Annotated in this window: 51 protein-coding genes and 2 tRNA genes (1 of these 53 only partly in view); 45 read left to right on the forward strand and 8 right to left on the reverse strand. The window is 46.3% G+C overall.

Annotation, left to right across the window (positions count from 1 at the left end; translation table 11 throughout):
- Positions 1-281: 281 nt before the first annotated feature.
- Positions 282-1,403 carry a glycosyltransferase family 4 protein gene (locus DMN77_RS17805; RefSeq protein WP_068780430.1) on the forward strand — a complete coding sequence of 374 codons (1,122 nt, stop codon included), beginning with the start codon at positions 282-284 and terminating at the stop codon, positions 1,401-1,403.
- A gap of 119 nt (positions 1,404-1,522) precedes the next feature.
- Here DMN77_RS17805 and DMN77_RS17810 read toward each other — a convergent pair whose 3' ends face one another.
- A complete protein-coding gene (locus DMN77_RS17810) occupies positions 1,523-2,572 on the reverse strand; it encodes a YkvI family membrane protein (protein ID WP_068780431.1) in 1,050 nt (349 codons plus the stop codon).
- 297 nt (positions 2,573-2,869) lie between these two features.
- Between DMN77_RS17810 and DMN77_RS17815 the strand changes: the two genes are divergently transcribed.
- The 3 genes from DMN77_RS17815 to DMN77_RS17825 all read left to right on the forward strand — a co-directional run bounded on the left by DMN77_RS17815 (position 2,870) and on the right by DMN77_RS17825 (position 4,229).
- On the forward strand, positions 2,870-3,442 hold the full coding sequence (locus tag DMN77_RS17815; RefSeq protein ID WP_179015864.1) for a xanthine phosphoribosyltransferase: 573 nt from the start codon (positions 2,870-2,872) through the stop codon (positions 3,440-3,442).
- An 89-nt stretch (positions 3,443-3,531) separates the two neighbouring features.
- The gene (locus DMN77_RS17820) at positions 3,532-3,858 is read left to right on the forward strand and encodes a hypothetical protein (RefSeq protein WP_068780433.1); all 327 of its coding nucleotides are present in this window, start codon (positions 3,532-3,534) and stop codon (positions 3,856-3,858) included.
- A 155-nt stretch (positions 3,859-4,013) separates the two neighbouring features.
- A complete protein-coding gene (locus tag DMN77_RS17825; RefSeq protein WP_068780434.1) occupies positions 4,014-4,229 on the forward strand; it encodes a hypothetical protein in 216 nt (71 codons plus the stop codon).
- Positions 4,230-4,317: 88 nt separating this feature from the next.
- Here the strand turns inward: DMN77_RS17825 and DMN77_RS17830 are convergent, their stop codons facing one another.
- Entirely contained in the window at positions 4,318-4,731 is a 414-nt protein-coding gene (locus tag DMN77_RS17830; protein ID WP_068780435.1) for a YhjD family protein, read from the reverse strand.
- A gap of 252 nt (positions 4,732-4,983) precedes the next feature.
- Here DMN77_RS17830 and DMN77_RS17835 point away from each other — a divergent pair.
- From DMN77_RS17835 to DMN77_RS17880, 10 genes are all read left to right on the forward strand, one after another.
- A tRNA-Leu gene (locus DMN77_RS17835) sits at positions 4,984-5,067 on the forward strand.
- A 502-nt stretch (positions 5,068-5,569) separates the two neighbouring features.
- Positions 5,570-6,487: an aminoglycoside phosphotransferase family protein gene (locus DMN77_RS17840; RefSeq protein WP_068780436.1), complete on the forward strand. Its 918-nt coding sequence runs from the start codon at positions 5,570-5,572 to the stop codon at positions 6,485-6,487.
- 627 nt (positions 6,488-7,114) lie between these two features.
- Entirely contained in the window at positions 7,115-7,711 is a 597-nt protein-coding gene (locus tag DMN77_RS17845; RefSeq protein WP_179015865.1) for a hypothetical protein, read from the forward strand.
- A gap of 539 nt (positions 7,712-8,250) precedes the next feature.
- Positions 8,251-9,375, forward strand: a complete 1,125-nt coding sequence (locus DMN77_RS17850) for an ABC transporter substrate-binding protein (RefSeq protein WP_179015866.1) — start codon at positions 8,251-8,253, stop codon at positions 9,373-9,375.
- A 77-nt stretch (positions 9,376-9,452) separates the two neighbouring features.
- Positions 9,453-10,373: an ABC transporter permease gene (locus tag DMN77_RS17855; protein ID WP_068780454.1), complete on the forward strand. Its 921-nt coding sequence runs from the start codon at positions 9,453-9,455 to the stop codon at positions 10,371-10,373.
- Positions 10,373-11,182: an ABC transporter permease gene (locus DMN77_RS17860; RefSeq protein ID WP_179015867.1), complete on the forward strand. Its 810-nt coding sequence runs from the start codon at positions 10,373-10,375 to the stop codon at positions 11,180-11,182. Before DMN77_RS17855 ends, DMN77_RS17860 begins: the two co-directional genes overlap by 1 nt.
- Positions 11,179-12,222, forward strand: a complete 1,044-nt coding sequence (locus DMN77_RS17865; protein ID WP_179015868.1) for an ABC transporter ATP-binding protein — start codon at positions 11,179-11,181, stop codon at positions 12,220-12,222. The genes DMN77_RS17860 and DMN77_RS17865 overlap by 4 nt, the downstream gene beginning before the upstream one ends.
- A 5-nt stretch (positions 12,223-12,227) precedes the next feature.
- Positions 12,228-13,025 (forward strand): DeoR/GlpR family DNA-binding transcription regulator, encoded by a 798-nt coding sequence (locus DMN77_RS17870; protein ID WP_068780457.1) that lies wholly within the window; start codon positions 12,228-12,230, stop codon positions 13,023-13,025.
- Positions 13,026-13,027: 2 nt separating this feature from the next.
- Positions 13,028-13,849, forward strand: a complete 822-nt coding sequence (locus tag DMN77_RS17875; RefSeq protein WP_068780458.1) for an alkaline phosphatase family protein — start codon at positions 13,028-13,030, stop codon at positions 13,847-13,849.
- Positions 13,850-13,868: 19 nt separating this feature from the next.
- Positions 13,869-14,873 (forward strand): PHP domain-containing protein, encoded by a 1,005-nt coding sequence (locus tag DMN77_RS17880; protein ID WP_179015869.1) that lies wholly within the window; start codon positions 13,869-13,871, stop codon positions 14,871-14,873.
- Positions 14,874-14,979: 106 nt separating this feature from the next.
- On the opposite strand, the gene DMN77_RS17885 is transcribed toward DMN77_RS17880, so the two are convergent.
- Positions 14,980-15,378 carry a RidA family protein gene (locus DMN77_RS17885; protein ID WP_068780460.1) on the reverse strand — a complete coding sequence of 133 codons (399 nt, stop codon included), beginning with the start codon at positions 15,376-15,378 and terminating at the stop codon, positions 14,980-14,982.
- A gap of 432 nt (positions 15,379-15,810) precedes the next feature.
- Between DMN77_RS17885 and DMN77_RS17890 the strand changes: the two genes are divergently transcribed.
- From DMN77_RS17890 to desA, 17 genes are all read left to right on the forward strand, one after another.
- Complete coding sequence (locus DMN77_RS17890) at positions 15,811-16,497, forward strand: response regulator transcription factor (protein WP_179015870.1); 687 nt, start codon at positions 15,811-15,813, stop codon at positions 16,495-16,497.
- Entirely contained in the window at positions 16,498-18,039 is a 1,542-nt protein-coding gene (locus DMN77_RS17895; protein WP_179015871.1) for a sensor histidine kinase, read from the forward strand.
- A gap of 198 nt (positions 18,040-18,237) precedes the next feature.
- Positions 18,238-19,422, forward strand: coding sequence for a TolB family protein (locus tag DMN77_RS17900; RefSeq protein WP_179015872.1), 1,185 nt, complete (start codon positions 18,238-18,240; stop codon positions 19,420-19,422).
- A gap of 41 nt (positions 19,423-19,463) precedes the next feature.
- Complete coding sequence (locus DMN77_RS17905) at positions 19,464-20,162, forward strand: stalk domain-containing protein (RefSeq protein WP_179015873.1); 699 nt, start codon at positions 19,464-19,466, stop codon at positions 20,160-20,162.
- Positions 20,163-20,905: 743 nt separating this feature from the next.
- On the forward strand, positions 20,906-22,078 hold the full coding sequence (locus tag DMN77_RS17910; protein WP_068780465.1) for an NAD(P)-dependent malic enzyme: 1,173 nt from the start codon (positions 20,906-20,908) through the stop codon (positions 22,076-22,078).
- Between the two features lie 97 nt (positions 22,079-22,175).
- A tRNA-Leu gene (locus tag DMN77_RS17915) sits at positions 22,176-22,259 on the forward strand.
- An 861-nt stretch (positions 22,260-23,120) separates the two neighbouring features.
- Entirely contained in the window at positions 23,121-23,804 is a 684-nt protein-coding gene (locus DMN77_RS17920) for a response regulator transcription factor (RefSeq protein ID WP_068780466.1), read from the forward strand.
- Positions 23,797-25,149 (forward strand): HAMP domain-containing sensor histidine kinase, encoded by a 1,353-nt coding sequence (locus DMN77_RS17925; RefSeq protein ID WP_179015874.1) that lies wholly within the window; start codon positions 23,797-23,799, stop codon positions 25,147-25,149. Before DMN77_RS17920 ends, DMN77_RS17925 begins: the two co-directional genes overlap by 8 nt.
- 214 nt (positions 25,150-25,363) lie before the next feature.
- Entirely contained in the window at positions 25,364-26,851 is a 1,488-nt protein-coding gene (locus tag DMN77_RS17930) for a carboxylesterase/lipase family protein (protein WP_179015875.1), read from the forward strand.
- A gap of 80 nt (positions 26,852-26,931) precedes the next feature.
- The gene (locus tag DMN77_RS17935; RefSeq protein ID WP_179015876.1) at positions 26,932-28,767 is read left to right on the forward strand and encodes an ABC transporter ATP-binding protein; all 1,836 of its coding nucleotides are present in this window, start codon (positions 26,932-26,934) and stop codon (positions 28,765-28,767) included.
- Entirely contained in the window at positions 28,736-30,499 is a 1,764-nt protein-coding gene (locus tag DMN77_RS17940; RefSeq protein WP_179015902.1) for an ABC transporter ATP-binding protein, read from the forward strand. The genes DMN77_RS17935 and DMN77_RS17940 overlap by 32 nt, the downstream gene beginning before the upstream one ends.
- Positions 30,471-30,851, forward strand: coding sequence for a nuclear transport factor 2 family protein (locus DMN77_RS17945; RefSeq protein ID WP_068780470.1), 381 nt, complete (start codon positions 30,471-30,473; stop codon positions 30,849-30,851). Before DMN77_RS17940 ends, DMN77_RS17945 begins: the two co-directional genes overlap by 29 nt.
- A gap of 132 nt (positions 30,852-30,983) precedes the next feature.
- Positions 30,984-31,238: a hypothetical protein gene (locus DMN77_RS17950; protein ID WP_179015878.1), complete on the forward strand. Its 255-nt coding sequence runs from the start codon at positions 30,984-30,986 to the stop codon at positions 31,236-31,238.
- A 154-nt stretch (positions 31,239-31,392) separates the two neighbouring features.
- A complete protein-coding gene (locus tag DMN77_RS17955; RefSeq protein ID WP_179015879.1) occupies positions 31,393-32,925 on the forward strand; it encodes a serine hydrolase domain-containing protein in 1,533 nt (510 codons plus the stop codon).
- 640 nt (positions 32,926-33,565) lie between these two features.
- Complete coding sequence (locus tag DMN77_RS17960) at positions 33,566-33,769, forward strand: cold-shock protein (RefSeq protein WP_068780473.1); 204 nt, start codon at positions 33,566-33,568, stop codon at positions 33,767-33,769.
- 112 nt (positions 33,770-33,881) lie between these two features.
- Positions 33,882-34,154 (forward strand): HU family DNA-binding protein, encoded by a 273-nt coding sequence (locus DMN77_RS17965; RefSeq protein ID WP_068780474.1) that lies wholly within the window; start codon positions 33,882-33,884, stop codon positions 34,152-34,154.
- A 353-nt stretch (positions 34,155-34,507) separates the two neighbouring features.
- Positions 34,508-35,500 carry a Delta(5) desaturase DesA gene (gene desA / locus DMN77_RS17970; RefSeq protein ID WP_179015880.1) on the forward strand — a complete coding sequence of 331 codons (993 nt, stop codon included), beginning with the start codon at positions 34,508-34,510 and terminating at the stop codon, positions 35,498-35,500.
- Positions 35,501-35,587: 87 nt separating this feature from the next.
- Here desA and DMN77_RS17975 read toward each other — a convergent pair whose 3' ends face one another.
- From DMN77_RS17975 to DMN77_RS17985, 3 genes are all read right to left on the reverse strand, one after another.
- Positions 35,588-35,812 carry a hypothetical protein gene (locus tag DMN77_RS17975; protein ID WP_179015881.1) on the reverse strand — a complete coding sequence of 75 codons (225 nt, stop codon included), beginning with the start codon at positions 35,810-35,812 and terminating at the stop codon, positions 35,588-35,590.
- A 1,737-nt stretch (positions 35,813-37,549) separates the two neighbouring features.
- Positions 37,550-39,154 (reverse strand): helix-turn-helix domain-containing protein, encoded by a 1,605-nt coding sequence (locus DMN77_RS17980; RefSeq protein ID WP_179015882.1) that lies wholly within the window; start codon positions 39,152-39,154, stop codon positions 37,550-37,552.
- The gene (locus tag DMN77_RS17985; protein ID WP_068780477.1) at positions 39,147-40,976 is read right to left on the reverse strand and encodes a sensor histidine kinase; all 1,830 of its coding nucleotides are present in this window, start codon (positions 40,974-40,976) and stop codon (positions 39,147-39,149) included. The genes DMN77_RS17980 and DMN77_RS17985 overlap by 8 nt, the downstream gene beginning before the upstream one ends.
- Positions 40,977-41,155: 179 nt before the next feature.
- On the opposite strand from DMN77_RS17985, the gene DMN77_RS17990 reads away from it, so the two are divergent.
- The 11 genes from DMN77_RS17990 to DMN77_RS18040 all read left to right on the forward strand — a co-directional run bounded on the left by DMN77_RS17990 (position 41,156) and on the right by DMN77_RS18040 (position 53,984).
- Positions 41,156-42,046: a carbohydrate ABC transporter permease gene (locus DMN77_RS17990; protein ID WP_068780478.1), complete on the forward strand. Its 891-nt coding sequence runs from the start codon at positions 41,156-41,158 to the stop codon at positions 42,044-42,046.
- A gap of 13 nt (positions 42,047-42,059) precedes the next feature.
- Positions 42,060-42,890: a carbohydrate ABC transporter permease gene (locus DMN77_RS17995; protein WP_068780479.1), complete on the forward strand. Its 831-nt coding sequence runs from the start codon at positions 42,060-42,062 to the stop codon at positions 42,888-42,890.
- Positions 42,891-42,965: 75 nt separating this feature from the next.
- The gene (locus DMN77_RS18000; RefSeq protein WP_179015883.1) at positions 42,966-44,303 is read left to right on the forward strand and encodes an ABC transporter substrate-binding protein; all 1,338 of its coding nucleotides are present in this window, start codon (positions 42,966-42,968) and stop codon (positions 44,301-44,303) included.
- A gap of 30 nt (positions 44,304-44,333) precedes the next feature.
- A complete protein-coding gene (locus DMN77_RS18005) occupies positions 44,334-46,592 on the forward strand; it encodes a glycoside hydrolase family 31 protein (protein ID WP_179015884.1) in 2,259 nt (752 codons plus the stop codon).
- Between the two features lie 178 nt (positions 46,593-46,770).
- Entirely contained in the window at positions 46,771-47,442 is a 672-nt protein-coding gene (locus DMN77_RS18010) for a response regulator transcription factor (protein WP_179015885.1), read from the forward strand.
- The gene (locus tag DMN77_RS18015) at positions 47,439-48,953 is read left to right on the forward strand and encodes a sensor histidine kinase (RefSeq protein WP_179015886.1); all 1,515 of its coding nucleotides are present in this window, start codon (positions 47,439-47,441) and stop codon (positions 48,951-48,953) included. The genes DMN77_RS18010 and DMN77_RS18015 overlap by 4 nt, the downstream gene beginning before the upstream one ends.
- Positions 48,954-49,075: 122 nt before the next feature.
- The gene (locus DMN77_RS18020; protein WP_179015903.1) at positions 49,076-49,927 is read left to right on the forward strand and encodes a carbohydrate ABC transporter permease; all 852 of its coding nucleotides are present in this window, start codon (positions 49,076-49,078) and stop codon (positions 49,925-49,927) included.
- A gap of 24 nt (positions 49,928-49,951) precedes the next feature.
- Complete coding sequence (locus tag DMN77_RS18025) at positions 49,952-50,818, forward strand: carbohydrate ABC transporter permease (protein WP_068780485.1); 867 nt, start codon at positions 49,952-49,954, stop codon at positions 50,816-50,818.
- Positions 50,819-50,859: 41 nt separating this feature from the next.
- Positions 50,860-52,002 carry an efflux RND transporter periplasmic adaptor subunit gene (locus DMN77_RS18030; RefSeq protein ID WP_179015887.1) on the forward strand — a complete coding sequence of 381 codons (1,143 nt, stop codon included), beginning with the start codon at positions 50,860-50,862 and terminating at the stop codon, positions 52,000-52,002.
- A gap of 15 nt (positions 52,003-52,017) precedes the next feature.
- Complete coding sequence (locus DMN77_RS18035) at positions 52,018-53,388, forward strand: ABC transporter substrate-binding protein (RefSeq protein WP_179015888.1); 1,371 nt, start codon at positions 52,018-52,020, stop codon at positions 53,386-53,388.
- Between the two features lie 197 nt (positions 53,389-53,585).
- A complete protein-coding gene (locus DMN77_RS18040) occupies positions 53,586-53,984 on the forward strand; it encodes a hypothetical protein (protein WP_229521007.1) in 399 nt (132 codons plus the stop codon).
- A gap of 99 nt (positions 53,985-54,083) precedes the next feature.
- On the opposite strand, the gene DMN77_RS18045 is transcribed toward DMN77_RS18040, so the two are convergent.
- On the reverse strand, positions 54,084-54,722 hold the full coding sequence (locus tag DMN77_RS18045) for a Crp/Fnr family transcriptional regulator (protein WP_179015889.1): 639 nt from the start codon (positions 54,720-54,722) through the stop codon (positions 54,084-54,086).
- Between the two features lie 289 nt (positions 54,723-55,011).
- Here DMN77_RS18045 and DMN77_RS18050 point away from each other — a divergent pair, with 289 nt between their 5' ends.
- The 3 genes from DMN77_RS18050 to DMN77_RS18060 all read left to right on the forward strand — a co-directional run bounded on the left by DMN77_RS18050 (position 55,012) and on the right by DMN77_RS18060 (position 57,248).
- The gene (locus tag DMN77_RS18050) at positions 55,012-55,992 is read left to right on the forward strand and encodes a helix-turn-helix transcriptional regulator (RefSeq protein ID WP_179015890.1); all 981 of its coding nucleotides are present in this window, start codon (positions 55,012-55,014) and stop codon (positions 55,990-55,992) included.
- A gap of 232 nt (positions 55,993-56,224) precedes the next feature.
- Positions 56,225-56,884, forward strand: a complete 660-nt coding sequence (locus DMN77_RS18055; RefSeq protein ID WP_179015891.1) for an NAD(P)/FAD-dependent oxidoreductase — start codon at positions 56,225-56,227, stop codon at positions 56,882-56,884.
- Between the two features lie 4 nt (positions 56,885-56,888).
- A complete protein-coding gene (locus DMN77_RS18060) occupies positions 56,889-57,248 on the forward strand; it encodes an NAD(P)/FAD-dependent oxidoreductase (protein ID WP_372776159.1) in 360 nt (119 codons plus the stop codon).
- A gap of 124 nt (positions 57,249-57,372) precedes the next feature.
- Here the strand turns inward: DMN77_RS18060 and DMN77_RS18065 are convergent, their stop codons facing one another.
- Positions 57,373-57,671: the final stretch of a Ger(x)C family spore germination protein gene (locus DMN77_RS18065; protein ID WP_068780491.1), read on the reverse strand. 841 nt of this gene lie beyond the right edge of the window; the window shows 299 of its 1,140 coding nt (coding positions 842-1,140); its start codon lies off the right edge, out of view; its stop codon occupies positions 57,373-57,375.

Below are 57,671 nucleotides of genomic sequence, written 5' to 3' on the forward strand. Positions count from 1 at the left end.
ACGGAAATTGATGCTTTGGCTAGAAAAAGGGGAATGGATGTTCCGCTCTACCTATGGCATAATAGGAATTGGCGGTTCATCCGCGTCATGATTGGCTTTGTCTCCCATTTCGTGTCAGATGTAGAATGGATAAGTGATCAGCTATGCTGATAAAATTCAATATTGCAAGTATCTACCATTAAATCGCGGCCGCTCATTCATAAATGGCCTCGGTTGGTTTTCTTATCACAAGCGGCTTGCATTACCTCTTCAGAAAGATAGAGCGTAAAGGAGAACCCCTTATGAAACTGCTACAGGCATTATTTTTTCCTCCAGAGCAGCCTGGAGGCGTATCATCGATGATTCCTTCTTTACAAGAACGGTTTAATTCTCCCCATTGGGAGATGGAATTATTTTCGCTTCCCAAACGGATTAGAAATAAAGGGCATGAGCCTGTCCATTTCCACACCTTTGACTGGCATGAATATGAGGGCAGCCCGATCGTGCAAAAATATATACAAACCTACAAGGACTATATATGGTGGACGAAGCTGCGTTTGAACAAGCCCTATGATCTGATTCATGCGCATCATCCGATTGCCGGGCTTGCGATGAAGGAAGCCTTCCCGGAAACTCCGGTATTGCAGAGCATCCATTCCAGCTATGAGCGTGAATTGCTATTGAACGGACGGATTAAGCCGGATAGCCTGGAACAGCGATTCTTGACATCATTGTATAGAGAGCTTGAAGCTCGTACGGATCGGTTGTTCACCGTATCCCATTCATTCAAGAGTTATTTAACAGATTATGTGGACCATCCGGAACGGATCGGCATTATCCCCAATGGCTTCGATGAGCGGCGATTCAAGCCTGTCCCTCATGAGAATGAAGTGGCACAGCTTGTCACCGTATGCCGGCTGGTTCCGGCCAAGGGGCTGGATATCCTTCTCCGTGCTTGCAAGGAGCTTAAGAATCGGGGATTGAATTATGTGCTGCATATTATCGGCGACGGCCCAATCCGCAAGGTGCTTGAGGACTTGGCTAAGGAACTGGGCATCTATAATGAGACGATTTTCTATGGATATACCTTGCATCCCGAAGAGTTTGTGCCTTTCTTTGATGTATTTGTATTGCCGTCGCGGGCAGAAGCCTTCGGTTCGGTATTTGCTGAAGCCGCGCTGTGCAGTCTGGCGTTGGTGGGAACAGATGTCGGGGGAATCTCCGAGCAGATTGAGAGCGGCTCGAATGGTCTGCTGGTACCGGTAGAGGACGTATTGGCGCTTGCCGATGCGTTGGAGCAGGTGATCATCGACCCGGCCTTCCGCTATGAACTGGCTCGAACGGGCTCGGATCGTGCCAAGCAGCATTATTCGTTGAACCAGGTTGTGTATGAATTAAAGAAAATATATTTGGAGTATCAATAAACGTATCTCGTGAAAATGTAATTGTTTGCGTCATCCACCTTTGCCTTGTAAGGCAGAGGTGGATTTTTTTTATCGGAAGCGAAGTCCGGGATGTTAGCCTATATGGCGTACACCAGGCTTCATTTATGGTTTGAGATCTGTTTAGAGTTGTAGGTTGCCAGCATCGCCGCCCATAGCAGGCTGAATATGCCGAATATCGGGTATAAGATCGAGAGTAAAGTACTGAACCCGAATTGGCTGGTGATATAACACAGGCACAGGATCATGACAGAGAGCAGTCGCGGAGACACATTAATTCGCTGCCTGATTTGCAAGGTAACGCCGTATATATCAGATACAAAGGTGCTGAAGATCTCCATGAAGATCAGCAGGATATAGATAAGCTGGATGACGCTCCCCAGTTGCTGGGCGATGCTGCCCATCGGTATTTCAAATTGGGAAATGCCCGGCATGTTGGCGGACAGGGCGAAGTGACCCGCCATGAGCATAAAGCCGACGCCGGCACCACCGAGAACACCACCCCATACGATGGCGCGACGGTCGCGAGTATGGCTGCCGATCGGAACGAGTACAGCCTGAGCCATCGATAGATTAAAGGCCGTGTACATAAGCGGAGAAGCCCAGGCCGAGAATAGGCCGGTGTCGGTATCCATCGTTAAGAATCGGCTTGCACCCGGGGACCCTGCTGTATTGATAATGATGGCCAGAGACAGCGTGATCATCATGGGAACGACGATGGAATTAAGCTTCATGATGCCGCTGATTCCCTTGCCTAATAATAAATAAGTGCTGATGAGCGTAATCCAGAGGCCGATCTGATAGTTGAGACCGAGATGCTCGTTAAACACGGACCCGGCTCCGGCCAGCATAACGCTATTGACGCCGAGCAGGACAATGAGTGTAAACAGGCTAAGAGCTTGTCCGAATTTCTCGCCGAATAGCTTGCGATTGAGGTCTTCATAGGAGACCGCTTGGATCTTATTAGCCAGCAGCATCATTTTTGTCCCAAGCCATATAAACAGAACGGTTGCTAACAGAATCGTCAGAATCCCTAATTTGCCGTAGCGGGTAAAAAACTGTAGTATCTCTTGTCCGGTTGCAAACCCGGCGCCAACGACAGTACCTATATAAGTGAACGCAATCTGCAAAATTTTGACGGCATTTTTCATGGCCTTCCTCCTGCTGGGTGTGCTATATATAGTACAAGGTATGTTGTATTTCAAGAGGACATGACTCAAACTGAAAAATGAAACTTATTTGGTGTGAGAGGTTGTTCAAAAAGTCCATTTTGATCACAATGTAGCTCGAGAGGTTATTCGACATCGAATCTTAAATTCAGCCGGGCCTTCCGGTGCTCACGTAGGTTTTGCCTACGCTCCGCTCCTCAGTCCCTAGCTTCATCCAACCTTCTCGGTGCTGAACACGGGCCTTTTTGAACACACACTATAACTCGGGAGGACGAATAGATGGATAAATTAAAACAAAGGATTATCGAGGAAGGCGTGGTCGTCTCGGAGGAAGTGCTGAAGCTGGACAAGCTGCTGAACCATCAAGTGGACCCGGAGCTGATGATGGAGCTTGGGCGGGAATTCGCCGAGCGTTTCCGCGATGAAGAGGTAACCCGTGTCGTGACCGTGGAATCCTCAGGCATTTCAATCGCGTTCGCGACGGCGTATGCGTTGGGGGTACCACTTGTATTTGCCCGCCGCAAGAAGACGCTGCTGGAGGAGGCGGATATGCTCCAGGAACGGGTTCCATCCTTTACGAAAGGGATCGTAACCGATATTCTGATATCCCGAGATCTGATTAACGAGCAGGACCGGATTCTGTTCATCGATGATATTATTGCTAATGGCGATGCGGCCAAAGGCCTGATCAAAATTGTTGAACGCTCTGGCGCGAAGCTGGTTGGTGCAGGAATCGTGGTGGAGAAGTGCTTCCAATCCGGAGCACGGGCAATTCGGGATCAGGGAATCCGTCTTGAGACCCTGGCCAAGATCAAGTCTTTGGAGAATGGGCAGGTCATTTTTGCAGAATAAAATAGGCTATTCCAATTTTTTCATGACTCCTTTGCAGGTTCATGTTTTTTCGTTATAATGAGGATTACTAGGGAGAGGAGGCTTATAAGATGGGAAGAGATTCGGTAGTTCCTACTGAGTTTTTCATTTCAAAATTATCCGAAGCCAAGGTTGCTTTTGAACGGGCTCTCGATTGTAAGCATACAGAGTTTGATGACCTTTATCCCTATATGCTTGAGCATCCCCAATTCTTCTGGTATAAGCGCTATGTGGCGTGGTCGAAGCTATTGACGATTGTTGAGCTGTGCGAAGAGCTTGACACGCCATGGAAAGAGGAATTCAGTCCGCAGCAGGTCGGGTATTTGGAGCAAAGAGTCATGTCTTCGAAGGTGCTCGACTTCTGGTTCGACGGCAGCAAGGAGCATGCACAACGTTAAGAGGGATATAGGACTCCGCCAGCTGGTGCGGGGTCTTTTTTTGAAGAATATATAGCTGGCAGAACAGATTCACTCGGGAAGCTTCTTCCGATTGTTGATCTGTTCAGCATATTCGGGGCATATTGAAGTGAAGAGGGGAGTGAAAAGTAAACACGATGATCACAGATGAGCAGTTGAATGAGTATCGGTTGTCCGGGCAGAAGGTGCGCGTGGTGAGGGATGCGCTTCCTGAGAACGATGTTAGAGGAATTATTGTTGCCTGGGATGAGACCCATGTATTGGTCCGCAGGCCGAACCGGAATGTGGTCAAGCTGGACCGTAATTATTTGATTCAATCCGCTAAAGATCCTCGGCCTTCGTTTGAGGAATAAAGAGCTGATCCTAAGACAACTATCCCGGATGAAAGGCGAACGCGACCTGTATCCGGGATAGTTGTATTTGCATGTAAGGGAACTGGAATCAGGACTCCGCAGCAGCGCGTCGATTTGGCTGCAGGCGGCTTCTCTTGGGAGCATCTCCCCCCAGGTAGGCCCGCATGCGGGAATTGATCTCATGGCGCAACCCAGACCATAATATCCTCATCTCTCCGCGATATCCACGACAGGTGTAATCGGCCCAGATTCCATTCTCGTCCTGCCGGATCTGGTACAGTTTAATCTTACGTTTATTGAATTCAGTCTGTATCTCGGATAATACGAGGGCAGCTCGTTGTTCTCCGCCATGGATCATCTCTACATAGATCTCAGGACTCTTCAATACACCGCTCTGTTCAATAATTCTTGCGTCCCGTTGGAATACATGGCGCACGAACTTTAACAGCAGAGCGCTCTTGATCAAGGCTAGCTCCTCTTCTAATATGCCGGGTACGGCCATATAAAACACCTTCTTTTTAAATGGGAACTTATGTTCTTATTATATCCAAAAGAATAAGAAATAACAATGGAATTTCCAAGCAGAGGACAGAAGGCGGTAATCACACAAAATGTGAAAATATTCGACGAATTGAAGCGGAATCAAGTGATTAGGCGCTAACGCAAAAAAAATATTGACTCCATAATTTGGCCGTGATATTATATATCTTGTCGCTGCGGAACACCAAGTGATCTGCAAGAGACATTACAATATGCGGTCGTGGCGGAATTGGCAGACGCGCACGGTTCAGGTCCGTGTGGGCTAACCCCCGTGGAGGTTCGAGTCCTCTCGACCGCATTATTATTACAAAGAATAAGCTCCTGAATTTGTCCTTGCGACGATTCAGGAGCTTATTTGCATAATTGGGATTTTTAGGTGTTGCTCATGACCTGTGCAGACGAAACTTTTGAACTGTAATCCAGATGTGCATAGATGTTTGCCGTCGTGGAATAACGGCTATGTCCTGGCTATGATTGAATCTCTTTCAGACTCACATCGTTGGCCAGTAACAGGCTCGCACAACTTTGACGAAGATCATGGAAGCGAATATCCTCAGCCCATGCTTCTTGAGGACAAGTGGAAAGTGCTGTGTGATATATCCAGGCTTGATTCGGTCACCTAGCTTGTTTACGTAGATGTATTCCTTATACTTGTATTGGTATGAGTCCTTGAATAAGGCACGATTTTTTTGCTGTTCCTTTCAAAGTCGTATTTGGCTTCGTTCTACGGATTTCGGCGAAGCGAAATTGGCTTTATTGGTTTTAAAATCTTGTTTTTTTGTAGGAGGGTGCTATTGACCATGAATCTATTTAAAGAAGAAATCGGAAACTGGCAAGACTGGAGCAATATCTCTCAGTCATTATTCGCTTTTTCTGCTCTTACTAATTTCATATTCCAAAAAGAAAACCTGCCGCCCGCAAAACTCGAAAACCTGCCACCGGCAACGAATGCTGTTTTCAAATCTGGTGATTTTGTTATAAAAATATTTGTTCCGTGTGAAGGAGGAATGGATCAGGCAACGGAAATACAGACAGAACAGTTTTCCATGCAGCGGGCAAATCAGCTCGGTATTCACTCCCCTAAACTGATAGCACATGGTTTGGTGGAGGATAAATACCGCTTTGCTTACATGATCATGGAATATGTTCATGGGACTGCATTCGGCGAAGCTGTGAACAGCATGGCACACATTGAAAAATTTGAAGCAGCACAGCAACTTCGCAAAATCACGAATATCATGAACACCCCATGCCCACGGTTCAATGACATTGATATCATTGCCAATGAAGATCGTTCTGAAAGGTGGAGAATATATCCCGATGACTTTAGGTCGGAAAGACTTATTTACATCACCTCTCAAGATTTCGGCGAGAAAGTATATATTCACGGCGATCTAAACAGCAACAACGTCATCATAGCTGATGACGGTAAACTCTGTATTATTGACTTTGCAGATGCAGTTCTTGCGCCTAAGGTTTACGAGGATGCGTATATTGCAGCCGAACTGTTTAATTTTGATTCTGCACTGCTGCGTGGTTATTTCGGTGATTATTCTAAAGAAGAGCTTGTTGGAATCATTACGGATGGTCTGCTTATTCACGATTTCGGTGGAGATGTTGTCGGAAAATACCTTGGTAAGCCAGAGGAGTTTCACTGTATTAATGATCTGCGTAAACGTATATATGAAAAGCTGACAAACGGAACGTCAGGCCAGTAAAAATAGCATGTCCGTTCCGATCACTCTACTCACTTTCAAATTTCGAACAGTGCAGCTTCAGAATGGAAGAATTGTTCGGCATTTCAGGCCATTTCTCGTTCCCAGCTCGTGCCAATCCGGCCTTCTTTATTACTTCGGATTATCACTGAACCGATCTTTCGATGCAGCGGAACGTCCTTGCGTTTGTTTGCACCCAACAGGTGTCATCTACAGGCGTTGTTACACCTTGCTGCACAAGGCCTTTTCCTAATCTTTCGAAATTCAGGTGAATAACAGCATGTTGATGTAAAAGGCCTTTGCGCAATACGCGGCAAGGATATTTCAAGTAATGGATTAAATGAGTTGAACAAGTTCGTTTTCAGGGGGGGATGTAGAAATACTATAATTCATTACACTTAAAACGTAAAAGAAACCACTTTATTATCCCTTCTCCAACAGGAAGGGGGATACGCATATTGGAAGTACTTAACTTAGGAAATGTAATATAACCTTTGAGATTTCCTTATTGCAGGCAGCGCCAGCCTCGCTGGTAATACCCTCTAATAAGAATATAAGAGGAAAAGATGGTGCCTGCCATGTGCTATAATTAAAAAAACACTGTGGACGAAGCGAGGCGAGGCCTTGGACTTGAGAAATAAAACAAGCTACATTGTTGGGTTAATTTTATTAATTGCGATTGTAGCCGCAGTTGTTGTATGGCAATCCAATCAGGAAAAGCTCTACGATGCAAAAGCTAATGTGAATTTGGTTCAAATCAAGAAATTTCATATAAGTTCCGACTCCACTGAACTGAAAACATTTGCAGAAGGGACGATGTTCGTCCAAGGCAGCAACGGATCGGCCGAACAAGTACAGATCGTAGCGCAAATTGAAGTTGATCCTAATGATTGGGGAGGGGTCGCCTTTTATATCCCTCACGACTGGTACATATCTGAAATTACGAGCAGTTTCCCTGAAAAATCAGCATTAAAGCCTTTGGATTATATGTCGAGATGGACTACCGCAGACACTGATTCCAAATGGCGTGCTTGGGTTGAAATAGGAAGGGACCGCTCTTATAAACCTATCGGGGGCGGCAAAGGGACCATAGTAATCGATGTGGTTCCGGATAAAAAAATGAACCCTTCTGCGGAACTATTCAATCTCGGTATTGAAGTCGGCTCTGCTGAAAAAGATGGGCAAAAGCTCATGGGTACTGATTCGATTGAGGTTCCTATTTGGTAGTAGATTCGTATTGAAATTTAGCGGATATTCTCCGCATAACAGGTGTTCTCACCCAAGAGAAGCAAGGCGGAAATACGCAGCGAAGCTACATCTATGATGAGATTAATCGACGGGGTGGAGTAACTCTCGATACCACGTTTCTAAAAGAATAAGTTAATAGAAAAGATTTCTGATTTGCTTATCTGGGCAGATTGGAAATCTTTTTATATGTTCAGTAGATTCAGGATTGCTCCGTATATCCTGCTCTTTAAGCGCAATCGGAAAGTGTTGCCTAATATTCCCCTGATTCTTTGACTCTTTTTATACCCTTCCGACTGAAATGAGTAGGTTTCATGCTGCGGTTTCAGCATTCCAGCGCCTCTCTTTTAACACTCTTTTTATGCTACCCGTACAAAACCAGCTACTTTTACCGGCAATTAATAAATTTAACCCCTTCAGTTAATCCCGCGCAAACAGTCAGTTTCTATACTTTAAGAGGGTTGAAAACAACGCAAATATATCATGAACCCACATTAATTCACAGGGAGTGCGATAAAAACATGAAACCTTGGTTAAAAAAAGAATTAGCATTGGGTCTTGTTCTAAGCTTATTTGTTTTAATGCTGGCAGCTTGTGGAGGTTCGGACAGCAAAGAAGCAACTACAAGCGGAAACGCGAGCGCTACTCCTGCAACGGAAGAAATTTCAGTGACTGATCTGGAAGTAAAGGCGAAGGAAGAAGGCGCTGTCGTAAGCGTCGGCATGCCGGATTCCTGGGCGAACTGGAAGGGGACATGGGAGGATCTTAAGAGCAAATACTCTCTTACACACACAGATACAGATATGTCGAGCGCGGAGGAAATCGCCAAATTCGAGGCGGAGAAGGACAAGCCTACTGCCGACATCGGTGATGTAGGTATAGCCTTCGGATCGGTAGCGATTGATAAGGGGGTCACGCAACCCTATAAAACCTCCTATTGGGATGAAATTCCCGACTGGGCTAAGGATAGCGAGGGCCACTGGCTAGTCGGCTACCAGGGCTCTATCTCAATCTTTACGAATACACAGCTTGTTCAATCAGCTCCGCAAAGCTGGGAGGATCTCAAGAACGGCGACTATAAAATCATTGTTGGCGATGTAACAAAGGCAGCGCAAGCGCAAATGGCTGTATTAGCGGCCGCAATGGCTTATGGCGGCGATGAATCGAACATCGAACCGGGAATAGCTTACTTTGAAGAGCTTGCGAAGAAGGGGCGTCTGTCCAATGCAGAAGCTTCACTGGCTAACATAGAGAAGGGCGAGGTTCAAGTTACATTGCTATGGGACTTTAACGCTCTCAACTACAAGGATCAATTGGGTGCGGATAAATTTAGCGTAGCTATACCTAAAGAGGGCAGCGTTGTAAGCGGCTATGCAACGATCATTAATAAATATGCTCCCCATCCGAATGCCGCCAAGCTTGCCCGCGAATATATTCTAAGCGACGATGGCCAGATTAACCTGGCTAAAGGTTATGCAAGACCGATCCGCAACAGCGTACAGCTTCCTGACGAGGTAGCCGCCAAGCTTTTACCAGCAGAGGCCTATACCAACGTGAAGCCGGTTAACGATTACAAGGTGTGGGAAGAAACCGCGAAGACTCTTCCGCAGCTTTGGCAGGAACGCGTACTTGTTCATATGAATTAATGAGCATGCCTAAAAGGTGGGGCGTCTTCGTCATCTGATGAACGACGCCCCTTTTTTACAAGAAGGAGAGTGAGGGCGTGAAGCGTAGTAATCGATGGTTCTTACTAGGGTTAGTTCCTTTTGTAGTGATGATCGTGCTGTTTCAATTAGCTCCAATCCTGTCAATGTTGACGGGAAGCATTAGTCAAGGGAACGGTTCAGGTTTTACGCTTGATTATTATTCACGGATTATCCATAGCGAATTTTATTTGAAAGCTATTAAGAACAGTTTGCTGATTTCCATTTTTTCCAGTGTGATTGGGATTGTAGCCGGGCTGATTTGTGCTTATTCGATTACTCGATTCTCGCCAAGGATGCGGGATCGGTTGTTAATGCTGTCTAATATGACGTCGAATTTTGCTGGTGTTCCGCTTGCGTTTGCTTATATTATTCTGCTTGGCAGCAATGGGGTATTTACGTTGCTCTTTAAGCAGTGGGGCTGGAGCGTGTTCGCCGATTTCAATTTATATAGCTGGGCAGGACTTGTGTTGGTTTACGTGTACTTTCAGGTGCCCCTTGCTTTATTGCTATTGTACCCTTCCTTTTACGGGATCCGGGAGCAGTGGAAGGAGGCGGCTTCCCTGTTAGGTGCAAGCAAATGGCAGTTTTGGAGAACGATCGGATTGCCTATTCTGACGCCTGCTGTTTTCGGTACATTGGGAATTTTGTTCGCTAACGGGATGGGAGCATATGCAACTGCCTATGCCCTGGTTGGCGGAAATTACAATTTGCTTGCAGTCCGGATAGGATCATTGGTCGCAGGAGACGTGGTCAATGAACCACAGCTAGGCAATGCACTCGCAGTTATATTGGCTTTATCGACGCTGCTAGCGGTGTATCTTAATCATAAAATGACACAGCGATCCAAGATGCTTCAATCCGGATTTACCTCAAACAATACCAGGAGCTTACGAATATTTACCAAGCTGAAGTCCTCGGCAGTGAAGGAGGAACTGTAATGGAGACCCATAGAAAGAAGGCAGGCTGGGGGCATCTGTCACTAATGCTAATCTTGATGGTTTATTTGCTTCTTCCTTTGCTTGCTACGTTTATTTATGCGTTCGCGAAGGAGTGGCAGGCAACGATCTTACCGGAGAGCTGGACGTTGGCATGGTTCAAGGAAATGCTTCAGGACGTCAGGTTTATGGAGGCCCTGTGGACCTCGCTATATCTCTGTATCATTAGTGTGGCGCTGAGCCTCGCCGTGATGCTGCCAGCCGTGTTTATTATTACTGTCTATCTGCCCGGGCTGGAGAGGTTCATGAAGGGAATCGTTGTCCTTCCTTATGCCGTACCCGGCGTCGTTGCAGCGGTAGGGCTGATTCGGGCCTATTCCTCTGGGCCGATTCCTATTGCAGGTACAGCGTATATTTTGATCGGCGCGTACTTCATTATTATATTGCCTTACATGTACCAGGGGATTCGCAACAGTCTGTTAACGGTGTCTGCCGTTGAACTGGTTAATTCGGCTGAAATGTTAGGTGCCAGTCGATTGAAGGCATTTACAACCGTAATTGTACCCAATATTTGGCCAGGGATTATCACATCTACCTTGTTATCTTTCTCCGTATTATTTGGTGAATTTGTTCTAACAAACATGTTGGTTGGCGGGCATATTCAGACGATTCAGGTTTATTTGTATCAAAGGGTCAACGAAAGCGGACATCTGGCTAGCGCCATTGCGATTTCCTACTTTTTGTTTATTCTGGTGCTGTCTATGATCCTAATGAAGCTTGGCAAAAAAGTGAATAAGGGGATATCAGGATGAAACCATATTTGAGACTTGAAGGTATCCGCAAGCAATTCGGGGATACCACGGTGCTTCATAATGTCAATTTGGATATTCGTGAGGGAGAACTTGTTACGCTGCTGGGTCCATCCGGCTGTGGAAAAAGTACGCTGCTGCGCTGTATCGCCGGCCTGACGGATCTGGATGGCGGACATATTTTACTCGATAGCAAGGACATTGTAAACCTGCCACCCCGCAGCCGCGAGATCGGCATGGTATTTCAATCCTACGCCTTGTTTCCGAATTTGTCGGTCAGTGAAAATATAGAGTACGGAATGAAAATGAGAGGAGTCTCCAAGGAAGCAAGACGTAAAAGATCGGCTGAACTGCTGGAGCTTATTGATCTTGGAGAAAAACGGGACGCGTATCCTCAGCAACTGTCGGGTGGTCAACAGCAGCGCGTCGCGCTTGCACGTTCACTTGCAGTTCAGCCTAAGGTTCTTCTGTTGGATGAGCCACTTAGTGCTTTGGATGCGAGAATTCGAAAAAACCTGCGGACGGAAATCCGTGAGATTCAGAAGAAGTTCAATATAACTACGATCTTTGTGACCCATGACCAGGAGGAGGCGTTGATCTTATCCGACCGGGTATGCCTGATGAATAAGGGAAGCATCGTCCAGCAGGGTACTCCGGAAGAGCTGTATGCGATTCCGCGCACAGAGTTTGTTGCGCAGTTTATGGGAAGCTATAACGTGTTGACTCGTCCCGAGGTATTGCGATTATTCGGTAAGGTCAATGGGGAGGCTGAGAGCTTCGCCATTCGACCCGAAGCGCTAATACTGGTAAGTCCGGACTTATTAAGCGAAGTTTCGCGTGAAGGTAAGCAAGTCGTAGAAGGTACTGTCCATTCGATATCCATCCTCGGCAATATTATCCGATATGCCATCGATGCCGCCGGTGTAAGGCTGATAGTAGATACGCTTAATGATGGCCGATCCTTGAGAATTCAAGAGCGGAGTCCCGTGAATCTTGCCCTGGATCATGCTCAATTGCTGCACTTAGAGAAGGAAGGAGCATAAAATATTTGTCCATTTCATCCGAACAGCGTAAGAAAGTGATTATCGAGCAACTGAAGCAGCAGGGTCAGGTAAAGGTTCCTGACTTGTCGACTTATTTTACTGTCTCAGAGGAGACGATTCGACGTGATCTTGTACTTCTGGAAAAGGAAGGCCTTGCCAAGCGGGTATACGGGGGAGCGGTTCTGACGAAAATGACCAGCTTCGAGCCTCCCTATTTGCAGCGCCAAATGGTGAATGCGGAAGAGAAGGAGCGGATCGGGCGCGTGGCTGCGGAACTTATTGAATCCGGCGATACCATTGCGGTTGACGTAGGAACGACGACGCTTGAGCTGGCTAAGGCTATACATGGACGCGAGCGACTGACGATTCTGACCAACTCGCTTGCCGTTGCTTATCATTTAATGGACTCCTTGAACAGCGGAAGGTTCTCCGGGAAGATTTATGTAGTCGGAGGCGAAATGAATCCGGAGCAGCAATCCATGTCCGGGACGCTGGGAGAGCAAATTCTCTGCCAATTTCGTGTAGATAAAGCGTTTATCTCTGTTGGAGGCATGTCCTTGAAACGGGGCATCAGCGACTATGATCCGAACGAGACCGGGATGTCGCGCAGGATGATAGATGCAGCTTCCCAGACTATCGTATTGGCCGACGGCTCCAAGCTGGATAAGGAAGGATTCATTGAAATTGTGCCAATGCATAGAGTTCATACCATTGTTAGCGATATTGCTCCGCCTAAGGAATGGCTGCAAGGGCTTAAAAGCTGCCGTATCCGCTGGATTGAAGCTAAGAAAAGAGGGGATTAGGGATGTTGCAAGCAGAAGCCAAGCTTATCGTTGTTGTACTGGATGGATTAAGATACGATGCCGCCCGCAAATATTTGGGATATATGGAGCATCTTGTTGAGCAAGGCGAAATGAACTGCTATCGGGTTCAATCCCAGCTGCCAAGTCTCTCGCGTCCGTTGTACGAAGTGCTGCTGACTGGCACGCACGTGGCGAGAAACGGAATTACGGCGAATCATATTGCAAGGTTAAGTCGTGAACAGAGCGTGTTCCATCTCGCGCGTGAAGCCGGATTAAGGACTGCTGCGGCAGCGTATCATTGGGTGAGCGAGCTTTATAACATCGCTCCGTTTAACCCTGTCGCAGATCGACATCAGCATGATGACAGCAGACCGATTCAGCACGGGATGTTCTATTTCGAGGATCACTATCCCGACAGTCACCTGTTTATAGATGCCGAACATTTAAGATCGACTTATGATCCGCATTTTTTATATATTCATTCTATGAATATCGACGACATTGGCCATAAGCACGGAGGGGAAAGCAAGGAATATGCCGGTTCTGTACGTGTTGCAGACGGAATATTGGCAACCTTGGTTCCTGTGTGGAGATCACAGGGATATCAGGTGGTGGTCACAGCCGATCATGGGATGAATGCGATGGGTCATCATGGAGGAACCGAGCCCGAAGAGCGGAATGTTCCGCTTTATGTGTTTGGCGAGTTGCCTTCGCCTTCCTTAATGCCGGATCAGACATGGGCAATATCACAGCTGCATTTGGCACCGTTAATGTGCCATTATTTGGGGATTAATACTTCGGAAGCCATGCTGGCATGGGATTAGATCAAGGGGGATATGACGAGTGAAGGTAGATATGCATTTTCATCTGGAAGAGGGACCCTATTCGCTGCGCTGGCTATCCCGCACTTTGCAGGCGCTTGCTTCTACGGAGCCTGAACGGGATGCCTCATTAGGTCATCATACGCTGCAATATGGGGAGGAAATGACCAAGCTCCTGTCACACAGAATGCAGCAGGGTTGCTATAATGAGGAATGGCTGGATCGCTTTCTGAATACGGGGCGTAAAAGAGGGATCGGACAGTTCGGCGTAGTAGATCATTTATACCGGTTTCGCGAATGTCGGCCGTATTATGAGAGACATATGCTGCTGGACGACAGCCCTGTCGGGAGAATGCAGCAAGCATGGCTGGACCAGGTTTGCGTGGCGTCGCTCCCCGAATTCGTTCGCTTCGTAACGGAGGCAAAGGCCTCAAGACCGGATCTTGCCCTGGGAATCGAAGCCGATTTTTTTCCGGGTGGAGAACAGGAACTGAGGGAAATTCTCGCAGGGTCCAAATGGGATTACGTTATAGGTTCCGTTCATTTTTTGGATGGATGGGGGTTTGACAATCCTGAGACGCAGCATGAATTTGAGGGTAGAGACCCGGTGCAAACCTATAAGCACTATTACGAGCTGATGAGGCAGGCTTGCGTGTCCGGGTTGTTTCATATTATCGCCCATCCCGATAACCTTAAAGTATTCGGATTCCGGCCGGTTGACGAGAAGGAGCTGCTTCCTTATTACCGAATGCTGGCGAAGGAAATGGTGCAGAGCGGGGTCATTACCGAGATTAATACTGGACTTGCTTACCGCTACCCGATCGAGGAGAGCTGCCCGAGTCCGTTATTTCTCTCTGTGCTTGCTGAATATAAGGTTCCGCTTACTTTGTCCTCGGACGCGCATTTTCCGGATGATATCGGGATGCTGTTGGATCAGGCCAGAGCGGATGCTGAACGTATGGGTTATAAAGAGCTCGTAGCCTTTAGAGACGGGAAGCGGTTGCTGGTACCCATAAATGGATCATAGCATCAAGTCCCCCTTTGACCGCACTTAAATTATAAAATTTCGTTACCTATTGATAAAAACCCCTCACGTAAAATATTACATTTACGTGAGGGGTTTCAAGTCTCATTTAAACTTTAGCTGCCCATACTTCAATTTCTATTTTAATTTCCGGTAGTCCTAATTCAGAAACATAGCCGATCGTCATCGCTGGATAATCATGATCAAATAGTTGCTCCCATTTTTTATCTAGGTAAGCCCAGTCTATTTTTTGGGTCGCCCATATATTTACTTTGATAATATGCTCTGATGTCAGCTCCTCAGCTTGCAACACGCTTTGGATATTATTAAAAGTATTCTTGATTTGTTCATTCATGTTATCGGGGATGTTGCCATTTTCGTCTACCCCAATTTGCCCAGAAGTAACATACAGCTCAGAATTTCTCGGGATTTTGGTAATATGAGTGTAGTTGCCAACCGGACTATACATACCCTCAGGGTTTTTCCGAGTAATTTTGGTATTTTCCATTTTAAAAAGCACCTCCGCAAGATAAGAATGTTCTGCTATTTTATTCATTCATTTTTGGACACACTTCACCCGTGAAAATGAATTCTAGAAAAAAACAGCGGTAGAGTATCCATATCCAGAAGATATAAACGTTAAAGATCTTTTCTTCATAGATTGAACACCCCTTTCTTAATAAATGCGAAGCGATAAATATGACAAGTATTATATTGGAACTAAAATTTGGTGTCAATGCCGAGACTTTTCTTTAATTCCTCCCGTTGGTTTTCCTTCTCGAAGTGACTCCTTATAGAAAATCATTATATATGCTGAACCTGTATCAGGTACGGGTAATCTGGTTCCGGCGGCCTTGATCGGCCATCCTTTATCAAGGACGGTGCAACCGTTTCTTCTTGTTGATATAATACTGGTACAAAACCATGCAAGGAGATGTTCATGATCAAAATACTTGTGGTGGATGACGAGAGCAGCATTCGATCGGCGGTTGCTTATGCGCTGCGCAGGGAAGGTTATGAGGTGGAGATAGCCGCGGACGGTCAGGAGGCTCTGGACAAGGTGGAGACGTTCCGGCCTACAGTTATGGTGCTCGATGTCATGATGCCTCGTGTAAGCGGTTATGAGGTATGCCGCAAGCTTGACGGACAACCTCGGCCGGCGATTCTATTGCTGACGGTCAAAGATGATATCGTCGACAAAGTACTGGGACTGGAGCTGGGCGCTGACGATTACATGACCAAACCTTTTGATATGCGGGAGCTGCTGGCCCGAGTTAAGGCTCTGTCACGCCGGGGAGGTTATGCACAGCAAATACAGCAGGAGCAGGAGGATGTACTGAGACTGGGGGATTTGACTGCAGAGATATTTAGCCGCACGGTGTCCATTCAAGGGGAACTGCTTGATTTGACGCCTAAGGAATTTGATCTGCTAGTCTTGCTGATGCGCAATCCGGGACGGGTCTATTCACGGGAAGTGCTGCTGGAGAAGGTATGGGATACGGATTTTGCGGGTGGCACCCGCACCGTGGACATCCATATACAGCGTCTGCGCAAAAAGCTGGGCAGTCTCCACGGCATCATTCAGACCGTTTACGGAATCGGATATAAAAGTACGGAGTTACCCTAGATGCTCGGCAAATTTCGGCTAGGCCTGAAAGGGAAAATTTCTTTGCTGCTCGCTTTATTGCTCGTGTTTGTCGTGACCTGCCTGAGCGTGCTGGTGTTGAGCGGCATTCGGGAGAACCAGCGAACCCTGCTGGAGCAGTCTTTTACCCGGCAAGCAGAAGCCGCCAATTTGCATGTGCGGGAGGAATATTTGACCGGAGGCAGGATGCAGCCGGACCAGTTCATGAAGCAGACAGGTCAACGGCTGGCCGTGGATTTGGGAGCGCAAAGCGGTATGGCAGTGACGCTGTATACGGTGGACGGCACCTTTGCCGGTACCTCGCTGCCGTTTCAGCCCCGGGCCGACGTGCAGGATGCACTGCGTTTTACAGCCCAAGGGCAATCGGCGTACATTACCGAAGGGGATCAGCTATTGTTTCTTGCTCCGCTATACAATGCCGAGCAGCGTCTGGGCACGGTGCAGTTCCATGCCTCGCTTGCTGAGCAAAATGCTTTTTATGCGCGAATTCGCCGGTTGTTTCTTCTGGCCGGGGCCACTGTGCTTGGGGTCGGTTTTCTGATCGGTTACGTCTATGGGCGGCGCCAGGTCAATGTCATTAGTCGGTTGAACAGGGCGGCCTCTCAAATCGGGCAAGGCGATTATCTATCGGCGCCTTCGGTAATCAGAAAGGATGAGCTGGGAGAGTTGGCCCAAGGAATCTTTGAAATGAGCCAAAACATCTCTGCGTCAGTTGATGCTTTGCATGAAGAGAAGCAGAAGCTGCTTGATACGGTGGGACGACTGCGGGAGCTGGAGCAGCAGCAGAAGCAGTTCATCGGCAATATTAGCCATGAGCTGAAAACGCCGTTAACCTCGATCATTGCGTACGCCGATCTGTTAAATATGTACCGTGATGATCCCGCTCTGTTGGACGATGCCGGAAGGCGTATCCATGTGGAAGCACAGCGGCTGTATGGGCTTGTAGAGAAAGCGTTGCAGCTGTCGGCGATGGATGTTTACGAGTTTGAGACTCAAGCGGAGGCGATTCCGCTGCGACCTCTGCTGGAGGAAGCTGTGGCTCGGCTGCAAGGAAAAGCGAACAGCTGCGGGGTCACGATCCATACTTCGCTTGCTGCAGGAGAGGTATGGGCCGATCCAGAAAACGTGATGCACATTATGCTTAATTTACTGGACAACGCGGTAAAATATAACCGCCCAGGCGGACAAGTCCACTTGCTTAACTACATTACAGCACCAGAAAACGGGACACCGCGGATGGTCATCGAAATTTCTGATACAGGAATCGGTATTTTGGAGGAAGCCGTACTGCGTATTTTCGATCCGTTCTATACAGTTAGCAAAGACCGATCAAGAGCCAGCGGTGGAACAGGACTTGGGTTACCTCTGGTACGCAATCTGGCTGAGAAGCAAGGGGGAACGGTACAGCTTGCCGAGACGGGACCGGACGGGTCGCGGTTCACGGTGGAACTTCCACTGCATGCTTCCGGTTCGGAAGGAATAAAATATACACAAACTAACGAAGGCGAAGCTCGGAATGAATAAGATCATCCGGGCTTTTCGACGTGATTTACCCCAAATACCGATTTAAAGATTGTTTACAAGTTCGTTACAAGCCAGATATTTTTACGAAATATTGTCTCTCTATACTAAGGGCTATGGGGGAGCTTGCAGCAGATGAAGCAGACCCAACCGGAACAAGCGGCCCGGGTCTGAACAACATTACTGAGCAGGAGGACCTCGATGAAGATGAACAGAAGGAAATACATTGCCGGACTGCTTGCTGCGACCTTGCTGTCAGCCGGCATTATATCGGGTTGCAGTACAGCACAGGAGGGCAAAACGGCGCCGGTTCGCAGCACGCCCGATGAAGGAAGCCGCACCGGTACCGAGACGGGAGGAGGAAAACGCGAACTAACGGTAGTCAAAGAGGGCAAACCGCCTGCGGAGCAGGGAATTGCCGTGCAGCGGATACATCGGATTGAAGGTGCAAATATAGAAAAATGGTTGTCAGACCATGAACTGGAGATCCAGGTGACCACATTGGAGAAGCAGGCGACTGCTACAGAAGAACCGCAATTTAGCTACAGTAGGTTCCGTTTTGATCTGGATACAGGACAGCGCCAGAGCATCGAGGGGCGACCGGGAGCAAGCCAAGGGGAGGTCATCAAATCCTTCCCATCGCCAGATGGAAAATACAGCTTCATTCAGACCTGGAAGAATAAATATGAGGCTGTGAATGCGATCAAAAATTTAATTACAGGGGAGCGGAACGAGCTGCTGGCGATTGACAATTATTTGGAGACAGGCGGCTGGCTCAATAACGATTCCTATATTCTTGCCGCCGGCTCGATGGAGGGCCTGGGTGCGATATGGAAGATTTCTGTAGACGGTACCCGGGAAAAGATCGAGTTGCAGGATTCCGAGCTAGAATTCTTTACTCAATTTGCTGTGGGGAATGGATGGATTTATTACACAGATAATAATAGCCGCCTGAAAAGTTTCACCCCCACACAAGCTCGGCCAACCCTGCTAACTGCGAATGTCTCCACTTTGAGCCTGTCTCCTGACAGTCAGCGAATTGCCGTCACCACTTCAAGAAGCGGCGGTCAGGCAGAAGAGAGCCTGCTCATCTACGATACAAGGGGTCAGGTACAAGGCTTGCAGATCGGCAAAGGTGATTTGGTGTCCTACCAATCCTGGTCTCCCGATTCTTCCAAGCTGGCCTTTGCGGTTTATACCGAGGACAAGAGCGGCATGAATGGGATCTATATTTTTGATACTGTCTCCGGTAAGGTGTCGCCGCTAGGGTTATCGTATTTCCCGGTGTATCCGCTAAGCTGGAGCCCTTCTGGGGCAAGGCTGGGTATTACTGTAGATGATAAAGAGAAGCTTGTCGTCACCCATATTGTCGATTTCAAACAATAATTATGTTCGGATTAAGAGAGAAGAAAAAAGGAGAGATCGTAATGAAAAAAACACTTTTATCCCTCATCGTAGTGGGTATGACTTTATCCGGAGCCGCCGGTGTATATGCGGGAAGCAAGCTGGAGAAGATCAGCGCTTATCTGAATCACGGCATTACTTTTAAAGTAAACGGAGCCGTTCAATCCTTAACAGACAGCAACGGCAAAAAGCTGGTGCCAATCACCTATCAAAATACGACGTATTTGCCGGTGCGGGTCATTTCCAACATGGCTGGAATCAATGTGCAGTTTGATGCCGCCAGCCAGCAGATTCGCCTGGAAACGACTCAAGGCGGAGATAACCAGCCAGCAGGTGAATGGACGGCTGTCCATTACAATGAAGGGCAGATTAAAGCGATCAAACAGGCTTACGCTAATTTCGAATCCTTTGAGGCAGCCTATGCTCCAAAGCAAATGACCGCAAACGACAGTTATGTTAAAGCGGCAGCCACGGGCGATGGAGTTAATTTAATCTTTAAGCATATGACGGTGAATGTGTCACCGCGGGATTATTCCAGCGACTATGAATCCAGGGAAGTCAAGTTAGCGAATGGCGTCGTCGCGAAATGGTATACACCTTCCGATATACCGATGCTGGGTTTCCAATTGGACGACCGGACGGTAACGATTAGCTCCCCTGACGGTTCCTTGAGCAACAGCCAAATCGAGCAGGTTGCTGTTAGTGTAGCTAAACTGAATTAAGTATGAATTGATAACAACAAGAAGCTGCGATGTGCAATATTATCCATACCATGGACATGTTATGCCGTTTCAGAAAGATACTGCGAATCGTCTTAATAAAACTTTTACTTAGTGAGTGGAGCATAGGTACTCATGTAATTCTCTTGATCTAAATTAAACGAATGGTACATTCATAAAGAAAATGCTCTTCAGGTCATTCGATACTGAAGGGCATATTTTATTAATTGGTATAATGCCGGCAAACAAAGTGACGTTTCACGTCGATGGCTTGCCGGGATATTTCGGTGAGGCGCACACCATATAAAGAATGTAGAAGCTCGCTAATCCCCATCAAAAGGAATTTGTGGGCTTTTTTACATGGTGAAAAAAGGGATTATAAGTATCCAGGAAAGGCATATATAGAACAGTGATGTCCGTATAATAAGAACATGGTGGACAAAGAGTTGAGTTTGCCAATGCCTATTCCCATGGGATTTTCAAGATTCCGCCATTATCAATTCCCATAAAGGACGGGGCATGTTATTATATGAATGTCCACTGGTGAAATACAATTTTAACACTGGGGATAGACAAATGATTGGGTAACAGGAATCGTTGGTAATCCTAAGTTGATGAAGTAGGAGGGGATTGTTTGTAAGCGTTGTCAAATTCGGGAGAAGATAGGTCATCATGTTAACCATTAGGTTGAACAAGGAATAATAAGAGCCGCACAGATCTATTAATTTATGCCGGGGGTTGGGACGATGAGCATAAAGGAAGAGGCATTACAGGCACATAGGGTGAGACACGGTAAGCTCGAAATTGCGACTAAAATGCCGCTTAATAACAAACATGATCTGGAGCTGGCATATACGCCGGGGGTAGCAGAACCTTGCAAAGAAATTGCCAAAGACAAGGAAAAGGCCTACGACTACACGATTAAAGGCAGCACCGTAGCCATTGTAACCAATGGGACAGCCGTTCTGGGGCTTGGCAATATTGGCCCCGAGGGGGGATTGCCTGTTATAGAAGGCAAGGCGCTGCTGCTGAAGAAGTTTGGCAACGTGAATGCATTCCCGATCTGTATCGACAGCCTTGATCCGGATGAAATTGTAAGAACCATTCAAGTGATCGCACCCGGCTTCGGAGGTATTCATCTGGAGGATATCAGGGCGCCTGAATGCTTCTACATCGAGGATAAGCTGAAGGAAACTCTAAATATTCCCGTATATCATGACGACCAGCACGGAACGGCCGTTGCCGTGCTTGCGGGTCTGTACAACGCTATGAAGGTTGTTAATAAATCCTTGGACAGTATACGCATCGTGATCAACGGCGCGGGTGCATCGGGCATTGCTGTTGCAAAGTTGCTGCTTGCGGCGGGGGCAAGGCATCTGGTGCTATGCGATATTAACGGAGCTATTTCAGAATACGTTGGCTCCATGAACGAGGCTCAGCAAAGAATCGCCAAAGTTACGAACAGGGATTTTGAGACAGGGACCCTTGAAGATATTATTAAAGGCAAGGATGTATTTATCGGGGTGTCGGTGGAAGGCGTGTTGACGAAGAAAATGGTGCAGACTATGAGTTCCGACTGCATTATCTTTGCTCTGGCCAACCCCGTGCCGGAGATAATGCCGGAGGAGGCTATAATAGGTGGGGCAAGAATAGTAGCCACAGGCAGATCTGATTACCCCAATCAGATCAATAACCTACTGGTATTCCCAGGCATTTTCAGGGGGGCTCTGGATGCAAGAGTACGGAATATTACCGATGAGATGAAGCTTGCTGCGGCTCAAGGCATTGCGGAACTGGTGAACGATGAGGAGCGGAATGAAAATTACATTGTTCCGGACGCCTTCGACAAGCGAGTGAGCATAGCCGTTAGCGAAGCGTTAATTCAAATCGCTCGCAAGACGGGGGTCGCAAGAGCATAATTTGCAAAAAATCATAATAGAATTTTTTGGTTGACTCGCTCATGGATTCATGATATATTATATTTCGTTGCTGCAAAACATTGCAGCAACGAAATACGCGGTCGTGGCGGAATTGGCAGACGCGCACGGTTCAGGTCCGTGTGGGCTAACCCCCGTGGAGGTTCGAGTCCTCTCGACCGCATTATCTTAACAAAGAATAAGCTCCTGAATTTGTCCTTGAGACGATTCAGGAGCTTTTTGTATTCTTAGAGTTTGTAGTGCATTGCTTATGACTTGTGCTGTAATCCAGATATGCATAGATGTTGGACGTTGTGAATTAATGGCTATGTCCATATTAAATTTCTTTCAGGCTTACTCCTTTGAAAGCAACAAAGTCCCTTCATATGATACTGGGATGACTGTGTGGCAAATGGTTACGAATGATTCAAAGGGAACTCAAATCGTGAGGCTTTGACTACACCTCATTCAGAAATCTCGTATTGCAACCACTTGGACCTGACGGAAACCGTAGATGCCGAACCGCTCTTTGGGATTCATACAACGATAAGGAAATCGCAGAGAAAAGGTGCAAGGTGGGGGATCGGGATGTTGCCATTATCGATGCGTGTTTCTTCTCCACCCGGAGCTTCGCGGCAACTGGGCTTACTCATTTGGCTTGACATTGATTCGGCAACGATGGTAAATCGGGCTCTTCAAAGGGATGTGGCATGGGTCGGGTCTCCACATGCAGTTGAGGATAGATATCGGCGATTTAACGCTTGTCAAATTGCGTTATTTATCTACCATTATCTGGAGACTGTGAAGATCTTTTCGAAGCTGCGAAACTTATTATAAGAGCACTATGTGTAGATAAAAGAAAAAAAGATAATATAATGGAAGTCGACACGGACTATATCAAACAATATATAATATGAAAAACCGGTATTCCATAACGTAAAGAATATCGGTTATTTTTGTTAAAATCGCTGCTACGTTGCTCTCTTATTCGGATGAAAGAGCCGATTACGTAATTTCTTTACACCTTATTAAGGAGGCATAGGCAATGACAAGTGTTCTCGTAGTTGAAGACGATACGCATATGTGGGAAATGATTTCAATGGTTTTGAACCATGAAGGTTTTCGGGTCCGGGGGGCGGTTAACGGCAAGGAAGCGCTTGCTGAAATGGAGAGCGCTCCTCCGGATTTGGTTTTGCTGGATATCATGATGCCAATCATGGATGGGTGGGATTTGTGCCAGGAACTTCGGCGCTTGAACCCCGAACTGCCAATTATCATGATTACAGCTAAGCATGAGACAAGTCAAAAGGTGAAAGGATTCGGCCTAGGCGCAGATGATTACCTGGTAAAGCCTTTTGACCCGCAGGAACTGGTGGCCCGAATCAAAGCGGTAATGCGCCGGTATCGGATTGCAGCCGATAAAATGGTTAGATTGGGCAGTCTCAAGCTGGATCGGCTTCGGGGGACGATTTCGGACGGAAAGATCAATTGGAACTTGCCGCTTAAGGAATTCGAACTATTATATCAACTTGCGAGTTATCCCGGACAAATCTTTATGCGAGACCAGTTAATTGAAGCGATATGGGGCTTTGACCACGAAGGGGATGAGCGGACGGTCGATGTTCATATTAAGCGGCTTCGGGAGCGATTTTCCACTTATACTCACCTTTTTCGTATTGTAACGGTCCGCGGACTCGGATACAGGTTAGTGACGGAAAGCTATGATTAAGAGCTTATATTTAAAAATGGTATTGCTCTTTTTCGTAGCTGTGGCTATAGGGATCGGAGGCGCCATTCCATTAACCATTTATTTGTTTAAAGATCAGATTACGCAATCCATCCAACAAGAGTATGCGATGCGAAACGAGTTGATATCCGATGCTTTTTCCCGATTGGCGCCAGGAGAACGTGATACTTTTCTAAAGCAGTTGTCTGATAAGCAAAAGATAAGCTTATGGGTACACGATAAGAACGGGCTGCGCTACGCTTATGGTCAAACAAACAAATCCTACCTGACAGGCGAAGATATCCACAGCATCCAGAACGGCGCTGAAGTCGTGAGACGAACATCCTTTCTGCCTCTGCCGACGAACTTGCAAATGGGTTTCCCTTTGCAAACTCCGGACGAACAGTTGGCACTTGTCATCCATCCGGAAGGTACTAATCATTCGCAGCTATATATGATTTTGGGTGTTTTTATCGCAATTACAATTGCGATCGCTAACACCAAGTTTATCCTTTTTACTAGCGTAGTGGTAAAGCCCTTGAAAGCATTGACCGCTGCAACCAGAAAAATGGCTAAGGGGGACTTTAGCATCCAACTTCAGACAAAGAACAAAGATGAATTGGGTGTATTGTCGGAGCAATTTCAACAAATGGCCTTTGAGATGAGCCAAGTCGAAAAGATGCGTCAGGAGTTTGTCTCCAACGTGTCCCACGAACTTCAAACACCATTGGCGTCCATTTCGGGTTTTGTCTCCATCTTGCAAAGGGGAGGGCTTGAAGAAGCCGAGCAACAGCGCTGTCTGAACATCATTCGGCATGAAAGCATGCGACTATCCCGACTCAGCGAGAACATGCTCCGACTGACGACAATGGATTCTAACCATCTGCCCTTCCATCCATCGCTTGTTCGACTTGATAGTCAACTTCGCCGTATAGTCGTAGCTGCGGAGCCACAATGGGCGTCCAAACGCTTAAATATTCACCTGGAGCTTTCAAAAACGGCAATTCATGCAGATGAAGACCTGCTGAGCCAAGTATGGCTCAATGTGTTCAGCAATAGCATCAAATTCACACCCGAGGGCGGTGACATCTTCATTGAGCTTCGGGCCGGAAAAGGTGAAATCGAAGTTATTTTACGTGACACCGGAATCGGTATGGTCGAGGAAGATCGAAAACGCATCTTCGAACGTTTTTTTATGGCCGATAAATCGCGCAACCGTGAAGCGGAAGGGAGCGGGCTTGGACTCGCAATCGTAAAACGAGTTGTTGAATTGCACGGCGGACGGGTCGAGATCGACAGCGCTCCAGGAAAGGGGACGGCGGTAACCGTTTTTCTGCCAGCTATGTAAATCAGACAAACAATCGGAAATGTGGTAAAAAAGGTGAACGATCTCGCTCGCCTTTTTTTGCATTTATATCCAACTAATATTACATTTATATCCAATTCATTCATATTGCGTTCATATAGGAAACGTAGCATCGGTTGTGAAAGGAGACTTCAGTCCCAAATAACGCTGATTCGCCGAAACGTCTAGATCCATTTTAAAAAAGGAGTTGACTTCTATGACAAACGATTCTTGTATCGCACAAACCTCTCTTGGCTCCCTTCAAGGGGTTCGAAGGAATGATGTCATTCAATTTCGTGGTGTTCCTTATGCCGACGCACCAGAGGGGGAGTTTCGCTTTTCTCGACCGCGCCACGTATCTGCTTGGGCCGGCACCCGTGATGCAAGCAGTCATGGCTTTATTGCACCACAACCGCCTTCTCCATTACGTCAAGCCATCGGAGAAGCCTCTGAACCGCCTCAGGGGGAAGATTGCCTATCGCTCACAATCTCAACCCCTGCCATCGACCAGGAAAAACGACCTGTTGTCGTTTGGGTACATGGAGGACATTATATGACCGGCGCTGGATCTCTGGACTGGTACGATGGAGCGGAGCTTGCCAAGGACGGAAATCTAGTAACCGTAGGTGTTAATTACCGACTCGGCGCGTTTGGATTCTTGCATTATCCAGGAGTTAGCGATGGAAAAATGGGGATTTATGATATTCTCGCAGCTTTACAATGGGTTCAAGATCATATTACGTGTTTTGGCGGCGATCCTGATCAAGTCACCATCATGGGGCAATCCGCGGGAGCCCATGCCATTATGTGCTTATTGGCCACAGGAGAGGCTCGAGGTCTTTTCCGCAGAGCAATTCTTCAAAGCGCACCCGCAAGTCTTGCTCCAATGTCAGAAGAAAAAGCATGTGAGCATGGAAGCCGGCTGTTAGAAATTTTGAATGTGAGTCAGAGGGATCCACAAGAAATTAACGCCCAATTAAATACCTTATCACCTGCCCAAATCATTCAAGCTTCGGGAAAATTGGCTCAGGAAATTGCACGCTTTGGTCAAATTTCTCTCCCTTTTATGCCTGTTTTTGATTCTCTTTCCACATCGGATCGTTTTATTGAGTTGGCTGCAAAAGGTGCCGGCGAAGCAGGCATTGATCTCATTTTGGGAACCAATCGAGAGGAAGCCAATATTCTTTTGGGGAACGTAAAGAATCTCGATCCGAATTTGGCTAATGAACGTTTCGTTGCCTTGACCGGGAATGAACATGCCATTGAGCGATATCGCTTGCGGCGGCCCGGTAGTGCAACAATCGCTCTAGTATCTGACTTGATTACTGACTATCTGTTCCTGCTCCCTGCTTTGAGGTTAGCAGACGAAGTTCATAAAGCCGACTCTCGTGCTTGGATATATCAGTTTGATTGGGCGCCGCTTGGCTCTCCTTTTAAAGCGTGCCATGGCATAGAACTGCCGTTTATATTTGGAAATTTCGAATCGTACAAGGATGTACCGATATTACAAGGGGCAGATCCAGAAGTTGTTCGAGATTTAACAACGGTTATGCGCAAGGCATGGATTGGATTTATTCAATCTGGCAATCCCGGTGTTTCCGTCCCATGGCCAGCTTATGAGCCGGTTCAGAGACAAACTATGCGATTCAGTTCTATTGTTGGTACTGTTGGTGATTTAGCGGAGATAGGCCGCTTTTATACATGATAAAGATGAATCTGTCACTCGATGAAATAAGTCGAGTGACAGGTTATTCTCATCAAATCATTTGAAGGGGGAGAGGATCAATGACAAATAAAACGGGGATGGCCCGACTATTGGAAATCGCCGGGGAGAAGCGCGGATTGTTGATCGTTTCGGCCCTTTTATCTTCGCTTAGTGCCGTTTGCTTGCTGGTGCCTTACGCTTCCGTTTTTGTTATTTTACAAGAGCTATTGGAGCACGCAGCATCCCCTGCTTTGGCAGACGGAGCGAAAATGATCCGCTTTAGCGTTATCGCTTTGATTGGCCTGACAACCGGCTTGGCCACGATGTATGCAGGGGGAATGGTTTCTCATATCGCCGCTTTTCGTATTCTTTACGGCCTCAGGGTCAAGCTGGCAAACCATATTGGCAAGCTTCCGCTTGGCTGGCTGAATGGCACGTCGACGGGTTCCGTCAAGAAAACGCTGGAACAGAACGTGGAGAAAGTGGAAACGTTCATTGCTCACCATTTGCCCGATCTTGTCCATGCTGCTGTAACCACGGTTCTGATGATCGCTGTGATGTTTACATTGAACGTTTGGTTGGCTCTAGCATGCTTCGTGCCGATTGTTCTCGCGTTTGCGGTTCAGATCGCGCTGATCAGCGGACCGAAGACGAAGGAAAACCTCAAGCTTTGCCATGATTCGCTGGAACGGATGAATGCCTCTGCCGTCCAGTATGTTCGGGGAATGCCGGCTATTAAGGTGTTTGGGCAAACCGTTCAGTCGTTTCGTCAGTTTTATCAGGACATGCTTCACTACCGTGACTACGGTTTGAAATTAACGGATCAATTTCAATACGGATCCTTGATTTTCAAAGTGATTCTCGGTTCACTTGCCGCATTTATTCTGCCCGCAGGCGTGTTTTTAATGAGCCGCGATCCAAGCAACATTGCCTTTGCCTCCGTTCTGCTGTTTTTTCTTGTTATGGCGCCAGGGATATCTACCCCCATGTTTAAAATCATGTTTCTGGCTGAAACGCTCAGAGATATCGATGAGGGGGTCCGTCGAGTAGATCGCATACTAGCGGAAGAAGATGTATCAGAGCCTGAGCACCCGGTGCGGCCAACTTCATTTGATGTTTCATTCGATCGTGTATTTTTTTCTTATGGAACGAAGCCTGAAGATAGGGAAGTCCTTGCTGACATTTCCTTTACGGCTCGCCAAGGGGAAGTGACGGCACTCGTCGGCCCGTCTGGAGCTGGCAAGACGACCATTGCCAATCTGGTGCCTCGTTTTTGGGATGTGAATAGGGGGGCGATTCGCATTGGTGATGTGAATATCCGTGAAATCGCGTCGACTGACCTGATGGACATCGTCGCATTTGTGTTTCAGGAATCATTTCTATTTTACGACACCGTGTACAATAATATTGCGGTCGGCCGCCCGGATGCGTCGCCGGAAGAAGTGTATGCCGCGGCGAAAGCAGCGCAGTGTCATGCATTCATTGACGAAACCCTTCCCTTTGGGTATGACACGTTGATCGGAGAAGGCGGCGTTTATTTGTCCGGCGGGGAAGAGCAGAGGATTTGTGTAGCCAGGGCAATCCTGAAAAAGGCCCCCATTCTCGTACTTGACGAAGCCACGGCGTTTGCCGATCCGGAGAACGAGCATGAGATGCAGCTGGCTTTAAAAGCATTGATGAGCAACAAGACGGTCATCGTCATCGCCCATCGCCTGTCCACCATTCAGGATGCGCAGCAAATTCTTGTGATGGAAAGCGGGAGAATCGTCGAGCGGGGAAGTCATGAAGCCCTCCTTTCAACGAACGGCTTGTATGAAGGCATATGGCGTTCTTACTGTCATGCGACACAATGGCATTTGGGCAAAGGGGGAGCGGATAATGAACATGAGCATGTTGCGCAACATGACCGCGGATAATCCGAGATCTCTCGTCAAACCTGTTTTGTACACGACTTTGGCCAATCTGGCTGGCTTAATCCCTTTTGTGCTGTTGGTAGAAGCGGCGAGATTGATCTTTAATCCGTTTATGGATCCCGATCTGTCATTCGATTCGGTACGGCTCTGGTTTGTGTGTGGTGCTCTGGCGGTTTCTCTCGTTCTTTTGATGGCCTGCGAAATCCCCGCCTATCGTGCCCAATACCGCGATGCCTACAGCGCGGCAGCGGACGGACGATCACGGCTGGCCGAACATATGCGCAAGCTGTCGCTAGGATACCTGAACAAACGAGATCCGGGCGATCTGGCCAATCGAATGGTGGGCGATTTTTCGATGCTGGAACACGGCATTTCCCACTTGGTTCCGCAAATGATCGGTTCCGCCGTCATGCCAGTTGTCGCCCTGGTTGGCTTGTTTTTCCTCGACTGGCGTCTGGCGCTTGCTCTGTTCGCGACACTGCCGGTCGCCATTCTACTGGTGCTCTTGACATCGGGCATTCAGCGCAAACTCGGCTCGAAGCATATCAGAGCCAAGATGAATGCTTCCAGTAGGCTGCAAGAATATTTGAACGGAATCCGAGTGATTAAAGCTTATAATTTGACCGGAGAACGCTTTGTCCGGCTGGAACAGTCATTTAAGGAGTTGATGCGGCAAAGCATCCGTCTCGAAGGGACGATCGGACCGATTGTACTAAGCGCGATTACCTGTGTACGTGCCGGTCTGACCCTGATGATCATGGCTGGCGTTTATCTGCTGACAGGAGGAAGCCTGCATGTGATCACATTCGTAGCTTTCCTGATCATCGGAACTCGCATTTTCGATCCACTGACAACCGCGCTCGCCGGTTATGCGGAATTTCGCTATTTGGAGCAGGCGGGGGAACGCATCGTTCAGCTTTTAAAGGAACCGGTTATGGAAGGAGAACGGCAGCCACCTGCGAGCCATGCTGTCGTATTGAAGCATGTTACGTTTGGCTATCATGATCAACCCATCTTGCGAGATGTGAGCATGAGCATGCCGGCCGGCTCCTTTACCGCATTGGTCGGCCCTTCAGGCAGCGGCAAGAGTACCATTCTTCGGCTTGTTGCTCGGTTTTACGACCCGGAACGCGGAATGGTAACGATGGGCGGGGAGGATGTTCGTGCCATGGATCCCGAAGCATTGCTCAGAAAAGTATCGATGGTGTTTCAAGATGTATACCTCTTCCAGGATACCATTGCAGGCAATATCGGGTTCGGACGGAGTGATGCAACGTGCGAGGAAATCGAGGAAGCGGCGCGCCTTGCTTGTTGTCATGATTTTATCATGAAGCTGCCTAACGGTTACGACACGATGGTGGGCGAAGGCGGAAGCACGCTGTCGGGCGGTGAAAAACAACGAATTTCCATTGCTAGGGCGATATTGAAAAATGCGCCGATCATTTTACTCGATGAAGCAACGGCTTCGCTCGATCCCGAGAACGAAGCAGAGATTCAGACCGCGATCGATCGACTGGTGCGAGGCCGAACCCTCATCGTAGTTGCTCACCGGCTCAAGACCGTGCAGCATGCCGACCAAATTGTTGTATTGGATCAAGGGCGGATCGTGGAGCTAGGCTGTCATGACGAATTACTCTCAACGAATGGCTTGTATGCTCGGCTGTGGCAACGCCAACATGGTACAAGTGAAAGGGGGGATTCGTTTGATGAGTTCAAAGACCAAAGAAATGATTGAGAACTATGTTGAAGCGTATAACTCGTTTGATGTCTCGGGAATGGTTAAGCTCTTGCATCAGAACATACTGTTCAGAAATTATGCGAATGGCGAGGTTAACGTGGAGACCTATGGTATCCAAGCGTTTAAAGAGCTGGCCGAAAAGTCGATTAAGACTTTCTCTAGCCGTCGTCAGAACATCATGGAGTATCGGGTTAGAGAGGACAAAATAGAAGTATTCATTAATTATGAGGGGATACTGGCCGTTGATTTGCCGAACGGGTTAAAAACGGGAAACAAGCTGCGGCTAAAAGGGAAGTCAGTATTTCAATTTGAAGAAGGAAAAATATCACGAATTGAAGACTACAGTTGATTAACAAGGTAAGCTCCCAAGGGAACCGTAGGGGGACTGAACAGGCTGTGGATGGTATCCTCTGTTAACCCGCCCATCTCTAATCTGGCAATTGGAACGGTACCGGTGCAACGAGCGGGTATAGCATCCGGCATGAACAACGTGGCTCGTCAGATGGGAAGCGGACTCGGAGTTGCTCTTTATGGGGCCATCCTGTCCAGCCGCTGCACCTTACTTGTCACGGATAGAATTCAGTCCCTGCAAGGCGATCAGCTTTCCGAATCGGCGAAGGGGCAAGTGATTCAAGCGCTTGAGTCGGCAGGCCTAATTGCAGGCAGCAATGGTCTGGCAGGCATGGAACAGGATATCCTATTTCAAAATGCTTCGCTGCTTGACCTCTTACCGTGAGATTGCATGCGCATCTTTCGTGGAAGGAACGATTGACATTATCAAAGATCAACCGCTGTGATTTTGGCAATCGGTGCTGTGCTTTGTCTTGTTCTGATTCGCAAGAAGGATTTGCGGCATTAATATAAAAATGACCAAGTACAGGTGAAATAAAATGAGAATGAGAATGATAGCAACAATCTTGTGTGGACTGTTCATCTTTCCTCTATTCAGTTCAGCGCGAAGTGATGGAAGTATGCAAGTTGAGCGATCTGAAACGTCAGTTTTCTCCGAAGTGGATGCGTATATTGCTCGTGAAATGAAACAACAACGTCTTCCGGGGCTGGCTCTCGGGATTGTGCAGGGGGACCGCATTCTTTACCTTAGGGGATATGGTCAGGCCGATTCAACCGGTCGGCCGGTAACGCCTGAAACTCCGTTTGGAATAGGTTCGATCGGCAAGTCGATTACGGCCATGGCTGTTTTGCAGCTGGCCGAAGAGGGAGAAATCGATTTGGATGCGCCTATACAGCGCTATATTCCTACCCCATATAACGGTGCAGAGTTCATTACCGTACGCCAATTACTTAACCAAACAAGCGGGTTCACCCAAATTTCGACTTTTAGCAACACCCTATCAAGTATCGACATTCAAGATCAGGATGCTCTTGAGAAAAATGCCTTATCTTATGCGGATAAGTTTTTAAAGAAAGCCGTTCAAACCGAGCAACCCTTCAAGTATTCGAACGCAAACTATGTACTGCTCGGTTATATTGTGCAACAAGTATCCGGCCAGTCCTATGGCGACTACGTGAAGGACCATATTTTTGCTCCTCTGTCTATGCAAGACAGCTATGTTACACTTGACGAAGCTGCTGCGCACGGGCTGGCAAAGCCCCATCGCCGAATATTTGGATACAACGTTCCCTATGAAGGTCCCTATATTCATATTCCAGGAGATGCGCCGGCAGGGTATCTCTATTCGAGTGCTAAAGACATGAGCCATTACCTGGTTGCCCAGATGAACGGCGGCCGATTTGAAGACAATTCCGTTCTCTCTTCGGAAGGCATTCGCCTTATGCAAACCGAACCTGTTCCGGGAACTTACGCCATGGGTTGGATGACAGATCAAATTAACCATTTGCCGGTTATCGGCCAGCCGGGGGGCTCCATAGGATTTCAGGCGCAAACTTATATAGTTCCGGAACAGCAGTTGGGAGTGATTGTGTTCGCTAATGTACTGGACGCGATCGATGCCACGTGGCCCAACAAAACACATGTCATTACAACTACCCATATTGCCGCCGGGATCATAGACTTACTCAATAATGACCCCATTGGAGGATCGGGTCTAAGCATCTCACAGAAATACGGGGTCGTAAATGGGCTAGTATTCATACTTAGCATATGGTTATTATATACGGTCTATAGAACTGCGAAGCGCTGCCTTGGGCCGTGGAATCCTGACAGATCCCACCATACTAAATTATCTATCAAAATTATTATTTCTAGAATTATTCTAAATTTTGCGGGTCTGTTTTTTGTCCTAATGTTAAGTATGACTCAAGTAGTTCCGGTATGGCATATTGCAACCATTTATCAGCCTGACCTAATCCTGTGGCTGAAAATAATGACTGTACTTATGGCACTGAAGGGAAGCATGGAAATTATACGGCTGGTTCGGTCGAATGGTATGAAAAAGCTTTAAGTTTGAAACAAAAGCACTACAGAAATGACTATGATAGCGAAAAATGATATTTTTCATTTAATAATCAGGATCATTGACGACACCTCTTCAACAACATGGGCCTGGCGTTTTTTTGAGGGATCTGGACAAAGATTCGTCCTTTTCAGTTGAAAGCTTGGAAAGCCTTCAATAGAAATGCAGGGTCGGAATCCACCAGCAAGACCTTGGTTTCTATCATTTGATATGCGTAGGCCAGGTTATAGGCAGTGGTCGTTTTTAGGTTCGTATGGGCTAACCCCCGTGGAGGTTCGAGTCCTCTCGACCGCATTATCTCAACAATGAATAAGCTCCTAAATTTGTCCTTGCGACGATTCAGGAGCTTTTCTGCATGCTTAGGATCAGCAAGGTACTGCTCATGGCCTGTGTGTCTCAAACCAACCGATAAAGTGTTTTAGAGCGCTTGCTGTCTAGCAATTCCGATCATTTCACTCCTAAGCAGGGTCTCCAAAAATTGACTTATATTATCGGATATGGTACTCTTATCTTTAATACATATTAGCGGACGTGAAGTACAGGATTCTAAAAAGCCGAATGACCGCTAATCTTTATTAGTGGCCATTGAAATGGTTGTGTTAAAATAATTTACTTTTGGAGGAATCCTATGCAAACAGGTACAGTTAAATGGTTTAATGCTGAAAAAGGCTTTGGTTTTATCGAAATTGAGGACGGAAACGATGTGTTTGTTCATTTCAGCGCGATTGAGGGTGACGGTTATAAGTCATTGGATGAAGGGCAACGCGTCCAGTTCAATGTGACCCAAGGCAACCGTGGGCCACAGGCTGAAAATGTCTCTAAAATTTATTAAATCTTTCGAGCTGCCCTAAATATGGGGCAGTTTTTTATTATTCCTGTTTTACATTCATGCACGAGGATTGTCATTTTCGTAAATGAAAATAAAATAAGCGGAGGTATTGAAAATGAACAAAGAACAATTGATCGAAGAAGTGGCGAAATCTAGTGGGTTCTCAAAAAAGAATGCTGAAAAGGCAGTAACGCATGTGCTGGATTCGATTTTTGAAGCTCTAAAACAGGGCAAAGAAGTTCAACTAGTTGGCTTCGGAAGATTTAATGTCCGTAGTCGTGAAGCACGCATGGGAAGAAGCCGTAAAACCGGTAAAGAGGTGGAACTTCCGGCGGGTAAAGTTCCTGTATTCACGGCAGGAGTCACTCTGAAAAATGCTTTGAATTAAACTTAATGCTAATATAAAAAAAAGATGTGACTACATCAGAAAGCGGTTTTTTATCAAAACAAGTACACATGATTCGAACGATAGCGACGTATTTTCTACCATTGATGACATTATTAACTTTTACTCCAAACAGGGTTTGGAGAGAAAAGCAGCCAAGCTGGGAAGTTTAAAGAATGGCACAGGCAAGGAAAAGGATGATAAATGATAATTGGGGAAATAATTCTTTACAACCGACCAGTTAGGACAATGAAGAAGAGTTCGTTGTTGATAATGATTTCCTGCGTTTTTTCTTCATGTTTGGTAAGCCTCGGAAATTCATTACTGCGAGTGATTCCCATGAAAAGGGGATTGCTATGAAATCACTTCAAGAATACACCCGTTGGAAGAAGGACATGGCTCTTCACGGTAAATCGGATTTGCGAAAGAGCATCTGGCAGTTGGTTAATAGTATCGTTCCCTTCCTATTGCTGTGGGGGCTTGCCTATGAAACACTGTCTATCTCAATATGGATCACGCTGTTGCTTGCAATTCCAGCAGCCGGATTCATGATCCGAATCTTCATTATATTTCATGATTGCTGCCATCTGTCTTTCTTTGCTGGGAGGAAGGCGAATACGATCATCGGAACGATGACGGGGATCCTCACTTTTTTCCCGTATGAGCAATGGAAAAATGAGCACTCCATTCATCATGCGACTAGCGGAAATTTGGGCCGTAGAGGCACGGGTGACATTTGGACGCTGACTACGAAGGAATACGCGGCACTTTCCCCTTGGAAGCGTCTGGGGTACCGTCTATACCGCAACCCAATTGTCATGTTCGGGCTCGGACCTGTATTTATCTTCTTGTATGCATACCGCTTGAACCGGAGGGGTGCCAGACGCAAAGAGCGTATGAATACATACCTAACAAACGCAGCGTTAGCTGGCTTGATGGGATTGCTCTGTTGGTTGCTAGGCTGGAAGGAGGTCCTACTGGTTGAGGGGACGATTCTCTATTTGTCTGGCGTTGCGGGCATATGGCTCTTCTACGTGCAACATCAATTTGAGGGGACCTATTATGAATGTGCAGATGAGTGGGATTTCGTTAGCGCGGCTATGAACGGCAGTTCCTACTACAAGTTGCCTAAAATCCTGCAATGGATGACAGGAAATATCGGCTTCCACCATATTCATCATCTGGATCCCCAGGTGTCAAACTATAACTTGCAGCTAATACACGATAGCAACGCCGCCATGCATAGTGTTCCTGCCATCGGAATCCGTTTGAGCCTGCAGGCGCTTCGATACCGACTGTGGGACGAGAGCAGCAAACGGTTTGTGGGATTTCGGCGTCTTAAAGAATAAACATAAGGCAGATCGTAGTTTATTGCGATCTGCCTTATGTTTATTCCCTGTTTTGGTAATGCTCGAGGTCCAATGGCTTTCCCTTTTTTAACGGAAAAACTGCCAAATATACATCACGATAAAAAGAAGTGTTCCTACTGCAATGATAGTGAAAGCAAAATACCCAAAATAGCGAAGGATGCGCGGCATTTTTTCCATATCAATCTTTTGCGTTGGTGCACCCATAATGTTTCTATAATGATTCGTTGCGGAGTTAAAGGAAGATAATTCTTCCTGTGTTTTATTATTTTCTTCATTATCCGACTCAGTCATGAACAACATACCTCTTTGTAACGTAGTTTTAGGAATTGTAGCACTATACAAGCTGTATTTTCAATTTTTTTGGAGCTAGGTACAGAGGTTAGAGTAGGGACTGGATACAAAAGCTGGTGTGCGGAGTTTAGAGTAGGGGCTTAAGATACAAAGCTAGGCTATAGAGCATAGAGTAGAAACAAGATGCAAAGCCAAAGTGTGGAAAACTAAGCATGAGAGTGAAGTTGGGCGTGCTAACGGAAATGTGGTTCGTTATATGGCTGAAATTAGCAGGTTAGAGATTCTAACGGAAATGAGGGACGTTATTCGGGCAAAAACCGACTAATATCGCTCATTTTTGGTCGGATAACGTCTCCTATTTCCGTTAGAAATTCGACTGGTCTGATTTTAGCGAAATAAGGGCTGTGATTTCCGTTAGCTGTATGATGAAGTTCGCGTCATCATCTCCCAGCAGAGGTTAGAGTAGAAGTTTGAGGTACAAAGGCTAGGCGCAGAGGTAGAGTAGAGTCTAAGGCACAAAAGCGGGGTTCAGAGGTAGAGGAGAAGGTTGAGGTACAAAAGGTAGGTGCAGAAGTTAGAGTAGAATCTGAGGCACAAAAGCTGGTGTTCAGAGGTAGAGTAGAAGTTTGAGGTACAAAAGTTAGGTGCAGAGGTTAGAGTAGAGTTTGAGGCACAAAAGCGGGTTCAGAGGTTAGAGTAGAAGTTAGAGGTACAAAAGCTAGGCGCAGAGTATAGTGCAGAACATAGAGTAGAAACAAGATACAAAGCCAAAGTGTGGAAAACTGAGCGTGAGAGTGAAGTTGGGCGTGCTAACGGAAATGTGGTTCGTTATATGGCTGAAATTAGCAAGTTACAGATTCTAACGGAAATGAGGGACGTTATTCGGGCTAAAACCGAGTAATATCGCTCATTTTTGGTCGAATAACGTCTCCTAGTTCCGTTAGAAATTCGACTGGCCTGATTTTAGCGAAATAAGGGATGTGATTTCCGTTAGCTGTATGATGAAGTTCGCGTCATCATCTCCCAGCAGAGGTTAGAGTAGAAGTCAGAGGTACAAAAGCTAGGCGCAGAGTATAGTGCAGAACATAGAGTAGAAACAAGATACAAAGCCAAAGTGTGGAAAACTAAGCGTGAGAGTGAAGTTGGGCGTGCTAACGGAAATGCGGTTCGTTATATGGCTGAAATTAGCAGTTTACCAATTCTAACGGAAATGAGGGACGTTATTCGGGCAAAAACCGACTAATATCGCTCATTTTTGGTCGAATAACGTCTCCTAGTTCCGTTAGAAATTCGACTGGCCTGATTTTAGCGAAATAAGGGATGTGATTTCCGTTAGCCGTATGATGAAGTTCGCGTCATCACCTTTATCTCCCAATGGACATTATCGTCCGTTACAGGGGCAGCGCATGGGAAGAGCAATGCTGACTACGGCTAACGGTGGCCAATAAGGTCCAAGGGATGTGGTTCAACCGACCGCCTCCGTCATGCAGCGAAGCACCGCGCGCTGGGAGCTGCGCGTAGAGCGGGATCCGACGCAACAGGGGATATCCGATGTCCCCCTGTAGTCCCCGTCTTGCCGCGAAAAAAGGGACTTGTCCCCCAAGTCATTAGCGATGAGCGAATGCCGAAAAATGCACGATGCTTACATTGCACCCAGGCAGTGTGCTATTTATACCAGGCAGTGTGCGATTTATAAAAGAAGGCCATGCTCTTCCTTAGCTAAAAAAGAGCGGCGCATCACAATCTTCTGCGCTGCTCCCTTGGAGAATGGCCGGAATAGTTGCGAAATAGCTTGATGAAATAGCTTGTATGCTCATACCCAAGCTGCTCTGCTATTTCCTGAACAGTGAGATCGGATTGATCCAGCAGCTCTTGCGCACGTTCCATTTTCACTCTGGTTACAAAAGAGATGAAGTTTTCCCCAGTTTCAACCTTAAACATTCGGCTAAAATGGCTGGAATTCATATTGATCCGCTGCGCCATTTCCTCCATGCTTATTTTTTCGCCCGGATTCATAATCACATAACGTTTAGCCTCAGCAATCTCCTTGCGAAGTGTGACATCCTTAATGCTCCCAAGAGACGTAATTTTTTGCTCCAAATACTGCGTAAGCCACCGTTCCAAATGATCCAGCGTTTCTATGGCATAAATGATACGGTGAAATTGCTCGACGTTGAAATTAGTAACAAAGCTTTGCATCACGGTATATTTAAGCTCGATTTCTGTAACCAGCTTTAATACCAGGCCTTGCACAGCCTCCACAGGATACTTCAAATGATTGATGTGAACGATCCAGTGGTGGACCGTTGTTGCAGCCAGTTGTTTGTCTTTGCCGACGATACAATTTCGAATGCTTTGTAATATGTTGGCATAGTGAACGAAAATATCATCTTTCGTCGTTTTTATAACTTGCCATTTGATGAGACAATTCTCTCCGGCATAAAAACGAAAGGAGCCTAAGTCCAAAAATCTCTGCGCTTCGGTCTTCAACTCAGTCAAGCTTTTGCAAACCCCTCCCAGATAGAAGGAAATGCCGGTTTTTAGATACTGGATCATTTTAATTTGGACTTGCTTAAGCAGCAATTGGATCTCTTCATACAGATTGCGAGAAATCGTCTTTGGAAAAGGAAACATAATCAGCGAAGAGCGTTCATCGAAAGAGAGGAGAACGCAACCGTCGATAGTAATCAGTTCATCAAGCCCATTAAGCAGCACAAACCGCATATTATGCTTTCCGCCGAAACGCTCCTCTAATTCATGCGGATGCTCAAGAATCGCCATAACCGGCAAGTAGGGTATTTTTTGCTCAAAATGAATACCGATCGACTCCGCTTTTTCCTCCCACTCGGTCAGATTCCAGATAGGCTGCTCAATTAACGAACCTAGGAAAGTAGCACGGATGGCTGAGCCGTTGGACATTACGACCTCCTGCAGCTGTTGATGTTCGCGTTGCGATGCGCGTTCGGCATCCAGCTTCCCGCGGAGTTTTTTTAATATCTCTGTAATTTGCTCAACTCGCAAGCTTTCCTTCAGTACATAATCACTGACCTCCAGTTGTACGGCACGCTGAGCATATTGGAAATCTTCATGGCAAGATAGGATAATCGTTTTTAGTCGGGAGTTCGCTGCACAGGCGAGTTGAATGACTTCCAGACCGTTCATGATAGGCATACCAATATCGGTAATTAATATGTCGGGCCGATGCGCAACGCAGGCTTCCAACGCTTCCTCACCATCAGCGCAAGTTGCAACCAGCTCAAGTCCAAGGCTTTGCCAAGGGATATTGGCCGAAAGATAGTTAAGCATGGGCATATGATCATCGGAAATAATTACTTTATACATGGTAGTCCTCCTTCCCGGTCTGGAGCGGCAGCATTAATGTGACGCAGGTTCCTTGCTGATCCTGACTGCGAATAGTCATATCAAACTGTTCGCCAAAAATCAGCTTCAATCGATCATAAACATTAGACAAGCCGATGCCAGTGGATTGCTGTTGATCGTCTGCAAGAGAGACGTTAATAATTTCCCAGGTTTGCAGTTCAAGGCGCTGTTGCAAGGCCTCTAAATCCGCCGCTTTCATACCTCGGCCATGATCTTCGATTTCTATTTTCAGCATGACCTTGTTTTTTTCATTGAAACTCATACTTTCCTTATGTCTTATTGGCTCGATTTGCTCAACGCGAATAACGATAATCCCGCCCTTGCTGCCAAACGCATGTTTATAGGCATTTTCGATAATAGGCTGAAAAATAAAGCGGGGTATCATTTCAAGCCATAGCTCCTCTTTTACATTCATCTTAACTTCGATCGGGTGCCTCATTGTGAAATTCATTAACTCAACATAATCTTTTATCGTTTCCAGCTCGGCATAGAGCGTTATAAACTCATCCTTTTTGGAAATCGTGGCCCGCAACAATGAGGATAGTGAACCAATCAGTTCGGCGTTCTCCTCATCCTGCTTGATCAGCAGCTGCATGCGAATAGAGCTCAGCACATTGAACAAAAAATGCGGATGGATCTGCGCCTGCAGAAGCGATAGCTCTGCGCGCCGTTTCAGCTCTTGCTCGATCTGCACCTGATCCAAAGTGCGCTGAATTTGATCCAGCATCTTGTCAAAGGAGCGACCGAGACTGCCAACCTCATCACTGCCGCGGATATTGGAACGAATAGTGAGATTGCCGCCTTCTACCTTCTTCGCCACTTGGCCGAGTACTTTTACGGGCTTGGTAAAGCGCTGCAGCAAATAGGTGAGTGCGATCAGAAAGCTGACCGCCAACAAGATTTGAACCAAAATGCCGCTTCGGGAAATGCCGTTCAGCTTTTCAGTTAATTGTTCATAGCGGGCAACACTCACCAGGCGCCAGTCGGAAAATTTAACAGGCATCGAGATGTAGAGCTGGTTCTCTCCGTTAGCATGAATGATACTTGGCGATTCCAACTCTTTTGTATCCAAGATAGAATCGAAGTTTTGCCCAATCAGCTCGTCTTTACGATTTGATAGAATGCGATTTTGACCGTCAAGCAAATAAATATCCTCTTTAAAATCAGCAAACAGTTCGCGAATCGTATTTTCGGTGCGGCTGACGATGAGGTAGGCATATGGCGAACGTGACACATCCTCCATTATCGCGCGTGCCGTGATGATGACATATTGCTGATCAGCAGATTTCGGAGGCAAATAGTTCTGCTCTGCTCCAAGAAACAAGGTTTCGAACGGAGAGAGCTTGGACATCCCGGAGAACCATTGTTTTTCAAAAAACAGCTTAGGCTGAAAATCGTAAAATGAATAATCGGAATAAGCCCTTCCATCCTCTAGCAGCAGAGTAATCTTCAAGTCGCTTTTCTCTCCGGCAATTTGCTCCAATCGGGTCGTCAGTCGTTTCGCTGCAGTTGGATCATCTTTGGCTAGATCAAGCAAGGTTTTAATTTCCGCATCAAATTGAATGAAGTTCGATACGGAGATCATTTCTTCCAAAATCGCTCTGATTTGAGACTGAATGATAGCAAGCGATTGGGTTGCGCTTTCTTGAGAATGCTCACGAATAATCCATTTAGAGTAAACATTGGTGATGTTTAACATAAGAATCGTCGGAAGCATTAAACACAAAATGGAAGTCATAATCAGTTTTTTGCGAAGCGACATTTTACGTAAGAAATTATGCAACCGCTTTCATGCCTCCTTTATTTATGATTATATATGAGCGCGAAGAATTTTGTCGAATATGATTTTGGAAATTTCGCAAGTTAGCATATTTTTTTCAGAATAGAAAAAATCGTTCCATGTAATGAACAAACCTCGCTCCTATAATGAGCTTATAGTGAAGTAAGCGAGAGGTGATAGAGATGAAACAGCACAAGCAGTCTTTCTATAATAGTATCGCTGGATACCTGTTCGTTTTGCCGATGTTGCTGACGACCATGCTGTTGACGATCATACCGATTTTCCTGTCGGGCATAATTAGTTTTACGGATTGGAATTTCATCACAGGGCTGGGGAATATTCATTTTATTGGTTTTGGCAATTATGAGGAGTTATTCAAGGATGCGCATTTTTGGCGGGCGATGACCAATAATCTGACAATGATATTAACGGTTCCATTCAGTATGATCATTGCGCTTGTGTTGGCCGTCTTGATTGATCGCGTAACGTATTTCAAATCGTTCTTTAAGGTAATCTACTTCATGCCGTTTATCTCCAGCTTTGTAGCCGTTTCATTATTGTGGAGAGTGTTATATCATCCGACAAGCGGACCGATTAACGGTTTTCTAAGATCTATTGGAATTGCCAATCCGCCGTTATGGCTCGCAGATCCCCATTATGCATTAATCGCTGTAATGATCATTATGGTTTGGACAGGCCTTGGATTCAATATGATCTTATTTATTGCGGGCTTACAAGGGATTCCCAAGGATTTATATGAGGCTGCCGATATGGATGGGGCTTCGAAATTCAGACAGTTTATGAACATTACGATTCCGATGCTGTCGCCAACGATCTTTTTCTTGCTGATTACAGGAATCATCGGCTCCTTCAAAGTGTTTGATCTGGTCATGGTGTTGACCGAAGGGGGACCGGCAGGTTCTACTTCAGTAATCGTGCATTATTTGTATGAGGTTGCCTTTGTTAATTTACGCTCGGGTTACGCATCGGCAATCGGCATTTTATTATTGTTCTCTCTGCTGATCGTTACGGTGGTTCAATGGTTAGGACAGAAAAAATGGGTCAACTATTAAGGAGTGATCAAGCATGCAAACGATTCGTGTTAACCGTGTATTGGTCACGGTGCTGATGGCCGTCGCAGGTATCTTCTTTATTATGCCGTTTCTGTGGATGCTCTCCGCCTCCTTCAAGCCAGAGCTTGATGTTATGACTTACCCGATTCAGTGGATTCCGGAAACCTGGCGAGCCATTGAAAATTATAGAGAAGTGATGTTTGGTACGGTACCCTTCGGACTTTATTATTGGAACAGCATTAAGGTGACATTAGCTACGACCGCCTTTTCGCTGACCATATCGTCCATGGCTGCTTATGGTTTTTCGAAAATTGCCTTTAAAGGGCGCGACTTCTTGTTCCTAGTCGTGCTGGCGACATTTATGATCCCCTCGCAAGCGGTGCTGGTTCCGCAGTTTATTATTTACCGCTGGTTTGGACTGTTTGACAGTCATACCGGACTTATGCTGCTTGGGGCTTCGGGCGTGCTTGGAACGTTTATGCTGCGCCAGTTCTTTATGGGCATTCACAATGAAATTATCGAGTCGGCGAGAATAGACGGAGCGAATCATTGGTCGATTTTCTGTAAAATAGCGCTGCCGCTCGTGACGCCAGGACTGGCAACGTATATGATATTGCGTTTCATTTGGACATGGAATGATTATCAAGGCCCGTTAGTCTTCCTGCGCTCAGAGAACCTCTATACGATTCAGCTTGGGATCAGGAAGTTTTCGGATATGCATGGCGAGTTTTACTCACTTATGATGGCAGGTACGGTCGTAGCGATATTCCCCTTGCTGCTGATCTTTATTTTTGGGCAAAAATATGTCATTGCAGGTGTTGCTTCAGGCAGTGTGAAAGGTTAATCCCCGTTCGAGATCCGCAGCAGCGGTTTCGATATAGCATTCCGTTTCTTCACAAAAAAAAGGGAGGTTATTACTATGAAACATTTTTGGACAAAATCGATGGCAGGGTTGTTAGCATCAACTTTGTTGCTTTCTGCTTGCTCCATCTCAGGGGGAAACAAGGCGAATGACAAGCAGGAAGGAACGAATAAAGACGAGGTTGTCACCTTGAAGTTTAATACTTGGAACAGCCTCGATGCAGGGTTTGACGTTATGATCAAAGAATTTGAGAGCACTCATCCCAATATTAAAATCGATTTCGTCTCGCCGGGCGACAATAACTCGCTGGAGGCTATGAAAAGAGTGGATTTAGCCGCGGCTTCTAATGAAGATATGGATGTTATCATGGTGCCCGGAACGAATCAGCTCGTACCTAGAATTGCGCTTGATATGTTCGAACCGTTGGATGACTACCTGGCCAAAGAAGGCGTCGCTTATGAGGACGAATATAAAGTTGATTTGAAAGTCAACAACAAGTATTACGGGCTTCCAGGAACAATGACGACGAATTTGGTTATTATTAATGAGGATCATCTGAAAGAAGCGGGCCTTGAAGTTCCTAAGGATTGGACTTGGGACGAGTACCTGAAATATGCAAAAGCGATGACAAAAACGGAAAACGGTAAAACGAGATACGGGAACTATTTTCACACTTGGGCGAACTATGCGTCGCTGGCTTTAAACGGCCAGATGGAAAATACAGGACTTGTTATGGATGATCATAAAACAGCTAACATTCTAAATCCGGCAATGAAAAAGTCGCTCGAGCTGCGCTTGCAATCTGAAAAGGATAAATCATCAACTCCTTATGCAGAAGTGATTAGCCAAAAGCTGAACTATCGTCCGCAATATTTGAATCAAGATGCAAGCATGCTTATTACGGGATCTTATATATTAGTGGACGTTGGCGGTACGGAAACCGTGCCCGCTAACTTTAAGACCGTGTTCGCTCCTTATCCAAAAATGAATAAAGAAGATCCGATGGTTGGACCGTTAAGCGCAGATATTTTGACGATATACGGAAGATCGAAGCATAAAGAAGAAGCCTACACCTTCGTCCGCTGGTTTACAACAGAGTGGTTAACGATGCAGGGGCAGTATTTGCCATCCTGGAAAGGGGCAGACCTTGAGAAGGTAGTGGATAAAATCATTTCCAATACCCAAACCCCGGAGCATGTGGATAAAGAATCCCTTCTTTATGTGCTGAACAATTCCATTACACCCAAAATAAATGTGCCAGTCTCTTATCAGCCGGAAGTTGAGAAAATCTTCATTGAAGAGTTCGACCGCATGATGCTGGCTAATCAGGATTTGGATACGACGATGAAAAATATGAATGAGAAAATACAAAAACTGATTGATGATAGACAATAATGATTGCTTTGCAGTGGGAGGTCATGGATCGTGACAAAAATTCATTCCGATCGCTTGAACGGATCAATCGATGTCGGCGAATCGTTCAGAACGCTGGAGAGCCAGTATTTTCAAGGACATGAAGTCACTTCGTTTGCTCCTCACGAGCAGCGGGGCACGCTGAAATGGGTGCGTGCCAGCCGCAAGCCAAGAATGGCGTTTAATAAGATCGATTACTTTTTCGAGCCGACGGCGATGTGGGAGTTTCCCCCTGACTATGAGCAATCGCCGGAAATGCCCTTTCAGCTTTCCTTTGTGGCGCAGGATACCGTGCGAATTCAAATTCAGACACGCCTGAGAACGGCCGCTGCCGTTCCGTCGGTTATGCTTGATGGAGAGGTTGGCGTAGATAAGTCTTGGCATGGAGAAAAAATGGAGAAGGGGTATCGCTGGAATAATGAATGCGGCTCCGTTGAACTGGAGCTTGCACCATTCCGTTTGATCTTTAGAGACAGTAAAGGCAGGGTGCTGACTCAAACCTATCATCACGAAGATAAGCCGTCCTTAAACAATGCGTACCCTATTCCGTTTTCCTATGTGCGTTCTATTTCCGATATGTCACATCGCATGGCGGCCTCCTTTTCCTTGTCTCCTGGAGAGAAAATATATGGCACAGGCGAGTCCTTCACGGCATTGAATAAACGCGGGCAGCGTATGCGCTTGTTTACCCGCGACCCGTTGAGCGTGCAGTCGCCTGATATGTATAAGCCGATTCCGTTTTTGATGAGCAATAAAGGCTATGGCATGTTTATTCACTCCAGTGCTCCGATGACGTTTGATATCGGTCAGGATTACGATGCCGCCAATACTCTGTATGTGGATGATGACAGCATCGATTTGTTTTTCTTTTTTGGAGAGCCTAAGCAAATTTTGCTATCCTATACAGCGATAACGGGCCGAAGCCCGCTGCCTCCATTATGGTCTTTTGGGCTTTGGATGAGTCGGATTACGTATAATTCTGAAGCCCAGGCTAGAGAAGTGGCCGCCAAGCTTAGAGAGTATGATATTCCCTGTGACGTCATTCATTTGGATACCGGCTGGTTTGAGCAGGATTGGCGTTGCGACTATCAGTTTTCATCCAGCCGCTTCGATGACCCGCAGCAGATGATTCACGATTTGCGCAAGGACGGTTTTCGGATCAGCTTATGGCAAATTCCTTATTTTACGCCGCATAATCCGTTTTTTGAGGAGCTGATCGAGAAGGGCCTGGTCATTACAGATCATGAAGGCAATTTGCCGACAGGTGATGCTATTCTGGACTTTAGCAATCCGGAGGCGGTTGCATGGTATCAAGAGAAAATTGAAGGTTTGCTGGATATGGGCGTTGCTGCGATCAAAGCAGACTTTGGCGAAAGCGCGCCGATCTATGGGCGTTATCATTCCGGCAGAAGCGGCCGACTGGAGCATAATCTTTATCCGCTTCGCTATAACAAGACGGTTGCAGAAGTAACGCAAAAAGTAACGGGCGATACAATTATTTTTGCCCGCAGCGCCTGGGCGGGAAGCCAGCGTTATCCGCTGCATTGGGGGGGCGATGCCGAGAACACGGATTCTGCGATGCATGCCAGCTTGCGTGCCGGCTTATCGATGGGGCTTAGCGGCTTCACCTATTGGAGCCATGATATGGGCGGATTCGTGAAGAAGAGCCCTGAGTCCTTATACCGCCGCTGGCTTCCATTCGGCATGCTCTCCTCACACAGCCGCGCGCACGGAGCTCCGCCCAAGGAGCCGTGGGCTTACAGTGAGCAGTTCTTGAAGGATTTCCGAGCTGCGGTACAAATGAAATATAGATTGATGCCTTATATTTATACGCAGTCTTATTTGTCCTCCGAAGCAGGCTTGCCGATGATGAGGGCGATGTTTATAGAATATCCGCAGGACCTGGCATGTTGGTTGATTGATGATCAGTATTTGTTTGGCTCCGATCTGCTTGTAGCTCCTATGTTGGAGGAGGCCGCTGAGCGCCATGTTTACTTGCCGAAGGGCAAGTGGATCGACTACCAAACAGGTGAAGTCTATAAAGGCGGCAGCTGGGCAACCATTGCAGCAGGTGATATCCCAATTATCGTATTGGTGCGCAGCGGTGCAATTATTCCGCAGGTAGAGCCTGCTGCTTCTCTTGATTTTGTGAATTGGGAGGAAGTAGAGGCGGTGGCCTATAGCGCTGACGGGGCAGCTTGTTCTGGCTTTTTTTATCATCCGATTACAAGGCAGCTGGTAGAGTTAGAGGAACGAAAGGTCAACTCTTAAGGCACAAACCAAGCGACTTCGGACCTATTTGTCCGGGGTCGCTTGGTTTGATCTCCATAGAATCTTCAACGTAATGGATCGGCGTTTTATAGGGATTCATATGAAATTCACTAAAAATTCATATGCATTTCATATAGCGAGTGTATAGTAGAATAAAAACTCGATGAGGCGATACATAATGTCTGTCAAAATCCTGGTAATCGAAGATGATTTATATATACAAGAGCTCATCAAAGAATTTCTTAAGGCACAAGACTATCACGTCGAAGTAGCTACCGATGGAATGGAAGGGTACCAAAAATTTCAGCAAGGCGTTTTCGATCTGGTTCTGCTGGATATTATGCTGCCCAATATGGACGGTTATTCCGTATGCAGAATGATACGGAGCCATCATTCAACACCAGTGATCTTTCTGACGGCTTTAAGCGATGAAAATGATCAACTGAAGGCATTTGAACTGGAAGCGGACGATTTCATATCGAAGCCTTTTTCATTTAACGTGCTTGTCAAAAGGGTCGAAGCGGTATTGCGCCGCTCTTTGCCGGAGACCAAACCCAATGAGCTTCAATTTGACCGTCTTCGCATGGATTGTGAAAGCTACAAAGCATATATCGATCAAACGGTGATCGAGCTAACGGTCAAGGAGTTTGAGATCCTGCAGTTTTTTGTGGAAAATTCGGGTCGTACCATAACCAGGGAAATGCTGCTTGATAAGCTTTGGGGTTACAATTTCTATGGAGACACTCGTATTGTGGATGCACATATTAAAAATATTCGGAAAAAGCTTGGTTTGCCCTATATTAGAACATTAAAAGGTATCGGTTACATCATGGACGGTATTACAACATGAGACGCCGGGGGATTACCTTCAAAATATTTGTCGTTACGACGATTTTGCTGATTATATCTGCACTATGCTTATACCTCACATTATATTTTTTTCTTCCTTCATTTTATTATCATACGAAGAAAGCAGGGCTGGCCGCAGGGGTCGATACACTGGTTGCCCGGCTCGGGAATAGCAACTGGGACGAGGCGGAGAGCTTGTTGGACGATTTTGGATACCGCCAAAATGCCAGAGTAACCGTGGAGGACAGGGAAGGAAAACTGGTTTACCCCCATTTTTATGCTGTACCTATTAAAGATTTCATAGGCAATGACCCATCGATCACGTCGCCGCCTCATGCCTCCGAAAAGACAGGCGATTCGCCAGTCATCGTTCAGAAAATCACGATCCCCCCATTAAGTGAACTCTCGTCCAATCCCGACAAACCCGATAAAATCGAAGAATTCAGAACGACGTCGTCTATTGTGATCGGTGGTGACGATATGGAGTATACCTTAACAATAAGCGCTTCGCTGCAGCCTATCGATGAAGCAACATCGGTCATTTGGCATTTTCTCCCGTATATATTCATTGTCATTCTGCTTATTTCTTTCGTTGGAGCCTATGTATATTCCCGGTTTATCACACGGCCGTTGATCTGTTTGAATATCCTGGCGCGAAAGATGGCCCGGCTCGACTTTACGGATGAGGTTACCATTCATTCCAATGATGAAATTGGCGAGTTGGCCGGTTCCCTGGGCAAACTGTCCCGCGATTTGCAGCGTTCGCTAACAGAACTGCACGATGCAAATGCACAGTTGACAGACGATATTCAACGAAAAGAGGAACAGGAGCAGCAAAGACGGGAATTTATCGCTACCATTTCTCATGAACTGAAAACGCCGCTTACTGCAGTGTCCGGTCAACTTGAAGCGATGATTCATCAAATCGGCCCATACCGCAATCGGGACAAATATTTACTGCAATCGCACAATATCGTGAAAGAGATGGAAAAGCTCGTACACGAAATTCTCGACCTTTCGAAGCTGGAGAGTCGAGAGTTCAAACCTCAAATTCAAGCGGTGAACGCGACACTGCTTGTGAAGAATTTGCTTCACAGCTATGAATACTTTTGTGAAATGAAACAGATCAAACTGGTCGGTGAAATCGACTCAGGCGTGATCGTGCAGGCGGATGAACGATTATTGTCCAAAGCGGTCTCCAATGTGGTCGGGAATGCGGTGCAATATACCCGCGAAGGTGAGCAGGTATCCGTTTGCCTCCGTCAAAGTGACGACTACGTTCATATGGAGGTATTGAATACGGGGGCTCATATCGAGGAAGAAGAGCTTCCGCTTCTATTTAACCCGTTTTACCGTTTGGAGAAGTCCCGAAGCCGGGCAAAGGGGGGCAGCGGACTTGGCCTATATATAGTACAAAAAGTACTGGAAGCCCACGGTGCGGAATATAAGCTGGTTAATACGCCGGATGGCGTTCAGTTCACTATACGTTTTACTAAAACCGGGAACGCCTAGTTCCGGTTTTTTTTCTTGTGAACTTCATATCCGCTTCATGTGCTATTCAAATTCAAACCGTATAATCAGACGTAGCACAGGAAGGGAGAAATAACAGCTTGAAACTTTTGAATTTACCCCGAATGAAAATGAAGGAAATATTAGCTGCGCTTTGTTTTCTCGCCCCGAGTCTGATTGGGTTTGCCGTATTTTATTTAATCCCTTTCGGCAACAGTGTAGGGTATTCGTTCCAAGAACGGATGGAAGGGACGTTTACTATCGCGAACTATACGGAATTGCTGGCAAGCACGTCTTTTCACAAGGCGGCCACCAATACGTTGTGGTTCACCGCGTTCAGCGTGCCTGTCCTCGCTATCGTCTCATTATGCCTGGCTATGATGTTGAATCGGCGGGTTTTCTTCCGCAACTTGCTGCGCACGGCTTATGTAATGCCGCTGGTAGTACCCGTAGCATCGATCGTCATGGTCTGGCAGATTCTGTTCGATTGGAATGGGACAGGGAATGCGATATTGCAGCATTGGGGCATTGCCCGTATCGATTGGATGAAATCGGATTGGTCTATATGGGTGCTTATCCTTATGTTTTTATGGAAAAACATCGGCTATAACGTGGTTTTGTTTTTGGCCGGATTGCAGAACGTCCCGGAGCAGTATTACGAAATCGCCAGGCTGGAAGGGGCAGGCCCGATCCGTAAGCTCTTTGGCATCACATTGGTTTATTTGCTGCCAACCATCTTCCTGGTCATCCTTATGTCCATATTGAATTCTTTTAAAATATTTCGCGAAACGTATTTGCTCGCCGGTCCCTACCCTTATGACCGCATCTATATGATGCAGCACTATATGAACAATATGTTTCAGTCGCTGGACATTCAAAAGCTGTCCGCTGCCGCAGCATTGATGGCCCTCTTTATTGTTGTCCTGGTTGTTGCGTTATTTCGAATCGAGAATCAGTTTCGTTCTTTTATGGAGTAGTGAATGACGACAGGAGAAATTAACATGGGCAAGAAAAAAAAGCAAACTATCGTAATCTATTTACGCACGTTGGTGTTGATTGCAATAGCCTTGATTATGCTCGTCCCGCTTGTACTGACAAACGTCAATTCTTTGATGACAGAGCAGGAAATCCTTACAAATTACAATATGCTGGGGAAATCGGAAACAAGCGAGTTCGCCAATCTGAAATGGATTCCGGATTGGGTATCCCTTGATCAATATTTTAAGGTATTGATCGCTACCCCTCAGTTTCTATATATGTTCTGGAATTCGGTATACATGGTCTTCGCCATCATCATCGGACAGACAGCGCTCTCGGCTATGGCAGCTTTCGCTTTTGCAAAATTACGCTTTCCGTTTAGAGACTCGTTGTTTTTCTGTTACCTCATGGTTATGCTTATGCCGTTTCAGGTGACATTGGTACCCATATATATTACAGTCGACCGTTTGGGTCTGTTAAACAGTCCTGCATCAATCATCTTTCCAGGCATATTCGCTACCTTTGGAGTATTTCTGCTTCGTCAATTCATGCTGCAGATCCCTTCGGCCTATTTGGAAGCAGCCAAAATCGACGGTGCGGGCTACTGGAGAGTGTTCATATCGATCGCCTTGCCGATGGTTAAACCAGGCTTGACGGCGCTGGTCGTGTTATTGTTTGCCGACTATTGGAATATGGTCGAGCAGCCGCTCATCTTTTTGCAAGATGCTCATCTTCAACCGCTGTCCGTCTTTCTTTCTCGCATTCAGGAAGAAACATACGGGGTTGCCTTCGCCGCGTCCGTTCTTTATATGGCGCCTATGGTGTTATTGTTCCTAAATACAGAACGATATTTTGTCGAAGGAATTCAACTATCCGGTATTAAAGGGTAGCCAGCCCTTGATTCACAGAATCGCTTGAGGAGGAAATGGGAATGGAAATGAAGCTCAGACAGCGGCGGATGACGCGCTATCTATTTATCGTATTTTTGTTCGTGCTGGCCGCTTTAACCTTGTTCAGCAATACGTTCCAAACGATGATGCTGCCGAAAGTAACAACAGAACAACCTGTAAAAAAACAGCTTTCTCATGTGATACAGGGGACAGGAACGATTGATTTTTACAAAAAAGAGGAGTTGATCAATGAGAGCGGTTGGAAAATCGAAGATGTCGTAGTGAACGAAAATGATATCGTGAAAAAAGGGCAGATCCTCGTTACGTTTGACGGGTCCAGTATTGAAAGTCAGTTGCTTGATGAGAAGGATCGGTTGGATCAGCTAAAGCTGGACGAAGAAATGATGAAGGAACAATTGAAATTAACATTGCGCGATGATAACGAGGAGGCGGTGCAAAAGGCGAAGCGCGAACTGGAGAAATTACAACTGAATATTAAGATGCAGCAGCGAAAAATTGATCAATTGCGTGAGGATTTGGCGGAGAAAATTCAATTAACAGCACCTTATGACGGAAGGATCGTTGATTTAGACGCAAAGGATGGCATGAACGTTCCCCAAGGAGGGAAGGTGCTGACCCTTGCGAAAACGGATGAAGGGATGTCCTTTTCCTTCGTGACAGATTCGAATTCCGCGGCATTGCTGCAAATAGGAGAAACCCTAAGCGTCCATGTGAAAGGAGAGAAGGACAAGACCGTCGATGGAACTATCGCCGAGATAACAGAAGGTGGATTCAAGGGAGACGCGGGTCAAGGAGGGATAAGTGCGGGGAATGACACAGGAACCGATCAGAATTTGCAAAGAACAATTTCCGTATCGATCAAAGACAGCAGCTTGAAGGGTGGTGAACAAGCGGAAGTATATTTGGACAAGCCGGCCAAGCGACAAGGAATGGTCATCCGTAAAGGGCTGGTTAAGGAGGATAGCAGCGGGAGCTATGTATTTGTTATCCGGGAAAATAAGAGTCCGCTCGGCAATACATACTTGGCGCAAAAAGCTTATCTACAGTTAGGAGAAGAAAGCAACGACGAGATAGTAGTTCTATCTGGACTAAGTCCTGACGAAAGGATCATAGCAGAAACAAGCGAACCGTTGCAGGACGGCAACCGTGTTCGATTGAATTGAAAGGAATGATAAGTGATGAACAGAAGATGGGTATTTCTGATGATAGCTCTTTTGCTGCTATTATCTGCATGCAGCTCGAAAAACACATTATCCGAACCAGCAGGCTCCATACCGCTCGGGGAACGCAAAACGGTGGTTGTTTCCGTAAAGACGTCTAATCGCTTTCTTGAAACTGCCGTTCAGAAATTTGAGGCCCTCCATCCGGATATTAAGATTGAAATTAAGCAGTATGTTACATTTTCGGGAACGGACGACGGCTTCAAGCTTTCAGACGATCTGATGAACACGGAGAAATACGTTCAGTCCGTTCTAACCGAAGCGATGTCCGGAAAAGGGGCGGATTTAATCGAAATGATGGATCTGCCTGAAGATAAATTTGTGGACAAAAAACTGCTGACCAATTTGGATGAACTGATGGCTGTAGATTCTTCCTTCAATAAAAATCAGCTGTATTCCAATATTCTTGAATCTTCACGTATCGATGGCGGATTATATACGATGCCAACGAACTTCATGCTTCTAATGATTGCAGGGGATCAAGAGTTATTGAAGAAGGCGAATATTACGGTTGATGACAAAACCTGGACTTGGGAGCAACTGAAAGCGATCACCAAGGAACTGAAGGAACAAGAAGGCCAAGATTTATACGCCTTCGTCGGGTTTCCGCAGGACTTCGTTGTCTCTCTATTCCTGGAAGGCAGTTATCGCGAATTCGTTCAGGACGAGCGGTCGGTTCACTTTGATTCGGAACAATTCAGAATGTTCATGCAAAATATTAAAACGATGAATGATGAAGGTATCATTAGTCCTGAAATGGACGGAAGCCAAAAGGGTTTATTTTCCTATATGATCAATAATAGAGTACAGTCTTTATTAGTAAATTTAGTCAATCCAGATACTGTAATACTGCAAATGCCAACAGAAAAGGGCCAATCGCAAGGTTGGATGTACAAATCATCCGTCAAATTGGGGATAAACAGTAATTCGAAAGTTCAGCAAGAAGCGTGGGAATTTCTAAAGTTCCTTGTCTCTGAGGAAATGCAATCTTCAGCGGAAATGATGGGAATTCCTGTCCATAAAGGGGCCGCCGATATGATGCTTCAGGAAGCAGCGCAAAAAATCGCACAGGGGGAAACGGGGAATCTTCAGCCTGGAGTCGTCCCAACAGAAAATGCCGGGCAAGAGATTCCGGACGCCAAATTCGTGGAACAACAGATCCAATATGCAAAAACTATTCTGGAGGGAGCTAAAGTGACTTCTTCCATCGATAAGCAAGTCGATTCCATCATCAAGGAAGAAGTCCAATCGTATTTCAGCGGCCAGAAATCGGCAGAGGACGTAAGCAAGCTGATTCAAAACCGCGTTATGACCTATCTGAACGAGTGACGGTTGTCGATCGAAGTTCTCACTTGCAAGATGTGGGGACTTTAAACGGGTGCTCTTAGCCGGGCCATAGAAAGTTTGGAACTGTCACGCCACAGATCATCTGTGGAGATTTCCGAGTGTACATCATTCGTCCAATCATTTTTGGTGAGGACCGCATCAATTAAATCATAAAGACGAGGGAGGGGAGCTTAACAGCAATGGGGATGAGAGTGGGCAACAGAAGAGGAACGGTCGTGTATACGACAGGTATTCTGAGGAAAAATCCACGAACGCGGTTCGTACTCGTTGATGCGGTCAATCTCGGACAAGCGTCCCGGAATATAACGGTTCAGGTGATCGACTGGTCTAACGGTTCTCCCGTACCGCTAAAGGTAGTTCCGTGCAACACAAGGAGATGCACACAGGTGGTAGGACCCAATAAATCCGTGTTTTTGTATGCCGATGTGTCCAAGGTTCAGTTCAAATACGAAGTTCGGATTATCCAGCCGGCCAACCGTCGCTTTGTGACCAATGTATTTGGCGTAACGAAAACGCCATTTAAGCCGCTGGAAGGCGGCACGGTATTGCAGCATGACCTGGTCAAGATCGGCAGATAAGATTCGGCCGGAATTTACAATTTCAAACAAAAAGTTGGACGGAAAACATGCCGGTTTTCCGTCCAACTTTTTGTTTGCAAGAGGGACTGCGAACCTCTTTTAATTTGCTAAAAAGTCTCTCAGATATGCTTCTATTTTATTAATCGAAGTGACAGAGAACTTTTTATCTTTATAGTTGATAAAACCCTCGTCGATACACTGGGCTATTGAACGATTTAAACTTCTGATCGGTGTACAGACCTCACTGGACAAGGTTTGCTTTGTCAGATGTTCTAAATCGTCGATTTTGTAATGATTCCGTATACTTAATAAGATACGATCTTTAACTGTTAACAGTGATAATTGAGCTACGGTATCTGAACTTAAAATTAATTTGGAGGCAAGTCGATTTATGATGTAGAAATTAAAATTAAAGTCATTTTTCATCCATTCATAGACCTTTGTCTTATGGATAGCTATCGTTTCACAATTTTGTTGAGCAATAACACCAAGTGTTTTAATTTTTTCATTAAAAATTTCGATCTCCCCAAAACAACTATATGAATCATAGATATATAAGGAAACCAGGGTTCCTGTATAGCTTTGTCTGTACACTTCTGCAATACCTGTAGTTAGAATATAAAGATGATGGTTTTGCTCATGCGGGTGAATAATTAGACTGCCTTTTTCATGTTTTCTATAAATAAATTCTGTCTTTATATGTGCAGGTGCATGATTCACGATATCTCTAAAATCCATATGTTCCCTTCTTCTTTTGGTCATTTGACCTATTTTTCGTTATAAGTCGAACTATATAATAAGGCCAACCAAGATGGGGGGCTTATTATGAGAAAAAAAAGGGCTCATCTGGCGGGGAATTGGTGTGTATATCTGCTAATCTGAAGTTTGGTTAATCTCTCGTCAACGTATCAGCGTGATTTCCGTTTGGACATCGATTGATAATGATTCTCAATAATGATACGATACTTGTAAAATCCACTAGATTTAGATAGTTGATTTTGAACTTCTTGGTTGACGAGGTGTTCATATGAAGCAGATCATTCGATCCAATAATATACATGGGTATTTTGACGCTATATCTGATGATTTGACCATAAGCGAAACAGATCAGGGAGGAGAACAACGGATTATCCTTTCGCCTTCCTTCGGGGTGGGAAGCATTTCCCGCATGAAGATCAGGCAAGGAATTGAAGTTGTTGTCTCCGATATGGTGCTGGAGGAGGATTGGGATCAGCATATTTACGAGGATCAGGTTTTTGAGATCAATTACTGCTTCAGCGGCGGAGTGGACTGTTTTTATCAGGGCAGCCGTTATTCGACTCAAGTGCCATCCGGCAATATGTATTCGATGGAGGGTAGTGAAATTCATTTGCTCAAGAGAGCCAAACTAAGGTACCAGATTCTCGAAATCCGGTTGTTGCCAGAACAGCTCCTTGGCTACTTTAAACATACCGACGAATATAGCTGGGCGGAGGACTGGCTCAAAAGTCAGAGGAAGCAGATAAGCCCTTTGACAAACTCTGTCAGACTCAGGCGTGCGGTTAACGAGATGATGCATTCTTCTTATTCAGGCGCCTTGAAGAGGCTGCATATGGAAAGCAAGATCATGGAAATTGTTTTGCTTGCCTTGGAGAAGTACACTTCGGACGCTTGTCCAAAGACGGCGTCTGATATCAAAAAACCGGATATGGAGAGGCTTTATGGTGCCAGACAGATTATTGAGGGCCGGCTTGAGGACCCGTTATCTTTGAGAGAGCTTGCCCGCGCAGCGGAATTAAATGAATTTAAGCTAAAAAAAGGGTTTAAAGAGCTGTTTGGTATGACCGTTTTTGAATATATTCGTGATCAGCGAATCGAAAAGGGCTTATATTTAATGCAACATGAACAGCTGAACGTCGGAGAGGCGGCTGCAGCGGTCGGATACAGCAATCCCAGCAACTTCTCTGCGGCATTTCTAAAAAAATACGGCTGTAAACCGGGGCATTATATACAGTCGAACCTGGTATAAGCACAAGTGAATAGAAGCAGACCTAAAAGCGCCTGATCTAACGGGGGCTTTTTTAGCTGTCCGGATCTGACGTTTCTTACTATATGAATGTAAGAGAATTGGAGAAAATACGTTTGCAGCCGAAAACAATCCGTCTATAGGTGGAAGGAACCCCTGAGAATCATTGATAATGATTCTCATAATCGGCGTGAAATTGAATGCCGAACCAAGAATCTAAGGGGGACATTTTTGAATGGCTAATGCAACGAAGCTATGTTTTGATGTAACGATTATCGGCGGCGGGCCGACAGGACTCTTTTCAGCGTTTTATGCCGGCATGAGGGATATGACAACAAAAATTATCGAGGCAGCTCCGTTTCTGGGCGGAAAACTGCCGTATTATTCGGAGAAGTTCCTGTACGACGTCGGAGGAATCGCTGCGATTACGGCCGGAGATTTGACCAAACAACTGGAGAAGCAGGCGAGCACCTTTGAGCCGACGCTAGTATATTCGCAGTTGATTGAAAAAATGGAGCGTTTGGAGGACGGAACATTCCGTTTGACAAGCAATACCGGGGAAAAGCATTTGACGCGTTCGATTTTACTCACAATCGGATTCGGCACGCTTGTGGCCAATAAGCTGGAAGTGCCCGGCGCAGCACAGTATGAAGGCCATCATCTGCATTATAGGCCCGTAAACGTGGAACGGTTCCGGGACAAAAGAGTACTTATCTCCGGTGGGGGCGATACGGCAGTGGATTGGGCACTCGCCTTGGCTCCCCTGGCCCAATTTATCGGCATTGTTCATCGTCGGGAGGCGTTCCGGGCTCACGAAGGAAACGTAGCTCTGCTTCAGAAGCAAGCCGTAGCTGTCATGACTTCTTCCCGGATCAAGGATATATGGACAGGATGATCGAATTGACGGTGTAAAGATTGAACGCTTGGATACAGAGGAGCTAACCACATTGGAAGTGGACGAGATCCTGGTTTGCCATGGCTCAAGGCCTGATTTGGGGGGAATCAAGGATTGGGGGCTGGCGATCGAACAGGACCGGATTCTTGTAGATGCATGGATGCAAACCTCGGTAGAAGGTATCTTTGCGGCGGGCGATGTTGTGGAATATCCGGGCAAATTGCCGGGCCTAATTGCGGGTGGCTTTACAGAGGGGCCGGCTGCTGTTAACCGCATCAAAGCGTATTTAAACCCACGTCAGGAAGTGAAGCCGATCTGGTCTACCGATCATGCGAAGCTCTCGGCGATTCATAGCGGGTCTTAGGGATCGAAGGTTGATTAGCAGATTTGCTTAGCGTTGTCTAGGGAGAGGAAGGGGCGATACTATACTCGCCCTTTATTGGGTTCCAGATTGAGCAAGCGACAATGGTTCGCCTATTGCCGCTTGCTCAATTTTTTGCGTGATCATTTGAAGTCTTATCTGTTGGATTCTTCATAATTTGCAGCCCAGTGTTCTTCAGCTTGGACTCGATCTTAAAGTCAATGGTAGCTTGCTGATAGAGTTCTGGCCAATGAGTATACTGAGACGTGGGCAGAATGCTCCTGAAATAATTGCCCAGCCGAAAAATATCGGCTTGATCCTGTTGCGTTCGTTTGAACACTTTGGTAGCCCGTTCTTCGATTAACTTGTTAATAGAAGCCTCTAGTTCGGAAGGATCGAGGTGAATGCCGCGTGCGGAATCCATCA

This window comes from Paenibacillus sp. 79R4 (assembly GCF_013393165.1).
Lineage (GTDB): Bacteria > Bacillota > Bacilli > Paenibacillales > Paenibacillaceae > Fontibacillus.

Coding starts and splice junctions, on each gene's coding strand:
- DMN77_RS17805 (WP_068780430.1), top strand. CDS start 282: ATGAAACTGCTACAGGCATTATTTTTTCCTCCAGAGCAGCCTGGAGGC.
- DMN77_RS17810 (WP_068780431.1), bottom strand. CDS start 2,572: ATGAAAAATGCCGTCAAAATTTTGCAGATTGCGTTCACTTATATAGGT.
- DMN77_RS17815 (WP_179015864.1), top strand. CDS start 2,870: ATGGATAAATTAAAACAAAGGATTATCGAGGAAGGCGTGGTCGTCTCG.
- DMN77_RS17820 (WP_068780433.1), top strand. CDS start 3,532: ATGGGAAGAGATTCGGTAGTTCCTACTGAGTTTTTCATTTCAAAATTA.
- DMN77_RS17825 (WP_068780434.1), top strand. CDS start 4,014: ATGATCACAGATGAGCAGTTGAATGAGTATCGGTTGTCCGGGCAGAAG.
- DMN77_RS17830 (WP_068780435.1), bottom strand. CDS start 4,731: ATGGCCGTACCCGGCATATTAGAAGAGGAGCTAGCCTTGATCAAGAGC.
- DMN77_RS17840 (WP_068780436.1), top strand. CDS start 5,570: ATGAATCTATTTAAAGAAGAAATCGGAAACTGGCAAGACTGGAGCAAT.
- DMN77_RS17850 (WP_179015866.1), top strand. CDS start 8,251: ATGAAACCTTGGTTAAAAAAAGAATTAGCATTGGGTCTTGTTCTAAGC.
- DMN77_RS17860 (WP_179015867.1), top strand. CDS start 10,373: ATGGAGACCCATAGAAAGAAGGCAGGCTGGGGGCATCTGTCACTAATG.
- DMN77_RS17865 (WP_179015868.1), top strand. CDS start 11,179: ATGAAACCATATTTGAGACTTGAAGGTATCCGCAAGCAATTCGGGGAT.
- DMN77_RS17875 (WP_068780458.1), top strand. CDS start 13,028: ATGTTGCAAGCAGAAGCCAAGCTTATCGTTGTTGTACTGGATGGATTA.
- DMN77_RS17885 (WP_068780460.1), bottom strand. CDS start 15,378: ATGGAAAATACCAAAATTACTCGGAAAAACCCTGAGGGTATGTATAGT.
- DMN77_RS17890 (WP_179015870.1), top strand. CDS start 15,811: ATGATCAAAATACTTGTGGTGGATGACGAGAGCAGCATTCGATCGGCG.
- DMN77_RS17895 (WP_179015871.1), top strand. CDS start 16,498: ATGCTCGGCAAATTTCGGCTAGGCCTGAAAGGGAAAATTTCTTTGCTG.
- DMN77_RS17900 (WP_179015872.1), top strand. CDS start 18,238: ATGAAGATGAACAGAAGGAAATACATTGCCGGACTGCTTGCTGCGACC.
- DMN77_RS17905 (WP_179015873.1), top strand. CDS start 19,464: ATGAAAAAAACACTTTTATCCCTCATCGTAGTGGGTATGACTTTATCC.
- DMN77_RS17910 (WP_068780465.1), top strand. CDS start 20,906: ATGAGCATAAAGGAAGAGGCATTACAGGCACATAGGGTGAGACACGGT.
- DMN77_RS17920 (WP_068780466.1), top strand. CDS start 23,121: ATGACAAGTGTTCTCGTAGTTGAAGACGATACGCATATGTGGGAAATG.
- DMN77_RS17925 (WP_179015874.1), top strand. CDS start 23,797: ATGATTAAGAGCTTATATTTAAAAATGGTATTGCTCTTTTTCGTAGCT.
- DMN77_RS17930 (WP_179015875.1), top strand. CDS start 25,364: ATGACAAACGATTCTTGTATCGCACAAACCTCTCTTGGCTCCCTTCAA.
- DMN77_RS17935 (WP_179015876.1), top strand. CDS start 26,932: ATGACAAATAAAACGGGGATGGCCCGACTATTGGAAATCGCCGGGGAG.
- DMN77_RS17940 (WP_179015902.1), top strand. CDS start 28,736: ATGAGCATGTTGCGCAACATGACCGCGGATAATCCGAGATCTCTCGTC.
- DMN77_RS17945 (WP_068780470.1), top strand. CDS start 30,471: ATGAGTTCAAAGACCAAAGAAATGATTGAGAACTATGTTGAAGCGTAT.
- DMN77_RS17950 (WP_179015878.1), top strand. CDS start 30,984: ATGAACAACGTGGCTCGTCAGATGGGAAGCGGACTCGGAGTTGCTCTT.
- DMN77_RS17955 (WP_179015879.1), top strand. CDS start 31,393: ATGAGAATGAGAATGATAGCAACAATCTTGTGTGGACTGTTCATCTTT.
- DMN77_RS17960 (WP_068780473.1), top strand. CDS start 33,566: ATGCAAACAGGTACAGTTAAATGGTTTAATGCTGAAAAAGGCTTTGGT.
- DMN77_RS17965 (WP_068780474.1), top strand. CDS start 33,882: ATGAACAAAGAACAATTGATCGAAGAAGTGGCGAAATCTAGTGGGTTC.
- desA (WP_179015880.1), top strand. CDS start 34,508: ATGAAATCACTTCAAGAATACACCCGTTGGAAGAAGGACATGGCTCTT.
- DMN77_RS17975 (WP_179015881.1), bottom strand. CDS start 35,812: ATGACTGAGTCGGATAATGAAGAAAATAATAAAACACAGGAAGAATTA.
- DMN77_RS17980 (WP_179015882.1), bottom strand. CDS start 39,154: ATGTATAAAGTAATTATTTCCGATGATCATATGCCCATGCTTAACTAT.
- DMN77_RS17990 (WP_068780478.1), top strand. CDS start 41,156: ATGAAACAGCACAAGCAGTCTTTCTATAATAGTATCGCTGGATACCTG.
- DMN77_RS17995 (WP_068780479.1), top strand. CDS start 42,060: ATGCAAACGATTCGTGTTAACCGTGTATTGGTCACGGTGCTGATGGCC.
- DMN77_RS18000 (WP_179015883.1), top strand. CDS start 42,966: ATGAAACATTTTTGGACAAAATCGATGGCAGGGTTGTTAGCATCAACT.
- DMN77_RS18010 (WP_179015885.1), top strand. CDS start 46,771: ATGTCTGTCAAAATCCTGGTAATCGAAGATGATTTATATATACAAGAG.
- DMN77_RS18015 (WP_179015886.1), top strand. CDS start 47,439: ATGAGACGCCGGGGGATTACCTTCAAAATATTTGTCGTTACGACGATT.
- DMN77_RS18020 (WP_179015903.1), top strand. CDS start 49,076: ATGAAAATGAAGGAAATATTAGCTGCGCTTTGTTTTCTCGCCCCGAGT.
- DMN77_RS18025 (WP_068780485.1), top strand. CDS start 49,952: ATGGGCAAGAAAAAAAAGCAAACTATCGTAATCTATTTACGCACGTTG.
- DMN77_RS18030 (WP_179015887.1), top strand. CDS start 50,860: ATGGAAATGAAGCTCAGACAGCGGCGGATGACGCGCTATCTATTTATC.
- DMN77_RS18035 (WP_179015888.1), top strand. CDS start 52,018: ATGAACAGAAGATGGGTATTTCTGATGATAGCTCTTTTGCTGCTATTA.
- DMN77_RS18040 (WP_229521007.1), top strand. CDS start 53,586: ATGGGGATGAGAGTGGGCAACAGAAGAGGAACGGTCGTGTATACGACA.
- DMN77_RS18045 (WP_179015889.1), bottom strand. CDS start 54,722: ATGGATTTTAGAGATATCGTGAATCATGCACCTGCACATATAAAGACA.
- DMN77_RS18050 (WP_179015890.1), top strand. CDS start 55,012: ATGAAGCAGATCATTCGATCCAATAATATACATGGGTATTTTGACGCT.
- DMN77_RS18055 (WP_179015891.1), top strand. CDS start 56,225: ATGGCTAATGCAACGAAGCTATGTTTTGATGTAACGATTATCGGCGGC.